The organism is Desulfobacter postgatei 2ac9 (assembly GCF_000233695.2).
Taxonomy (GTDB): Bacteria; Desulfobacterota; Desulfobacteria; order Desulfobacterales; family Desulfobacteraceae; genus Desulfobacter; species Desulfobacter postgatei.
The window spans coordinates 864792-919791 of sequence record NZ_CM001488.1 but is presented as its reverse complement, the minus strand read 5'-3'; the positions used below and the strand labels follow the sequence as shown (position 1 = coordinate 919791).

Below are 55000 nucleotides of genomic sequence, written 5' to 3'. Positions count from 1 at the left end.
CCGCTACACCGAGTGTACAACGTTTACTGCGTGGACTACCGGGGTATCTAATCCCGTTTGCTACCCACGCCTTCGCGCCTCAGCGTCAATATCGGTCCAGAAAGCTGCCTTCGCCATCGGTGTTCCTCCTGATATCTACGAATTTCACCTCTACACCAGGAATTCCGCTTTCCTCTCCCGTATTCAAGTCTTGCTGTTTCAAGTGCACTTCCGGGGTTGAGCCCCGAGCCTTTCACACCTGACGGACAAGACCGCCTGCGCGCCCTTTACGCCCAATAATTCCGAATAACGCTTGCGCCCCCCGTGTTACCGCGGCTGCTGGCACGGAGTTAGCCGGCGCTTCCTCCACAGGTACCGTCAATACAACCATCTGTTAAACAATTGTAACTTCTTCCCTGTTGACAGAGCTTTACGACCCAAAGGCCTTCTTCACTCACGCGGCGTTGCTGCGTCAGGGTTGCCCCCATTGCGCAAAATTCCTCACTGCTGCCTCCCGTAGGAGTCTGGACCGTGTTCCAGTTCCAGTGTGGCTGATCATCCTCTCAGACCAGCTAACCATCGTTGCCTTGGTAGGCCTTTACCCCACCAACAAGCTAATGGTACGCAAACTCATCTCCAAACAATTGCTTTCAAGAAGAGGCAATCTTTCATCAATCTACTTGTGTAAATCGACTTTATCCGGTATTAGCTACCCTTTCGAATAGTTATCCCAGGCTTGAAGGCAGATTATCTACGTGTTACTCACCCGTGCGCCACTCTACTCGGGATTGCAAGCAATCCCTTTCTCGTTCGACTTGCATGTGTTAAGCACGCCGCCAGCGTTCATTCTGAGCCAGGATCAAACTCTCCAGTTATAATCCTTTACTAAAACTTTTTAAGGTCTGCACTTAAAGCTGTTACGCTCCAAAGCGCATTGTCATTGACCCGCTCTTTTCTTTTTCACTGACCAATTTTCAAAGATCAAACTTACTGCTTTCAAAAAAAATCTCCCCGGAAACCTTTGCCCTTCCCGTGAAGCCAGAGCAATATGCTTCATTTTCTAATCAATGTCAAATCTTTTTTTAATCAATTTCAAATATTTTTTTCCAGCCGACCAAAAATATTTGTAACACACTAAAAGATTTGATAAATTTATTTTTCATACAAAATAAAAAGGCTCATGTTGCCGCAGAAATCTAAGCCAGTCGTGGTTGAATAAGGATCCTTTTGCTCAAACCACCCTCCGGCATCCAGCAATTGCAAGTCAATAAGGGGATGACTGTCCAACCGGTCTATGGCCCCCGGTCCGGGCCAGACTGTTTTTTCAGGTGCCCGTCCCGGGTCAGGACGGCATCGGTTTCCCACCGGTGAGTACCCAGTTTGTGCGCCAGACGGGCAGCCGCCAGGGTATTTTCCGGGGCCAGACTTCTGGCCCCGCGGTGGGCGATAATTTCAACACACCCGGGCATGATTATTCCGAGGCCCTAACCTCCCGGAACCGTATAGGTTTTGCACGTTCCGCTTGAACAGGTACGTTCCTGGGTATGTACGCCCTGGGCAGAATTTCCTGACGAAGCCATCGCATAGTTGGTGGTCGATACCACCCGCTGAAACTCCTTGGAACTACATTTGGGGCAGACAACCTCCCGGTCATCTTGTGACCCCATGACTATCACTTCAAAAAATTCTTCGCATTTACTGCATTTGAATTCATATATCGGCATATTCACTCCTTGTATAACGTTTGGATGAGAAGTCACCCATCTGCGACGTTGCATTTTTTTTTGCGCCTTGCATCTGGTCAACCGACTCGCCCAAACACGGGGTTTTCGTTCAGGCACTATATGTATATTTTTTATAAGAAAGTCTGGGTAAGTCACTCAGATCTTTCAACCTTTGTTGCGGGCTATGCCCGGCAGTTGATATATCAACCCATGGCTTTTATATAGTTTACCAAATATAAGCAGTGACAGCGTTTGTCAAGACTCCTGTGCGGTATCAAGAAGTTCCCGGGCATGAACAAGAGTGGCATCGGTGATCCGGCTGCCGCCAATCATCCGGGCAAGTTCCTTGATCCTCTCTTCCTGACAGTTCAAGGGGGTTATGCGGGTGGCTGTTCTACCGTCCGACACCTCTTTGGTTATCCTGAACTGATGGTTGCCGTACCTGGCAATCTGAGCCAGATGGGTAATACAAATTACCTGTTGAACCCGCCCCAATTCTTTAAGTTTAAGCCCGACCTTGTCGGATGTCGCACCGCCAATACCGGCATCCACCTCATCAAAAATCAGAGTCTCAAAGGAGTGGCCCCGGCAGAGCACCGCCTTAAGTGCCAGAACAATCCGGGACAGTTCTCCGCCCGAGGCGATTTTTGCCAAAGGCTTTGGGGTTTCCCCGGGGTTTGGACTGAGCAAAAACCGCACCCTGTCCATGCCTGTGATAAATATTTTTTCCTTATCTTCCGTCACAAGTTCGCTGGGATCATCGCATGGGTCCGTAGAAAAATCCACCTCAAAGGAAGCCCGGCCCATTTCAAGAGCCCCAAGCTCTGCCTTTGCCTGCCTTGCCAGAGCCAGACCCTCTTTCTGCCGCCGCATGGACAGGGCCTTTGCCTTTTGGCGAATCTGGACCACCAAGCCCTTCTGCTCTTGTTCCAGCTGTTCTATCCGCCCATCAATCCCCTGGATATCAGCCACGGTCTGTGCCATGTTCCGGTATTGCTCAAATATGGTGTCAACACTGCCGCCATATTTACGTTTAAGTCTTGCAATCTGATCCAGGCGCTGGTCCACCTGATCCAGGGACTGGGGGTCCAGATCGATGACTGCGGCAAAGGATCTGAACTCTGAGACCAGATCCTGGAGTTCATAGGATATTTCGTCCAGACGCCGGGCCAGGGCTCCCAGTTTTTCATGGGTTCCGCAAAATCGGCCAAACCGGGCAGACAACGCTGAAAGCTGATCCAGCACCGAGCCCTCCCGGTCATATAAATTATGCACCGCACCGTTTACGGCTTCAAAAATCTGCCCGGCATTCTGCAGTTGATCGCGTTTTTGAACCAGTTCTTCATCCTCTCCCGGCTGGATATTGGCGGTTTCAATCTCATTCACCTGAAATTGAAGCAGTTCTAATTCCTTTTCAGCCTTTTCCTTTCCGACCTTTAAACCGGCGATCTCTTTTTTCAAAGGAAGAATCTGCCGGTAAAGCGCTGCCACATCTTTTCGTAAATCAAGGGTCTGGGCAAACTCGTCCAGGATATCCAGGTGCTGATCTTCTTTAAGCAATCCCTGGTGGGCATGCTGGCTGGATACACCGGCCAAATTTTCAGTCACCTGTTTTAAAAAATCCAGAGTGGTTTGGCGGGCGTTGATATAAATTTTGCTTTTACCTTCGGCAGAAACCACCCGTCTGATGATCAGGCCTTCTTCAATATCCATATCCTGATCCGCCATGAGTCGGGCAGCATGCGAATCGGGGGCGATGTCAAACACAGCTTCAAGTTCGGCATTGTCCTTTCCGGTACGTACCAGATCAGCCGATGCCCGTGATCCCAAAAGCAAATTTACGGCCTGGATGATAATTGATTTTCCTGCCCCGGTTTCCCCTGTCAGCACAGAAAGGCCGGGACCGAATTCAATGCGCAAATCCTCAATGATCGCAAAGTTTTTTATGACCAGGGCGTGCAGCATAAAATCTCCTTGCCAAAGAAAACCCCATATGAAGCCAGGCAGCAGCCATGGCAGCCACAAGCCTGGGGACCCATAGCCAGAATGCAGGCAGACCCAAAGAGAGAAATAAGGACGGATCCTCAATCATGGCATGATTGACCCCGATGGAGAGATGAAGCCGGGTTAAGATCATGGGTTCATGACTACCGTTTTTTGTCTCTTCAACGATGACGGCAGCTCCGTAAGCCAGACCAAAGACCGCCGCGGTCATCCAAAGCAGCGCACAGGATCGGTCCAGCCCCAGCAACCTTAAAACAGGGGCTGTAATCCGCGTCACAGCCTCGATAATACGAAAGGTTCTTGCCAATTCCATGACCACCATCAACGTCATGATAATGCACAAAATTTTTAAGCACAGCCAGGCCGTGCCTGTGGCCCAGTCAATCAGCATGACGGCAAGCGGGCCCGGTGCCGCCTGCAAAGCCGCCACACCCGCCGGTCCGGCACTGTCGGGATCCACCCCCATGATCCATCCACAGATCATTGTGACAACAAAGGACATGACCAGGCGGAAGGCAAACGCCGTTGAAAACCGCAATCCTGATTTGGCCTGAACCATGCTTTCCTGAATCAGATTATGGGAGATCAGGGTAAACACGGCGATCAGGATCATGTGCGCCATGGAAAAGGACATAACAGACAGGGCAGCCACAGTGCCGTAGATACCTGTAAAAACGCCGATAACCAGAACAATGGCCGCAGATGCGGGCAGATGGATCATGCTCATCATGGGCTGTAAAAGGAAATCAAGGTGGTGCAAAAGCTGATAATGCAGCATTAACGCCGTTGCAAAGGAGATCGGCACAAGAATTTTAACCAGCCAGATCAGGCCGTCCCACCCTTTTTTCAAACCTGCTTTAATTGCGGCCAGTACTCGCTTAAACACGCGGGATTCAGGCGTTCGGTGAGCCGGATGAGGCATCTTGGGGCGTATCCAGATTCTTTTTCACGGTATCATTGACGGTCTTGTAAACATCCTTGAAAGATTCATGGACGTTGGAAGGCGACAGCCGGCCCATCTCAATGAACTTGACTATAATTTCCTTAGTGACTCGGAGTATGTGTTCGTCAACGGATTTCATAACTGGCTGAATACCAGAACCATTTGATAAGGTCAATATTTGACTTGAATTTGTGTTGCCATGTATTTTTAAATGTTTATAATACTATTTTCTTCTTAAACATTATTCAGTATAAAGGCAGCGTTGCACAATGAGCGAAAACCCCATGGACCATAACGACATCCACATTCTTGACCGGGACGGCAAGCAGATCATCCTTATCGGAACAGCCCATGTATCCCGGCACAGCGCCCAGCTGGTTTTGGACACCATAGAATCAGAACAGCCTGATACCGTATGTGTGGAGTTGTGCGGCAATCGCCTGGCTGCCATCCGGGATAAAGACAGATGGCAGAACATGGATATTGTAAAGATCATCAAGGAAAAAAAGGCCCTGATGCTGTTTATGAATCTTTTGCTGGCCTCGTTCCAGAAAAAAATAGCCGATAAATTCGGCATCAAACCCGGCCAGGAGATGATCAATGCCATTGCTGCTGCAGAAAAAGCAGGTGCGGCTATCGTCCCTGCGGACAGGGAAATTCAGACCACCCTTTCCCGGATATGGCGGGGCATGGGATTCTGGGAAAAAACAAAACTGATATTTGCCATGGTGCTGTCGTTTGGCCAATCCGAAGAGATTGAAGAGACAGACATTGAAAAGATGAAGCACCAGGACATCCTTCAATCGCTGCTTTCGGAAGTCAAAGAGGATCATCCCATTATTGGGAAAGTGCTGATTAATGAACGGGACCAGTTCCTGGCCGAAAACATACGAAGTGCGCAGGGAGACAAAATCGTGGCGGTTGTGGGTGCGGCCCATGTCCCCGGAATTTTAGAATATATCAATCAAGATACCCCCATAGACCTTGCCGCACTCAAAACACTCCCGCCTGCCGGTAAGGTGGGAAAGATATTGAAATGGCTCATCCCGGGCCTGATCGTCATGCTTTTCATTGCCGGATTTCTCATGGAGGGTAAAGGCGCCGGAACCGACATGATCTGGATCTGGGTTCTGGCCAACGGCATTTTTGCCGGCATCGGCGCACTCATCGCCCTGGCCCACCCATACACCATTTTATCATCCTTTGTGGCCGCCCCGATTACCTCCCTGAACCCCATGATCGCAGCAGGCTGGGTGGCAGGCCTTGTGGAGGCATTTGCACGCAAACCCAAGGTGCGCGATCTTGAGGCGATCCCTCAGGATATCACCTCCGTCAAGGGATTCTGGCGGAATAATGTCACTAGAATTCTGCTGGTGGTGGTGTTCACCAATCTTGGCTCCTCCATCGGCACCATGACGGCCCTGCCGTTGATGATTAAACTTTTGTCCTGATTAAACTTTTGTCCTGATTAAAAAGGAGTTTCAGATCCAATGGATATTTTTGTTGCACGCCAGCCTGTATTCACTTCAGATAAAAAAATTTTTGGTTATGAACTTTTATTCAGGCTCGGCCTGGATAATGTATTCCCAAATATCGACGGGTCTGTGGCCACATCCGGTGTGCTGTCCAACACTTTTTTCTCCTTTGGAATCAATGACATCCTTTCCGGCAAGCCCGGACTGATCAATTTTACCCGGGATCTTCTGCTCAAGCAGACACCGCTTCTTTTCCCCAAAGAGCATATTATCATTGAGGTCTTAGAAGACATTGAGCCTGAACCAGAAATCATCAATGCCTTAAAGTCTCTTAAATCCCAAGGCTTCAGGATTGCCCTGGATGATTTTGTTTATGATCATAAATTCAGTGAAATGATTCAGCTGTGCGACATGATCAAGTTTGATATTATGGCCACACCTCTGGACACCCTGGGCCCGGTTCTTAGATCCATAGAAAATGACCTCAAGCATATTACACTGTTGTGTGAAAAGGTGGAGACCCACGAAGCGTTTGAACAGGCTAAAGCCATGGGGTTCCAGCTTTTTCAGGGATATTTTTTTTCAAAACCCGAAGTTATATCACACAAAGGCCTGGCCGCCAACCAGGTCACCAACCTAAAACTGTTAAATGAGGTCTCAAAGCAGGAACTGGCCTTAAATGTCATAGAGAACATGATCAAAAATGATGTGGCCATCTCTTTCAAGCTTTTGACGTTTATCAATTCAGCGTATTTTAAGCGCCCCACGGCCGTAGACACGATCAAGGATGCCATCATTTTTTTGGGCCTGCAGGAATTGAAAAAATTTATCACTGTGGTGGTGGTATCGGAAATGAACCCGAAAAAGCCCAATGAGCTGATCCGGTCTTCAATGATCAAGGCCCGAATGTACGAACAATGCGCTGATGTGATTAAAACCCGGTTTACGCCGGGAGAATTGTTCACTGTGGGGCTGTTTTCAAGCATGGATGCCATTTTGGATATGCCCATGGAAGACATTCTTGAAAAAATTGCCCTGTCTGAAAAAATCAAGGATGCACTTTTAGGCAAAGACCGCATGTTCAGCCAGCTCAATGACCTTGTCACAAGCTTTGAACAGGGAAAGTGGGACCATGCGCGGTTTCAGGCAGACAAAGATTCTCAACTGATTCAAAAACTACCTGTCTTTTACATGGACGCCTTAAAAATGGCGGATTCTTTTTTTGCTTCTCCCTGATTTTTTGATTGCGCCAACCAGAAAATCCATCAGCGGGATTGGGCAAATTTCTGAATACAGGCAGGATAAAGTTCCCACTCCTTTTGCAGTCCTTTTTCTTTAACATCCTCCAGTGTATCACCATCGGCTATTTCAAATGCCTTCTGGCCGATGATGGGACCTGTATCTTCCCCGTAGTCAACAAAGTGAACCGTACATCCACCAATTTTGCAGCCATACCGGAAGGTCTCCCCGTATCCGTCGGTACCGGGGAATGCAGGCAGCAGGGCCGGATGGATATTCATGATCCGATGGCCCGAGGCGTTGGTATTAATCCGGTCAATAAAATAAGGGGTAAACACCCGCATGAACCCGGCCAGAACCAGCAAATCCATATCATAGGATTCAATATTATCCAAAAGCTGCCGTTCGGCAATGACCCTGGATTTTATAAAAAACAGGGCTTTTTCACGATTCTTTTCCACATCCACCAGTCGCTGTTTTCCAAGAATCACGTCAAGGTCAAAATCTTTGGGAAGCAGGCTGTCAATATCCCGTGTCTTGCGACAATCGGCAATGATCCGGGCATAATCCACCACAAACGTGTCAATACCTGCTTTTTTTGCCCGCGCCAGGCCTTTCACGCCGTCAACGTCTGATCCGGTAAAAACAATTTGCGCATCAATGCGCCCCTGGTTGCAGGCATCAATAATGGCCTGCAGGTTGGTGCCGCCACCGGATATCAATGTGCCGACCTTCAATTTTTCAGCCATGGTGCCGTTCCTTTCACTATTGGTTGCCATACCCGTTCTGAGCCCCGCAGTCGGGGCATTCCCATGTAATTCCGTTGCAGGTCATCCCCCACTGATTTTCATACATGCAGGATTGACACATGGAAAATCCGCACCGACACTGCCAGCAGAACATGACATCGGCACCGCAGCAATGACAGATTTTTGACCGGTTTTGCCGCCGCCGGGACTTTCCGGCGTTGGTCCTTGGCCGGGATTGTTGAGACATAAGACTTCTCCTTTCTTTTAAAAGATAGTATATATGCCGCTAATTAAATAATAATTCAACAGACAATTTCCTTAGGAAGCGACTATGGCGGCACAAAACACCATTTATCTAATTGACGGCAGCGCATTTTTATATCGAGCCTTTCATGCCATCCGCAGCCTCTCTACCTCAAAGGGACACCCCACCAATGCAACGTTCGGATTCACACGGATCCTGCTTAAACTGATTAAGGACAAACAACCCAAATACGCAGGCGTTTTCTTTGATGTCAAAGGGCCCACCTTTCGCCATAAAATGTTTGATGAATATAAAGCCAACCGTCCGCCCATGCCCGAAGAACTGGCCATCCAGATCCCTGACATCAAAGCGATTATCAAGGCATTGAACATTCCCATTATCGAGAAAACCGGATATGAGGCCGATGATCTTGTGGGTACCTACGCCCGCATTGCCCAGGCCAAGGGATTCAAGGTGGTCATGGTCACAGGAGACAAAGATTTTATCCAGTTGATCACGGATGACTGCATCCTGTGGGATCCCATGAAGGATACCGTCACAGACCGGGCCGGGGTAAAAGAGGAAATGGGACTTGAACCCGAACAGTTCATTGACGTGCTGGGCCTTGCCGGAGACACCTCAGACAACATCCCCGGTGTAAAAGGCGTGGGCATGAAAACCGCAGTTGCACTGATTGCCGAATACGGCTCCATCAACAATATCTACACGAATCTGGACCAGCTGAAAAAAAAGAAGAAACTGCATGAAAACCTGATAGCTTCCCAAAAGATGGTCGATTTAAGCCGGGATCTTGCCACCATTGACCAGCATGTACATGTTGAGCAGCCCCTAAGCGATTTTCAACTACAAGAACAGGATATTAACACCCGCAAAGCCTTTGAACTGTTCCAGTCATTTGAATTTAAAACACTTGCCTCGGAATTTTCTGAAACAACAGATAAATCAAAAAAAACATATAAAATGCTCCACACCGTTGCCGACATGGAACATCTGGCATCGGCGCTTGAAAAAAAAGGGGTGTTTGCCGTTGATACGGAGACCACAGACATCGACCCCATGCGGGCGGATCTTGTGGGTCTGTCCTTTTCATATATGGAAGATGCCGGTTTTTACATTCCGGTGGGACACACCAACACAGGCGGGATACAGATGCCGGAAAAAGAAGATCTCCTTCGTATTTTCAAGCCATTGCTTGAAAATCCTGACATCGCTAAAGTGGGCCAGAACATCAAATATGACTTCATCGTCCTGGCCCGATACGGCATTGAGATCAAAGGCATTGTGTTTGACACCATGATCGCCTCCCACCTGCTCAATCCCGGCACCCGGGGACATGGGTTAGACCGCATTGCCATGAACCTTTTCGGGTACAAAATGGTTTCCTACGAAGAGGTTACCGGCAAAGGAAAAAACCAGATCGGGTTCCAGGAGGTCCCCCTTGACCTTGCCGCAGAGTATGCGGCAGAAGACGCAGATCTGACATTCATGGCATATGCGGTATTGAAAAAACAGATCGAGGACAAGGGGCTGACCCCTTTGATGGAAACCATTGAAGTGCCTTTGATCTGCGTTCTGGCAAAAATGGAGATGGCAGGAATCCGTGTGGATACGGATGTGCTTGGCCAATTGTCCCTGGAGTTTGAGGAAGAACTGAAAACCCTTGAGCAAAAAATCTACGAACTTGCCGGGGAAGAGTTCAACATCAATTCATCCCAGCAGCTTGGGGTGATTCTGTTTGAAAAGTTAGGCCTTAAGACCGTTAAAAAGACCCGCAAAAGAACAGGGTTTTCCACGGATGTCCAGGTACTCACTCAACTTGCCGAAACCCATGAATTGCCTGAAAAACTGTTACGGTACAGAACCCTGGACAAACTGAAATCCACTTATGTGGATTCCCTGTCGTCACTGGTACACCCGCAGACCGGACGCATCCACACCTCCTTTAACCAGACCATAACCGTCACCGGCCGCCTGTCATCGTCCAACCCGAATCTGCAGAACATTCCCATTCGCAAACCCGAAGGGAAAAAGATCCGGCAGGCCTTTATCCCGGCAGACGGCTGCACCCTTATTTCCGCGGACTATTCCCAGATTGAACTGCGGCTTCTGGCCCATTGTGCCATGGACCCCATTCTCATTGAATCCTTCCGGAAAGATGAGGATATTCATACCCGTACGGCCCTGGAAGTATTCCAGGTGCTGCCCGGTCTTGTTACGGATGAGATGCGCAGCCAGGCCAAAGCCATCAACTTCGGCATCATCTATGGCATGGGGGCGTTTCGCCTGGCCAATGAGCTGGGCATCAGCCGGAAAATGGCCGATATTTACATTGACAATTATTTCAAACGTTATGCCGGGGTAAAAACCTTTATTGATAAAACCATCATGCAAACCCGGGAAACCTGCGAGGTATCGACCCTGTTCGGCAGAAAACGAAGACTGGATGACATCCGTTCATCCAACGCCAATTTACGAAACTTCGCCCAAAGAGCTGCCGTGAATACGCCCATCCAGGGCAGTGCTGCGGATTTGATCAAGCTTGCCATGATCAAAATGCAGGCAGCCCTTGCAACGGAAAGAATGGCGTCAAAAATGCTCTTATCCGTACACGATGAAATCATTTTTGAAACCCCTGAACAGGAAAAAGAGAAACTCATGGCCATGGCAAAGCAGGTTATGGAAAACGTTACGCCTCTGAAGGTGCCTTTAAAAGTCAACTTTGGTGCCGGCGCCAACTGGGCCGAGGCGGAACACTAACCCCAAACAGACAAGAGGAAAAACGTGAGTAAGCAGCGCATCGGACTTGTAATAAAAGACGAAGATCACGCCCAGGACAAAGCCCGGGAATTGATCCGGCACATAGGGGACAGGTGCCTGATCATTGACACCCAGGCTCCGACGCCGCCACCCATCCCCGAAGATCTGATCTGCATTGTTGTGCTTGGCGGAGACGGCACATTTTTAAGTGTGGCCCGATATATCGGTGATTCGGACATCCCCCTGATGGGGGTCAAATTCGGTGAAGTCGGATTTCTTGCTGAAACCACGGAGGATCTTCTTTGCAAGGTGGTTGAGACAGTGTTTAACGGGGATTATCTTATCCAGGAACGCAGCCGCCTCAATATCCGGGTAATCCGGGACAGTCAGTGCATTGTGGACGAAGATGTGCTGAATGATGCGGTCATCAATAAGGCGGCCCTGTCGAGGCTTGCCTCATGCGCCGTCTATTTGGATGACACCTACTTGACCACCTACCGGGCCGATGGTCTGATTGTGGCCACGCCGACTGGATCGACGGCCTATTCCCTGGCCGCAGGCGGGCCTGTAGTTCATCCCGAGGTGCCATCCACCATTTTGACCCCGATCTGTCCATTTACCCTGACCAACCGGCCGTTACTCATCCCGGACCATATCCAGATCGAAATCAGACTGAAAGGCAGCCCCGAGGATATGATTCTGACCCTGGACGGCCAGGAGGGTTTTGATATGGATACCGCCCGTGACAGGATCTATATTCAAAAAAGCCGCCACAGCGTAAAAATGATCTCCTTTGAACCCCACTCCTATTTCAGAGTGCTGAAAACACGGCTGCACTGGAGCGGCGGCAGGTCCTGACAGGCAGCTCCACTGTTTTATGCGGATTATAACGGTATAAATTCATTTTCGTCCAGATCTTGAATCAGATGTCGGGGGGATTTGTACTCTTGAAGATGGAAGTATATCAGAACATTTAACTGATCTTCAAAGGTCATTGTTAATGAACGGTCTCCTCGTGAGTATAGTTCAGGTGCAAGTGAGAGCAACTCTACCAAAGGAGAGTTAAATTTGTTAAAAGAGAAAAGCCGGACCAGTATTGGTCCGGCGAGAAATTCTCCATACTTTTAGTGAATTATTTAGCTGCAGGTTCAGGCTTCTGTTCCTGGGATGGTTCAGGCGCAGGTTGCGTTTGACTATTGCTTGTTTGACCTGCTATTCTGGCCGTAATTTTCTGGCTGATTTGCTGAATATAGCCCTTGTTCCAGGCAAAACTCAGGACCGTGAGCAGTATCACCAGAAATACCCATCGTTTCCAGTGGGGTTTTTTTTCGGCAAAGGGATCGACCAGGGTCCGGTCGGCGCCTTTGGGCAACTCCGCCATCTTGGTGAGCGTGGCGCCGAACGGGATGTTGATGCGGGCCTTGGTATTGACCGCCCAGCCGTTGGCGTCAAGAATAGGGCCGAGGTTGCGCTGCCGCAGCTTGAGGAAGGCGATCAGCATGGATGGACCTGAAATAACAAGTATTATGCCACCGAAAGCCAACGGCACTTGCCAAACAGGCAGGCCCATGAAGCCGCCAATAATCGCAGCGACTGCAGTGCCGATAGCACCCAAAGCCAAACCGATGGCTGCGAAGATACCAGCAAATTTGCCCACATCAAAAGGCGGAGCGGGTTTGGCACCGGCAGCCGCCTTATTTCCCACGTCGGCTATCCCGGCACTGGTGCCGCTGTCCACCGCTTTATCTTTCGCGGCGGCAAATTTTTCAAGCTGCTCGCCGATCATGCGGCCAATGCGTTTATAGGGTGACCAAAACGCCTGAGAGACGCTGATCGGATGGTCGATGATTTTGACGATTGTCGCATCCCAGTCATCACCCTTGGCATCGTAAAACACACCGTTTCGACCGACCATCAGGTTGTCTGAGTCACCGCCGGTAAAAGCAGCGGCAATGATCATAGTCTCACTGCTGTTGCGACGCTTGCAGTTGCAATACGCCAGGTATGCCCTGCTCAGACTGGCGAGCGGGCTATGGGTGTCGACACTTGCCACCCTGACACAAAGTTCGCAGGCCCGGCCATCAATAAAGAGCGTACCGGACTGGAAAATGGCTTTGCGTCCCTGGGCATAAAAATCGCGAAAAGTAACAAAATTATTGAGCAAACGGTAAAGATCCCGGTTGAAATGTACCAGCTTCTCAACCTTGATAATGGTATCAACCTGTTGTGTCAGCTCCAGATCACGTTCGATAAGTTCTTCCAGTCGTTCCCGCTGCGAGCTCTGCAGTATTGTCTGTATCCGCTCAAGACCCAGCGGTTCGACCTCCACCCCACTTTTTTCGGCGCTCCAGGCCTCGTAGGCGGCAAAATTGGCTTTGATCTGCTGCCATTGATCCTCGTCAACCTGCTCCAGCGATCCGAACGACGGAGCGACAATCATCTTTACGAACTGCTTCATGAGGCCAGCCCAGGCCGGGTTGAGTCCCTCCTTTAGTGGCAGGGCACGCCCAGCCTGAATGTGCGCCAGAGGAAAACGCCCCAGTTCTTCGGTCGCACCATGCAGATCCTGGCCGGCAATGGCTTCGTAGGTGACAATCGAGGGATTGAGAGGCTCCTCGGCTTTAGCGTCAAAAGCCGCCAGGCTGCAGCGCACAAAAAAATCGTCAATTTTGTTCTTCAGTGAGCTAAACACTGCAGCGACATCCGTAGTGGTCTCACCAAATGGCAGGACAGCAGGATTGCTGGTCGCCTTTGCCCACCACTCTGTATACAATCGCGCAGACTCGAAAAAGAGGTCGATCCGTTCCCGGGAGATGCCTGGCAGACCGCTGCGATCCTCATCACTGCCGACACAGGTCATGATTTCCTCAATAAGCGTCCTTGTTTCTTCGTCCTCAGCCGAGTGGGTCGGGATGATGCCATCGCCGTTGAAAGCTGAATCGTGAAGCAGCAGGGAGGTGTCGGCAACATCTTCAATGGTGATACGGTCAGCCTCGGATTTGCGAAGATAAGTAAGGAGTTGTCTGGCCGAAGCAAGCAGCTGCTGTCCCTCCGGATTGCTGTCGTTGATAGCCTGCAGAGGCAGTTCGCTGGAACCAGCCATTACCGAATCCAGACTATTGAGTACCGAACAGATCCAGTTTACTGCAGCCAGAACCTCCTGAACACGCACCCGCCCATCGGAATCACTGTCAAGCATAGCCAGAGTTCTGGAATCGAATTCCAGACCATTAACCGGACAACTGAGCGCAGCCCAAAGTTTTTGATCAAGCTCCATCAGATGCTGAAGGTCTTCAGTTCTTTCCAGGCGTACCTGATCAAATCCACCCAGACGACAGAATCTCCAGCGATGTGTTGCATTAGAGGTATGTTCCATTTAAAGGTTTCCTTCTGTTAAAGGTTAAACGCGGAGAAGCAGAACCCTATAGTGATAAAAGATAAAGGTACCCGAATTTGTTTTTTGTCAGCCAAATCATAACCAATCCTCCAGAATCCGAAATATTATCTCCACCCTGATACAGGTATGAAATATCTGTATCAGGGTGGAATAAGTTAAGGCAAGAAAAAAAAATCAAGGTTTGAAAAATTGGGGTGAGACTATGTTGGTGTTTTCCAAAAAAAAATATCTAATCCGGGTGCTGAGATTCAAATAGTGTAACGGGTATTTTTTACCCAGTTTTTCAAAATAGTGTAACGCCTTTGGCTCCTTTCAACAAACACCATGGATGCCACCAAAAGGCAGGATAGGCGGGGTATTTATTGAAATTTTGGGCGGGGTAAGCAGCGGGATATCTGCCCGTTACACTTTTTTGTCACTGATAGAAATTGGGCGTTACACTATTCGATTCTTACCATCCGGGGACATCTTTAATCCGGATAGAGTAGAGCACTGATTCGGCCGGTTTCTTTAGCCCTTTTTATATTCGAGACGCCTTGCCGCACGCGGCTACTACGTGTTCCAAAGACCTTGCATCCTCAATGCTCCCTCATCAAATCGTGCATACGGTTTTTCCTTACACGGCTTTCCGATGTTCTTCATCGTAAGGCTTGCGCTCTTTGACTGCTTGGCTTGGCCTTACAATAGAGCTTCCTCTGTAGCGTTCTGATTCTAATTGGGGTCAGAGTAAAATTAAATCTTTGGCTTCCGCCACCCAACCGGCCTTCCTCTTTTCTTTTCCTTAACCCGCCGGCCGAATAATTAGGACCAGAGTAAAATTATTTTGAAGATAATGGTTCAAATTATAGTTAAAATTAAAAAATTTAATTTTACTCTGACCCCATTTATCCCCGGCTTTTTGCGTCCCCTGAATTTATTTGTTAGTCAAATAATTCTAGTTGTTTATTCTTTAATTGTTTGAGTTTATTTCTTAATTTTATTTTCTTATCCGCTTTCTCAAAATACGCTTCACTCATTACAGAAATCAATTTTTCAAATGATTCTACGTTTGTAATTTCAAAAAATTGTTTAAGTTTATTCACGAATACCAAAGATTTTTTATTCGAATATAGCAACTCTAAAACATTACTCAATGTACCTGTACTTTTTGAATCCCAAATCATTAACCCGAAATCACAGTCTTTTGCCATACTTAAATCTTTTGCAGTGAAATATTCACGGGTCCCAGGTTTTTTGTCGGTAACGATGGGGTTAATACTCCAAGAACCTAAATTATTACGTGGTATTTGACCAGTACAGTAGACTGTCACTTCATCATAGTTGGTATTTTTTAAATAATTTTGGATAGACGAATCAACACCATCGGCATCTCCAATGATTATTCCAAATTTTGAGTTGATAATATTGTTAACTCTGTTAATTACTGCCTTATCAATATTTTTTATTCGCATGGAACCTGAAATAAAAATTTTATGCATTATTTTTTCCTTGTAACAGTTGCCACATAAACATGTTGTATTTTACCACAACTTTTTAACACATTAGTAGCGGCTTCAAGTGATGAACCCGTATCAAATAAGTCGTCTACAACCAATACGTCATAAAGCCCATCACCTATAGTATCATTGATCGAGAAGGCATTTTCTAAGGTCTGTACTTTTTCATCTCTATCATGAATATCTTTCATCGCCGGAGTAGCTTGTTTTTTAATTAAAAATTCTTCCAAACATGGAACATTCATTAAATTGGCTAATGATCTTGCAATTTCAGTTACTGGTTGTCTTTGTCTTTGTCTGGACGCTGGCATTGGAACTATGAAGCTAACAAAGGGATATTTTTTTGCCAAGGACTCGTACATTTGGGATGCAATTATAGGAGCCTGTGTGAAATCTGAGCGGTATTTAAGCTGGAACAATGCTTCACCGGCCTCTGGGCGAATTGTATCAAATTGCATATGGCCATAGTCATTATATCCTATAGGTGTACTACTGATTGTATGTTTATCTAAGGAAAAACCTTTATCCCATATTCCTTCAATTTTTTTTACATTAACTTTCATATAGAACCGTCCCTTTGTATGAATAAACAGCTTTAGACGCGCGAGGAACGAGCGCTGGCTGAAGCATTTGTTAGCTGATTTCAGATGGTAACTACCCTTTTTGAATTGGTCACAAATGCTGTGTTTGAAAGTGGCGATTTATAGTAGTCTTCATCAAGGAATCGTAACATTTTTTTTAGATCTCGTTTATTATCTGGCAATTTTATCACTTCTTCTGAATCGTCCATTTCTGTCAAAAATGGAATATTGAATTCAGTAGCAACAGTCTTCATCTCATTTATTGGAACATTTTGTAAAATCCCACTTTGATGGATAAGAGATATTTTCCTTCTAACCCAAGAATCAGAAATCTCGATTAGTTGTTCAGTGTTTTCTGACTTTATTATATCAAGAGCTGCAAATTCTCTTACATCATCATCGGTGGCAACTTTATAGTATTCACTCAAATCAAACATTTGGCGAGTATTGTGAAAGCTGAAAAATTTTAATTTCCCGCTCTCTAAAGTTGCTGTAAGTTTATGGTCAATGGTCAACCCAATACCCTCAATTTTTTTGTAAACATTAGACGAATGAAAAATAGATAAGCCATTTGTGGAGATTATCCTTCTTTTATCAAAATTTTGAAGTAGTACTCTTACATTTCCATTCTCTGCCGTATATCCAGTGAAAAGTGCTTTTATTTCAGCAAAAAAATCTTCTGTTGGGTCAACGACTTCTGGACTTAATGGGTTTTCAACTGCTGATGATAAGTCATCAATATCGTCATAGCCGTCAATGAAAAGAATTTCTCCATCATCAGGCTTGTACTTTCCATCAAATTCTATTTCTTCTTCAGCTTGAGTAAATCTTGTTTCTTGTGCTGTGAGATAGTTTGTTAATTCCTCTTGAACATCGTTTGATAATTCAAACTTTACAATTCTTTTTGAAGGGTTGTTTGTAAGTGCAAAAAGGTTTAAGGGCATTTATCACTCCATTAACATACTGTTAGAGATTTGTTTTACTTCTTTGATGCTTTTAGGACTTCTTATGATTCGTCTCGCCATGAGGACATAGACCATTCCAGTATCAGACTCTACTTTATAAAATCTGAATTTAGCTATGTATAAAAGAGGATGAGTTGGAATATAAGAAATAATCCATGCAACGAAGAATAAGATTAAAACAATGATTGCTGTGATCTCAAAGTTTATTTCCGCTACTTTCATGATTATGGGTGCGATGTAACTTCCAATAAATACAAGAAGCAAATAATCTGCAGATTCAACTTTTTTGGCTTTGAAGTTGATTATTTCTGCTTTTTTTCTTATGAGTGAAAGAATCAAGAATGGTAAGATGATACCGATCAATGCAATTACTACCAACTGATAAAAAACTGTATCCAGGCCCTTTGAATAATACCTGACTCCAGCTAGAGCCAATAGTGCTGGCGAAAAAGCTGAAACAAACAATAAGGATTTAAGCCAGTTTCTCAATGTTAACTCCTTGTGTGACTAACAAGTTGATCTGTGGTTTCCGTTTATCTTTCATAGTGACTTATCTAACAGAATAATATCCGAAAAGAAAGAATAACCAGATCGGCATAAATGTGAAAAAAATCAATGCTAAAAACATTAACATTATCTGGGAAGGCCTATATTTTTTCAAGATAAGGTTAACAAAAAAACGTAACCCCCTCACAACCGTGAGGGGGTTAAATTTTATGCGCATCCGGGCAACTTTGTGGGCATACGCCCCTCTTACGAGCCGTCCAAACACGCGGTTTTCGTTCAGGCGCTAATTAATAATTTTTATCTGCGAACTCTACCCAGCCGCCGGTTTTTACCAGGGTTTTGTCAAATTGTGAAACAGGAAATTCAAGTTTCAGTTCTTTGCCGCTGCCATTGGTTGCGGTGATGGTCTGGCTTTCCACATCTATGCAAAGCCGGCCATCTTTGCCCTCACCCAGCTCGAACAGGGCCTGGACCTTATCTTCAGGCAATTCAATGGCCATCATGCCGCAATTAAACATATTCTGCCTGAAAATCCGGGCAAAGCTTGGGGCGATGACCACATTGATGCCGTTAGCTTCCAGTGCCCAGGGCGCATGCTCCCTGGAAGAGCCACACCCGAAATTGCCCCGGGATAAAATCACACGGATATCTTTCAAATCGGTCTGGGGATTAAAACCATCCAGGATTAAATCTTCAAGCAGGTGTGGTTTCAAGGCGGATTTTGAACTTTCCGTCAGGTATCTGGCCGGAATAATTTCGTCGGTATTGATATCTGCCCGGTCCAGGCAGAGCATATTTCCTTCAAAGTCTTTCATAATATACCTCCCTAACTTTTAAACCGGTCAGAATGAGTGATCACACCATGGAGTGCGGTGGCCGCCGCCGTGGCCGGGCTCATGAGATGAACCATGCCGCCTTTGCCCATTCGTCCGTTAAAATTTCTGTTGGTGGTGGACGCAGCCACCTCCCCTTCAGCCAGAACCCCGTTACTCATGCCAAGACAGGCCCCGCAGGTGGGGTTGGTCACGCAAAACCCGGCATCCATAAAAATTTTAATCAGTCCTTCATCCAGTGCCGCCTTAAAAATATCAGGCGTAGCAGGAGATACAATGGCCCGTACTCCGGGGCTGATTTTTTTACCTGCCACCTCGGCGGCTGCTTCCCGAAGATCCTCCAGACGCCCATTGGTACAGGAACCGATGTAAACCTGATCCACGTGCGTACCCGTCATCTGGGAGACCGGTTTAACATTATCCGGTTTGAATCCAAAGGTCACCATGGGTTCAAGGCTGGTGACATCAATGGTTTTTGTCTTTGCATAGACGGCATCCGGATCGGAACTGAACCGGGAATATTGTGCCAGAGCCTCCTCGGGGCTTTCGAACTCATCCTTAATAAAAGGCCACAGATACTGTACCGTTGTCATGTCCGGCAGACAGATACCCGATGTGGCACCGGCCTCCACGGCCATATTGGCAAGGGTCATGCGCTGGTCCATGCCCATGGCATCCACCACAGGGCCGGTAAACTCAATGACCATATTGGTCGCCCCGTTCACTGAAATCTGACCAATCACCTCAAGAATAATATCCTTGGCATATACGCCCGGACGAAGGGTGCCGGTGATTTCAATTTTAAAGGTTTCCGGCTGTTTAAAGGTGCACACCCCCTTTAAAATGCCCACCTCCAGATCGGTGGTGCCCACGCCCGCGGCAAAGGCACCAAATGCCCCGTGGGTGCAGGTATGTGAGTCGCCCATAATGATGGTGAATCCGGGACGGACAAACCCTTTTTCAGGAAACAGGGCATGGCAGACCCCGTTCCGGCCGATATCAAAAAAATCTTTTATACCGTGACGCAAGGCCCAGTCCCGCAGAATTTTTCCCTGCATGGCGGTTTTGGAATCCTTGGCCGGTGAAACATGATCAATCACCGCCTTGATTTTATCCGGATCAAACACCCGGTCTTTTCCGCGTGCAACCAGATCCTGGATCGCAATCGGGGTGGTAATTTCATGACAAAAAACCCGATCCAGGCGCAGGACGCTGACATCCCCGAAGGGTTTGTCCACCAGATGGGCGTCAAAAATTTTCTCAGCAATTGTTTTTCCCATGGCACTCTCCATTACTTGTTATTTCCTTCACCAAAATAATCTTCACCGTCAGCCGGTGTGACAATCCAGTAGGCCTGAAACAAATCCTTACCGGTATTTTTAATCACATGGGGTATCTGTGACGAAAAAGAGAGGGTATCCCCGTCACTGATATCGTAGACATCCCCGCCGTAAATCAACTGACCACAACCGTTAACCACAATCCCCAGCTCCCGGCCAAGATGGCCGTCATTCTCATCCCCCCGCTTCTGTCCCGGGGCAAGCTCAAGAAAAAAGGCGGTAAATGAGTGGTTGCCTTTGGACTGGCTGTATCCACTCAGGGTTTCATATTTAAACCCCTTGCGCTGGTAAACCCGGCGCTGGTCCTTTTTTATAATCTCCACCCGGTTCATGGTTTCATAATCTTTAAAAAACTTCTCCGGAGAGACCCCGTAGACTTCCAACAATTCCAGCAGGGTATCCAGAGACGGGGATATGCGGTTTCGTTCAATCTGGGACAACAGACTTGAACTGACCCCGGCTTTTGATGCCACCTCTTTGATGGTCAGATGCCGTGAATTTCGAATGGCCCGCAATAACGGGCCCAGTTTAATTTTCATTCATTTCCTAAATTCAGTATTTATTATTCTTGTTAAAGATTAGTGAATTTTTGCTTGGTGTCAATACTTTTTAGCCGGATGAAAAACAGATACAGGAAAAAATCTTTAGGGAGAAAACATCTGCCGTTAAAAAATCAGGCTGATATTTTGATATAATTGAGAAGCCCCTGGCGTTGGTATTGCGTGAGCATTGATTCCAGGGCCGAAAGGTCGGACAACTCCACGACCAATTCATGGGTGACCCGCTCTTTATAATCGGTTCCGGCAATTGTGGTCTTCAGGGCACTGATGCGGTTTAAAAATGAATCATTCAGGCTGTAATCCAGGCAGATTCGGAAAGATTCTGTTTTTACCAGCCGGACCAGGGGAGCCTGGGCAATGGCTTCGGCCACAGCCAAGGCGTAGGCCTCAATCAACCCCCGCACCCCGAGCTTCACCCCGCCGTAATACCGGGTAACAACCGCCGCAGTACAGGTCATATGATGGGATAAAAGGGTGTTGAGCATGGGCTTGCCGGCCGTACCCGGGGGTTCCCCCGCATCTGAGCAATGACTGATCTGCCCGGAATCGCCCACCACATAAGCCCAGCAGTTATGGGTGGCGGTTTTGTATTCTTTGGAAACTTTGGAGATAAATTCCTTTGCATCTTCAATGGTCTCAACATAGCTGAGCCGACAGACAAATACGGAGCGCTTGATTTTTATTTCCGCCCGGCGAACGGGATCGCAGATGGACCGCCCCACGGAATAAAAAACTGATTTTTCGCAATCCGTATTCATGGATCATGGTATAGTACAAATCAAACTCAAATAAAAGGCCGAATATGACCGTAGGATTGAGGACGAGCCTATTTAGAGTGAAGGGTGAAGGCTTTAATCATCTGTTGTCTGAATCTCTGGATATACGACAGTGTATTTTGGTCCGGATCCGGTGTTTTTTCATCCCAATCCACATAAAGCATAGAGACTATTTTGCCGTCCACAAATACGGGGAAAATGCCGAACCCCTTTACCAGAAATGGGCAGGCTATCTTTTCCATGTACCAGGAAGGAATCTGCTGCCGGGAAAACTCTTTTTGAGTATCTTTGACAATGATATCGGTTTTCCGGTCGATGGCATTGTTAAAAATGTCCGATGCCGATTCAATTTTGAATCCCATGACTTGACCGAATCCATCCGGCCGTTTTTCGCCCCGGACAAAACGGGGCACCATGGTGTTGTTCTCTTTTTTTTTGATACTGATGACAATCTGCTTAAAATAAAAGCACTGCGCCATGGTGTCGATTAACCGGGTAAAAATTTCATGAATGCTCAGCCCTTCACCCAAGGCCTCTTCCACGCGACTGATACCCAGATCCAGTTTCACTTTGTTTTTTATCCCCGGATCGCTTTTCACAGGTTCCGTTAACACAGGATCAATGCCTAGAATTTCAGCATGCCGAATCACCCGATCCATGGCCGTACAGGTCAACGTCAGTGCCTGCCGGGCATCAAAATCCAAAAGGCCGCGATACTTATCCACAAGCGTACCTGCAGCATCAAGGGATACAGCGTCATTTTCCAACGCAGGAATATTGCATAGTTCATAGACAAATGCACAGAGATATCTGGTCTCCTCTTTTGGGGCAATCTTCAGACTCTGCCCGGCAGTCAATGAAACCGGCCGCATGGCCTGGACGATCTTCTGGGGCAAATTAAACTTCAAAGCAACCATCTGACCGAGTTCAAAATAGGTTACGCCTAAAATCATTTTAGCCGCAGTTTCCCTTGATACTCCCTCTTCTTCCAAGGCCACCTCCACCCTGATGTAAGTATCCGGATCCAGAAGTGCCACCAGATATTCTCCGAACTCATACAACATGGCTGAAATGGGGAAGGCATCCGAAGTTCTACCGCCCTTTTCCCTTTCAATCTGCCTGGCAACGGCACTCCGATGAAGGCTTCTGAGCATTTTATCCCTCAAGACCATGGAATTGGCCCTTGACTTCATCATCTCAAAAATCTTAAGCCCGGCGGCCAGTTCCCGGATTTCATCCGTACCCAATATGATCATGGCCTCGGAAAGGGTTGAAATGCCTTTGTCTGAAAACTGCCGGTAAATTGAGGAATTCACAAGTTTCAGCACCTGGGCGGTCAAACTCAGATCGTTAAGGATCACCCGGGCAATATCCCCTGCAGAGCTATAGTCCATACTCAATATCCGGTTAACGTTATTGATCTGTTGGGCAAAGGTTAAAAACGCATCCCTGCCCTGCATTCTTTTTATAATACCATTTAAATAGACCCGATAATCATTGGGGTCCGAACGTATGCCGTCGTGAAATTTTTCCGGAGCACCTTCATCTCTTGTAACCAGTTCGCTGATGCAGATAATATCCAAATCAATGCCGGTATGGGAGGATTCCCTGTCGCCCATTCATGCTCCATGTTAAAACTTGGCTTGAAAATAATAAAAAATCGTTCTTATAATATCACTATAATCTTAGACATTTTGTATTATCTTTTCAAATGATTTACTCACCTATAAAACCGGGACAGACAATGCGCGACGCTTCAGCACCCACAGAAAACACCCTGGCGACCAAGCTTACCAGGATGAAAGCGGCCTTTTCCAACTACAACGTGGTGAGAATGCGTGAGGCCTTGCGTTACCTTTCAGGTCCCAAGCTTGAACTTTTTATCAAAATTCCTTTTCTCATCCACATTAACCATCCGCAATTCGAGGGTTATGTGCCTGAAGCGCCTGAAGCCTGCGGCATCTATAACTTTAAGAACTCTGGATTTTATAAAGCGCTGCTGGACATGGAAGAGGTACCCGGGGATATTCTTGAAACTAAAACGGACATCAAAGATCCCTGCGTGCTTGGTTTTTACCACATCGGTTCTCTAGGGACCTTTACCCAATCCGCCCAGTCGGACTTTGATTACTGGGTCATCATTGACAGAACCGGCTTTACGGAACAACGATATTACAACTTTGAAAAAAAACTCAACCACATTGTTAAATTTGCCAGGGAAAACTTTGATCAGGAAGTGACGTTTTTCATCATGGACCAGGCCGACATCCGGAAAAACTGCTATGCCGGTTTTGAAGAACCTGAAACAATGATTGCCCCCAAACTGTTCCTCAAAGAAGAATTTTACCGGACCTTTTTAATGATTGCCGGCAAGATTCCGATATGGACCATTTTGCCGGCAAATATGCCGCAGGGAACATACGACCGTTTGGTTGAACATCTGTTCCGGCAGCCTGAACTGGCTTTTTTATTAAAAAATTTTCTTGACCTTGGAAAGGTAGAAATGCCATCCGTCAAAGACATTTACCAGGGCATCCGCTGGCACATCTGCAAATCCAAAGAAGATCCGGTCAAGGCGCTGCTTAAGGCCACCATGATCCTTTCCCACATAACGAACGAAAAAGATAGCGCCATGCTCCTGTGCGACCAACTCAAGCAGAAATTTGCAAAAGCCGGCATTGACGACTGCGAAAGTGATCCTTACAAAATTGTGTTTGACAGAGTACTCCACTACCATCAGGTCCATGCCCCGGATGGGCTAAAACTTATAAAAACCGCGATATTTCTCAGGCTCTGCGGCTACCCCAAAGTCAGGCTGCCGGAACCGGGTTCACCCAAAAAACAGCTGATAGACAAATACATCCGAACCTGGAACGTTCCTCCGTCCCAGGTCAAAAAACTGATCTCATATCCAAACTGGCCTGAGCAAGGAAAACAGCTTCTTGACTCAACCTTAATCCAACGTCTGGCCGGGATGTACGAACAGATCAGTGCCAAAGGAAAAGCCATTGAAAAAAACCTGCCCCCGGCGGAACAAAGAAATATGAAAATCCTCAACAACAAAGTCAAGGAGCGCCTGAACAAGGAAGCCGGCAAAATTCCGTCAAGTTCAAATTTTTTGACCCGACATTCCTTTCCATTTCTTTCGATAAAAGAAAATTCAATGGGCGAGTGGATTTTAAGCGCTGCGCTTTCAAATACAATCCATGACAGCAGCGTTATCCACACATCCAAAACCTTCCTGGGCCTGATGGGATGGATCATGGAAAACCGGCTTTACCGGAGGGATAAAACCCAGATCAAACTGAAAACCAGGCTTAAACTCTATGAAAGCAAGGCCCAGCCTGTCTCCACAGATGCCCTCTACCTGATCATGCAGCCGGTCAAACCTCTTTTTGACGGCTGTTTTGAATACGATGCCCGGTGGACCAAAATAGTGATTCTGCTTGTATGCCCGTCTGCGCGCTGCGGTGTGACGCAAGTTGAGCTGTTGGCCCTCAATTCCTGGGGGGAACTGTTTCTGGATCTCTTGAGGCTTGACACCGAAGGGGTCTTGGATGATAGGTATAGAAAAATAGCCGATAAAATTAACCAGTATGCCGGCGAAGAGATCCGTCTGTTCTTTTTTCAGATGGCACAAAACCGGGATGAAAATGCCGTATACGGAATCAAACAGTTTTTGGCGGAGCGTTTTCTGATGCACCGACCGGGAACAGCTAAAAGGACTCGTCCAATGCTGGACAAATTATAGGAATGTATATGCCCCACCCCTCAATTCTCACCATCACCGAAGACACCATGGAGCAGGACAGACTTTTAACAGCCCTGAAAAAGGTCGGCTACACCAATATCATAACGGCCGACAGCGCAGACAAGGGGTGGACGGTATTGAAAACATCCGACATCGGATGTATTATTGCGGCCTATGATATGAGCGATATGTCCGGACTGGCCCTGTTAAAAATTTTGAGAAAAGAAGAACGTTTGGGGGAGCTGCCTTTTTTTTTAACAGACAGCGCATTTACCAAAATCAAGGTCATCAAAGCAGGTCAGGCAGGTGTCAGCGGGCTCTTTGTCATCCCCTATGATCCCAAGTCCTTGAAAATGAGGTTGATCACAGCCTTAGGAAAGCTAAAAGATCCTGTCATCCACCAGGTCGAGCTAAGTGTAAAAAAAGGCCTCGAACTCATTGAAAAAAAAGAATACAAAAAGGCGCTGGGGTTATTCCAAACCCTGGTGACCCAGAGAGAAAATCCCGAATACTATTACAATATCGGATACATCAAAACGGCTCAAAACAAGCATCCCGAAGCCATAGAAGCCTTTTCCAAGGCAACGAGCCTGGACCGGCTTTTTGTCAAGGCATACAAAGCCATGGCCGTGGTATACAGGGCTATGGGGGATGTTGAAAAGGCCGAAGAGTACACCCGGATCGCCGCAGAAATCTATATGGATACCGATAAACTGGGAAAAGCCGAGGATCTGCTCAATGAGCTGTTGGCTTCCGGGACCAACTCACTGAACGTATTCAACACATTAGGCGTGCTTTACCGGAAAAAGGGGGACACAAAAGAAGCCATGAAACAGTACAAAAAAGCGTTGAAAGTCCACCCGGACGAGCCCTATATCTATTACAATATCGGCCGCCTTTATCTAGATGCCAAAAACACCAGCAAAGCCAAAACCTATTTCCAGGCCGCCCTTGACAAAGACCACGGCTTTACCGAGGCCAAACAGGTAATTAAAGCCATTGATCTGGGGATGATCTGAGAGCTTGTTTGGTAATTAGGGGATCAGCATATCTCCGGGATAATTTTATAGACCTTCAATTGATGGCTTTTTCCTTTCAGGGTCATGGTCCCCAGATCATGAACGGACTTGATGTTCTCCATGGTATTGAGATCCTTGCCTGTCCTCTCCAACACACTCTCGGAAATAAAAATTTCATTGCCGCCTGCCATTGACTGAAGCCGTTGCGCAGAATTCACCGTATCACCGATCACCGTATAGTCCAGGTGGTTCTGCTCGCCGATGAAACCTACAATCAATTCACCGAAATTGATACCCACCGTCATCTTCAGGTGCTGGTATACTCCGCCTTTTTTATCCTTCAACCGGTTAAAGACAACGAACATTTCCAGGGCGGTTTTTACCGCATGATAACAGTCTTTTTTATCATCAATGGGCGCGCCGAACACGGTCATAATACAATCCCCGATAAGCTTATCCAATGTCCCGTGATTTTGGAATACAATGGGAATCATGTAGTGGAAAAAATTATTGAGCACCTCTACCACCTGCTCTGATGCAAGTTGCTCAGACAACGCTGTAAACCCCTGGAGGTCGGCAAATAATACGCAGGCCTTTTTACGCTCTCCGCCCAACCTGGGCGCGCTGTTTTCCAGGATTTTTTTCACAACACCCTTTGAGAAAAACCTGGACAATTGGCTGATATGTCTTTCCTCTTCTATTTTCTCAAAATAAAACCGCTGAAACGCGATGGTATTTATCAAATGGTCACGGACAATTGAAAAAAAACTGATATCGGTTTTTGGAAAACCGTCAATAAGATTCCTGAACAAAATTAATGCACCAATGCTTTCATCGCCCGATACCAGCGGCAGTGCCAACATGGAGCCGTTTATCATATTCAGTTTACCATGCTTACCCAGATCGGCAACCAGGATCGGTTGTTTTTCATTAACAATTGTGTCAAGGACCTGTGCCCCCCGCAGGAGGTCTGCATAATCGGTGGTATGGTCAAAGCTCAGGGCATAAAATTTTTCTTTCTGCTCCTGTCTTGTTCCAATATAGTATACTACCGCACCTGACAGGCTCTTATACCGGATAAGGCTTTCCAGCTGTTTGTGCCAGATCAGCTCCTGGTCTGCAAGGGTCAAGGAAGTCACTGACTCGATCAATTCTTTTAGAATTGACAGTTCATTTATCCTGTGTTCGTATTTGGCAAGGAGATTAAGATAGTTGTTCTTAACCAGCTCAAACTGCCTGCCGTCCGGACAGCTCTCTTCATCTGTGTCTCTAATCATCGGCTATTGATCCGATCATTGTTGCGTTTTTCTGCATGAATCGATCCGCCTGAACTTTTTTATCGGCAATCATCTCTTTTGAAATATTTCCCAGAGTGGTCTGAAGGACATCAATAAGACCCTTATTCATTAAATTCACAGACATTCTTTCCACTGCCCCAGGGGTATCCTCTGCGGTACTCATATGGTTCAGACTGTCCGCAAATCCCACGATCGCTGCAAGTTCCTGGTATTCCGAGGCATCCGGCGGATAATGATGAAACGATATGGCCTGCACCAGGGAGTCGGGCAGATTCCACTTTTTAGTGATGATGCCTCCCACCACGCCGTGGTTTAATCCAAAAATATCTTCTTCTGCCGCATATACAGGCATCTGCATTTCTCCGGCCACCAACATCACCCGTTTATATAATTCCGGAAAATTCTGGATCAAAAACAGCTTGCCGATATCATGCAGCACACAGGCCGTAAATGCCACTTTGAATTCGTCATCCGTGAGATCTTCACACAAAAAACGGCCTATAACCGCAACCTCGACTGCATGCCGCCGAAGCGATACCGGGTCTATCAGTCCCTTTATACCGACCCCGGAAAAAGAGCCGGCCAGGCTCAGGCCAAATGCCAATTGTGAAATTTCCTCCATCCCCAGGATGATGATCCCTTCTCTGATGGAATCAACTTTGCGACCCAACCCGTAAAAAGGAGAATTGACAAGTTTTAATATCTTTAAGGCAAGTCCCTGGTCCGTGGAAAGCACTTTTTGAACATCTTCAATGTCAGACGCCGGATCGATTGACAGTTGATACACCTGCATGGCAACCGCGGGAATGACGGGCAGCGACTCTATCCGGTTAAGCATCCCTACAACCGTGGTCCTGTTGCGCTGCCTTTCGATCATCCCCTTTTCAAACTGCATCCCTGCAGAAAGGCGGCCAATTTCTTCCCTGGCGGTCTGTACATCCCGGACCTCTGCCTGGCTTTTAATTTTCCCTGACAGATAATCAACCAGTTTAGAGTCATGGGGAAGTTTTGACATAAACCGTTTCTGTTCCTTGATGGTCATATTTTTTACACAGGACCACACTGTTTCGGGAGACAGGGCTAACAGTTTATAAAAAAAGCTTCCTTTTGCATCTTTAAAAAACGCATCCGACTCAAAAGCGTTAAAAACAGGCCCAACCATCGGTGCTGACAGGATATGGTTTTCCTCCCGCACCGGCTCTGGATCTGATACCTTTAATTTTTTTACCCATTTTTTATTCATTCCAAAATTTTTCTTTACCTGGCGCATAATATCAGGCAAAGAATACCCGTCTTTGGGAAACACAGCCTCACCAAATTTAATTTCTGCATCCTTTCCCACAATGCCCTGTACCGCCTTTTTCAATTTTGGAATTAAAAAGTGCAGTCCTTCATTATCCGTGGCAAATCCTAAAAACAACAAGGACCTTTCATCGATAATAAAAATAAAATCGCTGAGACGAAACGAATCTACAAGTTCTTCCCCCCTGCCGATTAATGACTCACGCAGGAAAAACTCATTTTCATTCCCGGCAACCATAAAAACAAAGGCTGCATCCGTTCCGGCCCTCAATGTCATATTCAAAATTTTTAAAATCAGCCGATGCGTTGCCTGGTCAATATAAAAAAGAAAGTTCTCCTCTTTAACAAGTTTATGAACACTGAGGTCAATATTGGCCGATTTTAAAACTTTTAAGATTTTTTTTAATTTGCTGCCATGATGTCCCTCATAAATTATGCGCGGCAGAGATCTGACAAAATCATCTACACTCTTTAAGGTGTAATTAAATTCGTTTTCCAGAATTTGAGAAAAGACCTCAATGCTTTCCGGAACAAGCTTGTTTACGATGATTCTGTATAATACTTTTTGCATTTTTTAAAAACAGCGCACCTCTCCTGACCCGCAATTAAGACAATACAAACGCTAATTTTTTCACACTGCAGAACCAATGACGATCAGTGGCGTGTTGCATAAACCCCGTTACGGTGCCATGGTCCCACCCGGGCAAGAATGGCGGTTACGCCCAGGAGCATGGCAGCGGCCAGATGTGTCCAGTCAACAAGCATCACCGTCATGGGACTGAAGCCGTGGTCGGGCAGATTCTTTACCGTTCGCAGCATTCCGGTCACCACGATCAGCGCCAGAATAACCAAACGCACCCAGCCCATAGCTGTGAGCCGCCACGTTTTGCGGTGGTTTAACAGGTAAACCGTAGCCATCCAGAAAATCAGGGCCAGGAAAACAGCTGCGGCAATATAGTGTATTTTGTGGGTGGTATAAAAGGCTGCCAGCCAACCAAGCCCTGGGATGTCCGCAATGTAATACCGTTTGAAAATAGGCATCTGTGCCATCCCGGTCAAGGCCAAAAGCGTTATGACGGCCAGCAGGATCCGGTTCAGCCACCTGGGAAACAGGTTATTCATGGGTTGCCTCCTCGTCTTTTTGTCCCGACTTGATAATTTTTGCCCCGGCAGTCAACAGTCCTGCAGCCACTCCGGCCAGCGGAGCCGCCAAAGCGGCAAGCCCCAGGAACTCGTCCTGGGCCATCATATCCTTCACCGGATCCATATGCGGACTGCCCGGACCTGTTTCCAAGGCCTTGGCCAGCAAAGGAATGGGGACGGGAGAGACATAGATGGTATTGGTGCCGCCGTTTTCATGTTCACCATAGATGAAATCATTCTCATCAGCCTCACCGGCAAAAGTTTTAGCCAGCGCATGGGCCCGGACCAGGATATCCTGCCTGGGGCCGATGAACTGAACCTCTTCCGGACACTCACTGACACAGGCCGGCACACCGCCGTCAGCCAGAAGTTCAAAGCAACGGTCACATTTATACATAACACCATTTCCGGCAAAAGCGGGCAGAAGCTTAAGGTAAAGACCAACACCTGTCTGGCGTTGGGGAATATCCCAGGGACAAACCGACTTGCACTTGGAACCGCCCAGGCAGATATCGGTATTAATGCGCACCACCCCATTGTCCTCCCGGGCACAGGCCCCCCAGGGACATAAATTGGCACAGGGCGGATTTTGGCAGTGCATACAGCGCCGGGGAATATTGATTTCATAGGACTGCCCCTGCCAATCGACCTCTACGGTTTGGATTGTCAACCAGTTGTAAGGCGTAAGTCTTTCCTGAACATCCCGGCGGTCTGACCAGTCCGCCACCTTGACCGTGCCGGGGTACATCTTTGGAAAGGGTTTTTGGGGGTCAGGATATTTACCCCCGTTCTGTTCGGAGCAGGCTGAAACGCATTCTCCGCAACCGATGCACTTTGACAGGTCATGCAGGGAGGCCAACGCATTACCTTGCCGGGATGCCCTGACCGTACCGGGCAGAAGCATGGATGCGCCACCAACAGCCACCCCTTTTAAAAACCCACGGCGGCTTACGCTCACCCTTTTATCGTCCTTCATATCGTCCTCCTGAAGTCGTATGTTGATTATTGTAAGAAATTAAAGCCGGTTTTCCGCTCGCCTTTTGGCCCTTAAAACCTCCCGTTGGAGGGAGTGATCTTTAAAATTTCACCGATATCCATAATTTTAAAAAGGGATGGATCCAGGTTCTCGGTCTGGATAAAGCGTTTAAGTTCAAGGCCGGGAAAGCCTGCAGGTTCGCTGCCCAGGTGAAAGGTGCCCCACTGGGTGGGAATAAAATATTTTGCCCCCAATTCCTTAAATCCTTTGACAGCTTCCGGGATGTTCATGTGCTGGTAGTGCATGAACCATCTGGGATGGTAGGCTGTGGTGGCGATGAAGGCATAGTCGATGCCCGGATATTTCTTCCCGGTCTCTTTGAACCCTTTAAAATAGCCGGTATCCCCGCCAAAATAAAAAGTTGCGGACGGCGTTATCAGCAGCCAGGCCACCCACAGGCTTTTGTTTCGGCCCTGATTGATGCGCATGGACCAGTGCTGGGTGGGAAGACAGACCAGCTTTATACCGGGGCTTAAGGTTTTTTCCTCCCACCAGTCCATCTCCAGGGTATGGGGTTTATTCATCTTTTTCACCATAACCGCCAGGTCTTTGGGCACAAAGACCCGGGAAGCCTTTGGCAGGCCTTTTATAGATCCACGATCCAGGTGGTCGTAATGGTTGTGGGAGATGAGAATATTGGGGGCTTTGACCAGGGTGTTAATCTCTTCAAGGGTCAGGGCAGGTGGTGTCTTGCGTCCGGGAATAAGGGCGCGTTTTGAAAATATGGGATCTGTGAGCCAGTATTGTTCTCCTATCCGGACAAGAAAGGTATTGTGCCCGATCCATAGAATGAAATCCCCCCGGGTTTTTTGAACACGCTGCAGGGTTTGGGGCAAAATTTTGGGCAGAAATTCCCTTTCCTCTTTTGTATAATGGGTTTTTGAAAAAAACTTCCAGCCCAGGACATCCAGAAAGCTTTTATCCGGCATTTTCATCCAGGGGGCAAAATATCGGTCATCTTTTTTGTGCAGGGCATAAAAATCTTTTTCCTGGGTCCGGGATACTTCTTTTTCCCACACATCTTCTGAAAAGGTTTGCTTCTCCTCGGGTGAACACCCCAGAAGGAACACAAGCATGAGAAGCGGTAGCAGGATGCATGACCTACAGGGGACAAAACATCTCATATATACTAAAAAGTCACTCAACGGCTTCTGCCGTTATTTGGTATTGCTCTGTCTAATACTTTCCAGTCTTTCACAGTAATATCCGATTATGTTTTTGCATACACTAAAAAATGTTGTTTTTTGTGTTTTTTAGTAAAATTTTGATAGATTGGTGCAACTCGGTTAACCGTTACACAAACCCTTTTTCACTGATCAACAGTAAAATCTGCTGAACCGCTTCATCCGGGGTCAGGTTGGAGGTGTCAATGGACAACTCCGGGTTTGACGGTTCCTCATATGGGTCATCCACGCCGGTGAAGCCTTTGAGCAGTCCTGCCTTGGCTTTTGCATACATACCTTTGCGGTCCCTTTTTTCGCACACGCTGATGGGGGTGGCCACATGGATTTCAAAGAATCCGCCATGGGCTTCGATAGATGTACGTATTTTTGACCGTGTACGCTCGTAAGGAGCAATGGGAGCGCAAATGGCGATACCTCTGTTCTTGGTGATCTCGGAAGCCACAAACCCGATGCGCCGGACATTAATATCACGGTGCTCCTTGGAAAAACTAAGTTCTGAAGACAGATTGCGCCGGACAATGTCGCCGTCTAAAAGGGTTACGGGCCGGGTGCCGATTTCCATAAATTTTGAATAGAGGACTTTGGCAATGGTGGATTTTCCGGCCCCGGAAAATCCTGTAAGAAACACTGTAAATCCCTGGGTGGCAGGGGACGGATAGGAGCGGCGCAACTCTTTGATCACATCGGGAAAGCTGGCCCATTCCGGTATATGTTTGCCCTTTCTGACCCGGTCACGGATATGGTCATTGGTAAAAGAGAGCGTTTCCTGGCCGTCCGTCACCTCACTGGCCAGCTTAAACTCATCCTCAAAGGGCAGATATACCATCTCTTCAAAAAATACCGGTTCAATACCGATCTCTTCCCCGGCCTGCTCAGCCAACGCCCTGACCTGGGGAGTATCGTAGAACGGATTGCCGCAACTGTCACTTCCCGGGGTTGCGTGGTTATGGCCGATGACAAAGTGAGTACACCCGAAATTTTTTCCGATGATCATGTGAAGCACGGCATCTCTTGGACCTGCCAGCCTTGTGGATAAAGGCAACAGATTAAGCATATAGGTGTCCGGAGGATAATAAGCGGCCACCTTCTGATAACAGCGCATCCGGGTATAATGGTCAAAATCTCCGGGTCTGGGGATGCCCGCGATGGGGAGCATCAACAGGTTTGCCTTTGCCTTTTTCATGGCCTGGATGGTCAGTTCGAACTGGGGACGATGGATGGGCTGGCGGGTCTGGAACCCCACAATTCGCTTCCATCCCAGCTTGCAAAACTGTTGCCGCACCTCTGAAGGCGTGTTGCGGATCTGCTTAAAATCCGAATGAATCGGCAGATTCAACGCTTCAATGCTGCCGCCAACATAGTATCGGTCGCGTGCCTCCTGAAGCCGGGCCACCTCATCATGGGTCATATCTGTGGTGCCGTAAACCGCCATGGCCTCTTTTTCCCGATCCGCCTGCCAGATATCCTCAATGGCCATGATACCTAAGGGAAATCCTTCAGGGTCTCGAAGAACAGCCGACTGTCCCGCCTCAAACCTGTCTGCACGATCCCTGGAAACATCAAGACAGATGGGCACAGGCCAGATTTCGCCGGAAGGCAGACGCATGCGGTCCAGGACACTTTCGTAGGCCTCCTGGGTCATAAATCCTTTCAGCGGAGTGAACACGCCTGTGGTCAACAGTTCAAAATCACAGATCTGGCGCAGATTCAATGTGATATCCGGTAAAGAGGATAATAATTGTTTAAGTGCGATATGACGTTCCTGATCCACCAGAAGATTGACAAGGGATGTGTCTTGGGCCATCTAACTATCCTTTAAATAGTAGTAGTGAGTAGTGAGTAGTGAGATTAAAATAAGCTGTTTTCCTCACTACTCAATACTCACTACTCAAAACTAACATCTTTCATTGTTTGTTGTGTCCGTCAGCCCATGGCCGTTATTACTATTTCATTAATTCCTTATGGCTGTTAATCAGGGTTCCCACAACGCCGGGATCTGACAGGGTCGATATATCGCCAAGCTGATCATGCTCATCCGTTGCAATCTTTCTTAAGATGCGCCTCATGATTTTGCCGGATCGGGTCTTGGGCAGATCCGAGGCAAAATTGATGATATCCGGTGTGGCAATGGGCCCAATTTCACTTCTCACATGTTTTTTCAGTTCAGCCATCAGTTCATCGGACGGGGAGACGCCGATATTCAGGGTAACAAACGCATAAATTCCCTGCCCTTTGATGTCATGGGGATATCCGATGACTGCAGCCTCGGCCACATCAACGTGACTGCCCAGGGCAGATTCCACTTCTGAGGTACTCATACGGTGTCCGGACACGTTGATAACGTCATCCACACGGCCCGTGATCCAAAAATAACCGTCCTCATCCCTGCGGCAGCCGTCGCCGGCAAAATAGTATCCGTCAAACATCTGGAAATAGGTCATTTCAAACCGGTCATGGCTGTTATAAACCGTACGCATCTGACCGGGCCAGGGTTCCTTGATCGCAAGGATTCCGTGGCAGGCCCCTTCCTGCTCTTTACCTTCTTCACTGAGGACCACAGGCTGCACAGAGAAAAACGGCAGGGTTGCGGATCCGGGTTTCTGGCCAATGGCATAGGGCAAAGCAGAAATCATGATGCCGCCGGTCTCTGTCTGCCACCAGGTATCTACAATGGGGCACTGCTCCTTTCCCACATATTTATGATACCACAGCCACGCCTCGGGGTTAATGGGTTCGCCCACTGATCCCAAAAGCCGCAGAGAAGACAGGTCATATTTTGTCACCCATTCATCTCCCTGGGCCATGAGCGCCCGAATGGCGGTGGGAGCGGTGTAAAACTGGTTGACCTTCCATTTGTCAACAGTGGCCCAGAATCTGCCGGGATCCGGATAGGTGGGTACGCCTTCAAATATAATGGATGTAGCGCCCTGGGAAAGCGGGCCGTAAACAATATAGGAATGCCCCGTAACCCAGCCGATATCCGCCGTGCACCAGTAAACGTCGCCATCGTGGTAGTCAAATATGTATTTAAAGGTGGTTCCGGTATACACCATATATCCGCCGACATTGTGCTGAACCCCCTTGGGCGTACCTGTGGAGCCTGATGTATAAAGGATGAACAGCGGATCCTCGGCATCCATCCATTCCACGGGGCATTCAGCACTCTGGGCCTGGGCGGCCTCATGCCACCAGACATCCCGGTTCGCCACCATATTCACTTGAGAACCGGTCCGTTTGACAACAAAACAGGTGTCAACGGTATGCCCATGGCCTTCACACATCTTGAGGGCCTGATCCGCATTACCCTTCAGGGGAACGGCCTTGGCCCCGCGCATGACACCGTCCGATGTCACCAGAACCTTACAAAGGGAATCCAAAATTCTGTTGGCCAGGGCCTCGGAGGAAAAGCCTCCGAATACAATGGAGTGGATGGCCCCTATCCTGGCACAGGCCATCATGGTTATGGCCAGTTCAGGGATCATCGGCAGGTATATGGCCACACGATCGCCCTTGCCTATCCCGCTTTTTTTCAGGGCATTGGCAAAGCGGCACACTTTTTCATGGAGCTCACGGTAGGTGATCACCATATCCTCATCCGGACTGTTTCCCTCCCAGATGAAAGCAGCCTGGTCACCCCGGGTCTCCAGGTGACGATCCAGACAATTATATGTAATATTGGTCTTGGCATTTTTAAACCATTCAATGAACACCGGCCCCTTGGACATGCTGTAGTTAAAATCCCGGACTTTATCCCATTTTTTTTCCCAGTAAAAAGTTTCTGCAATTTCACCCCAGAACCCTTCAGGATCTTCCACGGATCTTTTGTACATGGCTTTGTATTCGTCCATGGATTTAATCCAGGCATTTTCACGAAATTTATCCGGTGCATGAAACATGTTCTCACTCATATTCAGAAACTCCTTTTCTTATTTATAATAATGTAGCTGTAATTTATTTTTAACCATTTTATCATCGATAATTAGAGCAAACTTTGTACCGGGAACAACATATATGCATAACATATTGATAGCAAACATAATATTTGAAGAAACAGATCTCATTCAATCAAAGACCAGCTACAATAAAAATTGTTAAACTTTCCGGGTAAAAACATTAAAAACCATTTAAAAACAGGGAGAAAGATCGAATTACAATAAATATTGTAGATACAATTTAGTTGTAGCTGAGCAGAACTATTCCTCTTCACGAAGTTTTTGAAGTCGCTTGCTGAGCGCCTGCTGGGAAATGCCCAGAATTTTGGCCGCAGCAGACTGATTCCCCCCTGTATGGGCCATGGCTTTTTCCACCAGTGCATTGGCAGCCTGCTTCAAAGTCGGAAGTCCCGGATCTACCGACATAGACGCCCCTACCCCATGATCGGTATGGATGGAAATATTAAACAAATCAGCAGAGATGGCACCGCCCTGGTATCTGGACATGGCATCGTAAACCATGGACTTCAACTCCCTGATATTCCCCTTGAACGGATGCGTTTCCATGATCTCAATAAGACGTTTCGGGATATCAGGCACAGGCTTGTCCAGTTCATCGGCAGCCTGGCAGATAAAGCGATCCAGAAGCAGGGGAAGATCCAAAAGGCGTTCCCGCAACGGAGGTATGGTCAGCCGATGTGTGGAGAGGCGGTAAATCAGATCTTTTCTGAATTTACCCTGTTTTTCGAGTGCCCACAGATCCTGATTGGTGGAAGCAATGATCCGGGTATCCGAATGCCGGGTAATATCCGACCCCAGCGCCAGATAATCACCTTCCTGGAGCAGTCTGAGCAGCTTAACCTGGGAGGATAATGCCAAATCGCCGATCTCATCAAGCATCAAAGTTCCCCCGGAAGCCTGAAGAATCAAGCCGGGCCGGGCGTTCCGCGCGCTGGTAAACGCGCCGGGCACATGGCCGAACAAAGTATCTGAAAACATATTATCATCCAACCCTGCCACGTTGACCTTTACCAATTTGCCCTTACGGCCGCTTAAGTTGTGAATGCACTGGCCAATCAACTCCTTGCCTACCCCTGTTTCCCCAAAGATCAGCACCGGCTGGGGAGACGGCGCCACAGCTTCCACATAATGGAAAATGGCATGCATCTGACTGTCCTGGGTAATAATCGCGCTGAAGGCTGCAGGTTTTTTTATCTGGGAAAATAACTCCTGGTGCAGGGAAGGAGAAAGCTGCCCCAGGGCCTGTCCGCCATCAAGCGCCTGTTTTACCGACTTAATCAGGCGATCCGAATCAACGGGCTTAAGGATATAATCCATGGCCCCGATCTTCATACACTTAACAGCCGTATCCACCTCAATATTACTTGTGAGCATAATAACAGGTATTCTTGGCCAGGTCTTGCGGATACTTTTCAACAGGTAGGCGCCGTTGATATGAGGCATATTTAAATCCAGGAGAACCAGCCCGGGAATTCTACGTTCCATGGTCCTGATCACATCCCTTGAATCCTGGATGGCAGTGATGTTGTCAAAACCGGCTATTCGCAGAATCGTTTCTACTGCAGCAAGAATCTTTGGATCGTCATCCACTATGAATATGGGGTTATCCGGATTTGGGGAATTCAAAACGATTAAAACCTCCTTTTTACCGGCACAAATTAAGGGTTAGGCCGCCCTACCTTTATCCTGAAAAAAGAATCCCATGTCAACTGCTGTTCAAAAAACCTGACAAAAATCGAAACAAAAATGTAAATTTCCGGCCGGTTATTCCGATAATAACATCAAGGGGTTTCTAACAATAGAGACAAAATCCACTCCATAAGCCCGGTTATCTTTGAATTTTACCATTTTTGAATAATTCTAAAACACAATGGCATAAAACATGCTTTATATAATTTTAGGCACACAACTCAAAAACATATTAAAAAAAGGAATATTAAAATGGAGAGCAACAAAAAAATATTTGAAGTAAAAAAAACATTTGGACTCAGTGTATTGCTCAAACTAACCCGTAAAACCATAGACGGGATAGAGATCAGTGAAATTAACGGAAAATACCGTTACAATCTGAACTTAGACGAGATGAACCAGGCCGTTACCCGCACCATGGCTTCCCACAATATTCAGTTGAAAATCGGATAAGCCTTTTGTCATCCCCCCTTTTTGCCGGGCATGTAGTATCTTCCCGGCAAAATCTGATATATAAAGGACATCGGAAAGGCCGAATGCTTTTCCGGTGTTTTTTTATCTCAAAAACCACCATCAGGACGAAATTGATACATTAATGTGAGATATTTAACCGGTTAATATAAAAATGATCAAAATAGCAATAGTCGGATTAGGCGGCGCCATAGGCGCCATGTGCCGATTTCTGGTGTACGAAGCTTATATCAATGCCTTAAAAAACACATCGCTTCCCTTAGGAACCATTACCGTCAATGTTTTAGGATGCTTTATCATCGGATTTTTAGGCGGTATTGCCGATACACGGGAAATCTTTGCCCCGGAAGTCAGACTACTTATTTTTACCGGATTCTTAGGCGGATTCACCACGTTTTCCACCTTTGGATTTGAACTGTTTTTATATATGCGCAACGGACAGATCGGCCTGGCCGTTTTGAACGGGCTTATCCAGTTAAGCGCGGGACTGATTTTTGTGTGGATTGGATTCGAGTTATCAAAAGCCATTTGAAAACCAATTATACATTTTTGTTGCTTCTCAATACAAGGTCTTTGCAGATGGTTGCAATCTCAAACTCTTCATCCGTGGGGACCACCCAGACCGCCACAGCGCTGTCATCGGTTGAGATACGAGCGGATTTACCCCTTAAACCGGCGTTAACTTCTTGATCCACTATAATGCCGAGATGCTCAAGCCCTTCCAGGCACTTACCCCGGACGCCCGCATCATTTTCCCCGATGCCGGCGGTAAAGGCAATGGCATCCAGACGACCCAGCACGGCATAGTAAGCCCCGATATATTTTTTAATGCCGTGGCACAGCATCTCAAAGGCAAGCCTGGCATTGTCATCACCCAAGGCCATGGCTTTGTGGATATCCCGCATGTCGTTCATGCCGCAGATACCGGCAAGACCGCTTTCACGGTCAAGAACGGTCTGAATTTGTGCAGCACTTTTCCCGGTACAGGAGGCAAGATAAGCAGGCAGCGAAGGATCAATGTCACCGCACCGGGTTCCCATGATCAAACCGGAAGTCGGCGTCATGCCCATGGAGGTTTCCCGGCACACGCCGCCTTTGACGGCGGTTATCGAAGACCCGTTACCCAGGTGGCACACAATATTGCTCAACTCATTTAAAGGTTTTCCCATGAGACCGGCAAGCGTTCTGGTGACATAGGCGTGGGAGGCGCCGTGGAATCCGTACCGCCTGACTTTATATTGAGTGTAATAAGCTGCGGGCAACGCATACCGGTACACATAATCAGGCAGATGACTTGCAAACAGCGTGTCAAACACCGCAACCGAAGGCACGCCGGGGAAATGCGCCATGGCCGCTTCAATACCGGCCAGGTTGGCCGGGTTATGCAAGGGCGCCAGCACGATGTTCTCCCGGATCCCCTCAATGGCCCAGTCATCCACAATGCAGTTTTCCTTAAAAATTTCACCGCCCTGGGCCACCCGGTGCCCAATGGCCACAAGTTCCTGTGCAGATTTAACAAGCGGCTCATCACCCGCCATAAGTAAAGCAGCCACCTTTTCGATGGCCTGGGTATGATTTTCAAAATATTCAAACAACTCGGTTTTTTCACCGGGTCCCGGGTCAGAGTACAGGGTATGGGTCAGACTGCTCTCCGAACTGCCGATTCGCTCCACCAACCCCGCGCATATTGCCCTGGGACCGGCTAAATCAAACAATTTATACTTCAGGGAGGAACTTCCTGAATTAATGACAAGTACTTTCATTTTTTAAACTTTCGCTTAATTGAATTAATTATACCCGGTTACATTCAGGGCATTCAGTTTAGGCAGCTACACTTTAAGCTCATGCACCATTTCAATTTTTTAAACATCCCATGGCAGCATATCTTAAAGCTTGCGGCTTAAAGGAGTCCGGAAAAATCAGTTTCTCAGAGTGGCAATCAACCGTTTAGGATTTTCAAAAAAGGCAAATAGATCCAGAATATGCCGGATCATCACATCGGCGGACATCAGGGCCGGCAACGCCATCCCCTCCTCTCCAAGCACCGCAACACCCAACCTTGCATGTTTAAGCATCAGGGCATCATTAACCCCGTTGCCCACAGCCATGGTGGTCTCCGAGCCGATGTGTTTGAGTACATCCAGTTTTTTTTGATCCTGTTCCTGATTTGAAATGAGCACAACTTCAGCCTTCACACCTTCAAGCTGTTCCCGGACCGAGCCAAAGGTATCGGCTGTCACAACGTGAAAATCAAGGCGGTGGGCAAGCCGGTTCATGGCCGGCCCTACCCCGTCAAGAAGACAGCCGTCCGCTGCAATGGTGCCGTTGTAGTCAAAGATTACATTCTGAATATTAACCGGACCGGTGCCGGGAATTTCAATGCGAATCATGCCCTCCCCTGACGAAATCTATAGATATGGTGCAATTATTGTTTTTAAAAATCCTTATACTCCACACCAGGTAATAACATTTTCCACATCCTCCCGCGGACTGATCACCTGATTTGCAGGAAAATCCCAGTCAGGGTACCCGATTGCAATGGCAACGAGTAAACGCTTATCATCGGGGATTTGAACAATCTCTCTGATGACGTCGGAATAGATGATACCCTGGTTCTCAATACAGGTAGCAAGCCCGAAATCAACGGCAGCCAGGCAGATATTTTGAATAACCAGCCCGGCATCCAGATAGATGCCTTCAATGGGGCGTGATTTATCACCGGCAAGGATGATCGCTGCAGGGGCGTCAAAATACCGGAATCCGCGTTCCATCCACGCCATCCGTTTGGCTTTATCTTCCCGTTCGATACCCATAACATGAAACAATCGTTTTGCAATATCTACCTGCCGTTCACGGTACACAGTGCCTTTTTCCGGTTCAATCAGGATATGAGCCATCTCTTCAGGGGGATCTTCAGAACTGCGGAATCTTTCCACATTGGCACGTTTTAGCTGCTCCAAAGGTTCTTCGGCAACCACATAAAAATGCCAGGGTTGTGTATTTTTCGTAGACGGTGCCCTGGTAGCGATGGCAAGAATCCGGGTCAGAATCTCTTTGGGAAGCGGTTTGTGTAAATATCCGCGAACACTTCTTCTTTGTTCAATGACATCCTTTAATTCCATTATTTCATCCTTGGATAGCTATTAAACCCCATGTATCAAAACTTGCAAATTGATGCCGGGCAGTTTAATGTGAAGCGCAATAAATACTCAACACTTTTTATGCAAATTTAGGACAGAGCCCTGGTTGCCCACAAAACAACCCTTTATCAAAAAGGGTATCCAATGTATAAGCTTTTATTATTATGATGACCACAAAACATATCACCAATCTACATGCAGCGGATCAGGACCCGGCCATTCATCACCTTGAGGCCAGGGTATATTATGAAGATACGGATCACTCCGGGGTGGTTTACCACGCCAATTATCTGAAATTTTTTGAACGGGCCAGGGAAGACATATTCGGTATTGAGACCCTGGTCCGGATGTGGCACGACAAAGGCATCGGCTTTGCCGTATACAAAGCTGAGATCGGCTACCACGAGGGGGCGCAATTCGGGGATCTCCTGGATATCCGGACCACCTGGGAAAAACAGGGGCCATACCGGGTGGTGTTTTACCACAGCGCCTGGCGCCCGGGCCAAAACAAGCCCGCGGTAACCTGCGCCCTGGACCTGGTTTGCCTGGGGCCGGGCAAAAAGCTTTTGCCCATTCCGGAATTCGATTTTCTGGATTAGGGACTCAGATTTTACAACACAGCCTCCTTTTCCAGAATACTCAACCCAATGACTTTGTGTCCGGGATGCCGTCCTTGTTCAGGATCTGAAATATGTCGAATTTCAACCCTGTACGCTTCCAAAGAAAGGCGGATCCCCTCCCGGCGGAGGGTCACTGAAAATATTTGACCCTCTTGGATATGATCCAATATCTTGGAATTTTGTCTTGCCAGGATACCCAAGCCTGTGTAACTCCAGTCCCGCAAGGGAAACTGGTAAATCATCACGGAACCTGGGAACGTAAATTCAACACTTGCACCGTCCGCAGCCGCTGTTCTTACCTGTGTGCGAAGATCTTCGTTTTCTGAATTATTCTCTTTTGTCATAATCAGCCTGATAGTTAGATAAAATAAAAATTAACGTACATACTAAGCCATTTTACATAATCAAATCAACAAATTATTATTCCATACGGCAATTGTATAATCAAAATATTTAAGTTTTTTACAAATTGTTGTAAAACATTGTAAAATATTCATTATCAAGGAGGTGCCCGTGAAAGACGACCATATGTTGCCCGAAACGCAACAAGAAAAATCAGGAGTTACCAGGCGATGCTTCCTGAAAACCGTTGCCGGTGCCGCAGCCGGCATTGGTGTGTCCCAGATGGTGAACCCGACGCTGGTTAAAGCCCTTGAAAAAGGACTTGAACGGCATCCGGTTCTCTGGATCCAGGGACAGGCATGCACAGGCTGTTCGGTCAGCCTGCTCAACAGCGTTGATCCCAGCATTGCAGATGTGCTTTTGAAAGTCATCAGTCTGCAATATCATCCCACAATAATGGCCGGAGAAGGCAAAACTGCCCTGGAGAACCTGTTTGGCATTGCCAGGGAATACAAGGGAAAATTTTCTCTTGTTGTGGAAGGCGCCATCCCTACGGCAGCAGAGGGCAAGTACTGTGGTGTTGGTGAATACGCGCATAAAGAGTACACCATGGTTGACCTGGTCAAGGAAGTGGCTCCCATGGCCGGCTCCTGTCTTGCTGTGGGCACCTGTGCCGCATACGGCGGCATTCCCGCGGCCAAAGGGAATGTCACCGGTGCCACCGGATGCAGAGACTTTTTCGCAGCTAACAGCATTAACACCCCGATCGTCAATATCCCGGGCTGTCCGCCCCATCCGGACTGGATCGTCCTTTCGATCGTACATCTGCTGGAAAAGGGCATTCCTGAATTGGATGATGAAGGACGCCCCATGCTCTTCTTTGGAGAGAATATCCATGACAACTGCCCCAGGCTGAAAATGTATGAGGCAGACCAACTGTCCCAGACCCTGTCAGACCCCAAAGGCTGCCGTATAAACCTGGGCTGCAAGGGACCTTCCACATATGCGGACTGCTACAAGAGAAAATGGAACAGCGGCCTGAACTGGTGTGTGGATAATGCGGTCTGTATCGCTTGCGTTGAACCCGGTTTCCCGGATCAATCATCACCCTTTTATGAACCCGCATAATCCACCGGAACAGATTCACACAAGGAGAAATATTTATGTCAGGCAGCAAACCCACTACCGGATCAGTCGGGGTCGATAGCACTAAAAAACTTAAAATAAGCATTGACCCGATCACAAGGATCGAAGGCCACCTGAAAGCCGAGGTGGAAGTTAAAAATGGCGTTGTTGTGGACGCCCGCATGTCAGGCGGCATGTACCGGGGATTTGAGCAAATTCTTGTGGGCCGCGACCCCAGAGATGCCGTCCAGATCACCCAGAGAATCTGCGGGGTATGCCCCACAGCCCATGCCACGGCATCATCCCTTGCCCTGGATGACGCATTCGGCGTAACACTTACGGACAACGGACGAATCGCCAGAAATCTTATCCTGGGGGCCAACTTCATCCAGTCCCATATCCTGCATTTCTACCATCTGGCAGCACTTGACTATGTGAACGGTCCGGACACGGCGCCTTTTATTCCCAGATATAAACACAATGACATCCGGGTCTCCAAGGATATTAACGACCTATGCGTCGGCCAGTACCTTGAAGCCCTTGAAATACGTAAAATCTGCCATGAAATGGTGGCGCTTCTGGGCGGCAAAATGCCCCATGTCCAGGGCATTGTGGTGGGTGGAACAACGGAAATTCCTACCAGAGAAGCCCTGAATGCCTATGCCGAACGGTTCAAAAAAATCAAAAAATTCGTCATGGAAAAATATATTCCAGTGATCTACACCCTGGCAGGGCCCTACGGCGATCTGCTCAAAACCGGTGTGGGCCACAAAAATCTGGTCTCCTGGGGTGTATTCCCCATGGACAGCAAAGGCAACACCCTGCTGAAACCAGGCGTTTATACGGACGGGAAAGACTATAAAGTGGACCCGACCCAGATCAAGGAATATGTTAAATACTCCTGGTTTGAAGACAGCACCACAGGTTTGAATCCCACCAGGGGCCGGACCCGGCCGGAACCGGGCAAAGCCGGTGCCTACTCCTTTATCAAGGCGCCCAGATACAATGGCAAGCCCCATGAAGGTGGGCCTTTGGCCAGAATGTGGGCCACCAACCCGGAACTGTCGAAAACCGGTCAGGAAGCACTGGGGGTTAAAAAACTGCGCGATATTGGTGATGCCTGTTTCTCAATTTTGGGCCGCCATGTGGCAAGGGCCGAAGAGACGCTCCTGGTTGCCAAAGCGGTTGAACAGTGGATTGCCCAAGCCACACCGGGCAAAGAGACCTTTGTTCCGGCGGCTATCCCGGAAAACGCGGAAGGTCTTGGTATGACAGAAGCCCCCAGAGGCGCGCTTCTCCACTATGTGGAGATCAAGAACTCCGTGATATCCAATTACCAGATCACCTCTGCCACCATCTGGAACGCCAACCCCAGGGATGACATGGGCCAGAGAGGCCCCATTGAAGAAGCCCTGATCGGCGTCCCCGTACCGGACGTGGACAATCCGGTGAATGTCGGGCGCCTGATACGCGCCTACGACCCCTGACTGGGCTGCGCCGTCCACGTGCTGGACGCAGATACCGGCAAGCAAATCAAAGTGGAAGTTCCCCTGTAAATGAAAAAATTACTGGTGCTTGGTGTGGGAAATATCCTGATGCAGGACGAAGGCATCGGCGTTCACGCCATCAATGAACTCTGGAAGGAAAAAGAGATCTGGAAAGATGCAGACGTGGAGTTCATCGACGGCGGCACCTTTACCCAGGACATCTTTTACCTGTTTGAAGGGTATGAAAACCTTCTGGTGCTCGATATCGTCCGGGCCAACCAGACACCCGGCACCATCTTTTCCCTGGAAGAAAACCACCTGAGAAAAGATAAAAAGCAGATGCTCTCTTTACACGACATTGATCTTTTAGACTCTTTAGGTATGGCTCAAATGCGTGGACACAGGCCCTATCTGAGGGTAGTGGGGATTGAACCGGCCACCATTGACTGGGGAACGGAACTTACCCCGCCTTTGGCAGCCGCCCTTCCCGATTATTTGAAGGTCGTTCGAAAACACATCAACGAGATCCTTGGGTCATCCGACACGGTGTGATATGGCGCCCCTGTGGGCAATTAATTTTCAGGTATCCACGAGCCACTCCCTGTTGGCGCAAAATTGATACGCCATGAATTATCCTTCCCCCAATAGACCGCTGCCACACCCCCCGTTCCTGACCGTAAATCAAGGTAAAATACGAAAGTTAATCTGTACAGTTCACAAGGAAAATGATAATAAACAGGCAGAATCGACAGTAAGCCTAATCCAAATTCCTTGATTTTCTATGGTTTTTTATAATGGACAACATATTGAGTCTGCCCAGTGATTCTGATATCAAAAAAGTCCTGAAAAGAAATGACAAGGAACTGCCGGGATTTGCGCAGGTTATGGCCAAAATGCTCACCCTTTGCAATGACCCTGACGCTACCATTGGAGATGTGGCCAAACTGGTTGAAACAGACCCGAGCATCACCGCAAAGGTGCTGGGTATTGTAAACTCTGCTTTTTTCAATCTAAGATCGAGGATCTCAGCCATTTCAGAGGCCGTGCTCTTTCTGGGACTTGATGAGGTCAAAAAAATTTGCTTGGGTGCAACTTTTTTTGAAAAAATGGTTAAGTCCGGCCCCCAAAAACAAGTTGACCGAACGTTTTTCTGGCGTCACTGCCTGTGCGTGGCAAGTCTCAGTCAGGCCCTTGCCGCGGAGATAGGATATCCAACCCCTGAGGACGCTTATACGGCAGGCTTGCTCCATGATTTTGGAAAAATTGCCCTGGACCGTTTCGGCCGGGTGAATTATGCTGTTTTTTGCAAAAACGCCTTTAACTGCACCGGCCCATCGGTTGAAGCAGAAAGGGATGTCATGGGGATCGGGCACGATGACCTGGGGGCATATTACGGACATCGCTGGGGATTTCCCCAAAAGCTTTCCCTGGCCATACAATACCACCACCGTCGTTTTAACCATCTGGATCTTTGCAAGGAAGATATGCAGTTTATTTGCATTGTCTGTCTGGCTGATTTTCTGGCCTGGACCCAGGGCATGGGCTCTGTAGATGCCATTGCCCCACTATCGCTACAGCCCGAAGTTGAACAAAATATTCAGCTTGACCGTATAAACTTTGAAGCCGTGATCCAAAAAATGGATGAAGAGATTGAAAATACGGCCAAGTTTTATGAATTCAAATTTCCTTCTTCTGACCAGTACCGAGCCAACCTGCTCAAGGCCAATTTAAAATTGAGCTCCATTAACTCGGCCTATTTTTCCCCCAAACAAAAAGAAATCCATCAGAAAAAGCACTCTATGACTGCAAGCATCACCGCACCCCACTGCAGCCTGGAGCCCGAAAAGATACTATCGGCGACTTTGAAAGCCATTTGCCAGGATTTTGGTTTTGACAGGGTTTACATATTAAGGGCAATCTCCCCTTTACGCCGCCTTCAGGTTGTAAAGTGCCTGCAACAGGACGGTTTTTCAAACCATTTGGCATCTCACTATATCTCCACGGATAAGGTGGATAACGGTTTTCTCCAGTGCCTGAGAAATAAAGAGCCGGTTGTCATCAACGGCACCCTGCCAGGCGAAAAGGAGGTGCTGGAACGGTTTTCAGTATTCCAGATGCTTGTTGTTCCTTTTTGCAGTCATGATAAGGTAATCGGACTTCTGGGAATGGATTATGCTGTATCCGGAAAAAAAATTGAGCCGGGTCTGTTTTCATCCATTGCGCTTGTGGCCAATGAGCTTGGGCTTGCGCTGGAAAATGCATCGGCCTATAAAAAGGCCAAGTCCGCATCTCTTCACGACGGGCTCACCGGGCTGCTCAACAGGATGGCCGTTGATGATCTGTTAAAAGAATCTTTTATAAAAGCAGTCAGTGAAGATACGCCCCTTTCCGTTGCTATGATTGATGTGGATTTTTTTAAAAAATTTAATGATATGTTCGGCCACCAGGCTGGAGACAGCGTCCTCAAGCTCATCGCAAAAGCCTTAAAAAAAATGTCCCGCCCCACAGACTATGTCGGCCGATACGGTGGAGAGGAGTTTATCGTTGTGCTGAATAACACAGACCCCCCCAAAGCGGGTGTGTATGCCGAACGTATTCGAAAGGAGATCGAACGTCTGGGCCATCTGCTTTCTGATCGTTTTCCAGGGCTTGGCCTGACCGTGAGTATCGGCATCAGCAGTTTTGAACATGATACGAAAAACAAGCAAGCCCTGGTGTCAAAGGCGGATGAGGCCCTGTACAAAGCAAAGAAAGCCGGTCGGAATCGGGTGGTTTCACAATGAGAACAGAGTCTGCCGGTGATTGAAGAGGTACAAGCATTAAAGGTCCCAGGCGGGGCTGATAAACGAATTTAGTATTGTGCTTTCCGAAGAGGAGATAGTTGACGGCGCAACTATGTTCATACGACACACAGGCCATTCTGACAGTTTTTTACTTGACACCTTGTCCTGCTCGGATAGAATATGCAAATATTTTTAACATATTTATGTTTACATTATAATCACTTTTTTTGGAGGTATTATGAAAAGATGGTCTGTATTGCTGGTTCTTTTACTTTGTGTGTCCTGGGCACCCCATATTTCAGCCAAAACCACCTTTCGATACTCCAATTTTTTCCCGCCCACACATATCCAAAGCCAGCTTACTGAAAGCTGGTGCAAGGAAGTTGAAAAAAGAACCAATGGAGAAGTGGTTATCCAGTATTTCCCGGCATCCACTCTGACCAAAGCAGACCAAACCTACGGCGAGGTGGTGAGCGGGGGCATAGCCGACATCGGTATGAGCGCTTTGGGATACTCCCGGGGTAGGTTTCCGGTGGCAGAGGCCATTGACCTGCCCATGGGATACACTTCGGGGGTCCAGGCCACGGCCGTGGCCAATGCCATGTACGAGAAATTCAAACCCGAAGAGTTCAATGACACTCACATCCTGTTCTTCCATGCCCATGGTCCGGGCCTGATCCACACCCGGGATAAGGAAATAAACACCCTTGAAGACTTAAAGGGCCTTAAGATCAGGAGTACAGGGACCAGCGGCCTGGTTATGGACGCTTTAGGCGCATCACCAGTGGGCACAAGCATGCGGGAGTGTTACCCGATGCTGCAAAAGGGGGTGGTAGACGGCTCCTGTCACCCCATTGAATCCAACAAAGGCTGGAAATTGGGCGAAGTGGTCCATTACATGATTCAGAACTTTTCCACCGCTTATACCACCACCTTTGGTGTATTTATGAACAAAAATCAGTGGAGCAAACTTACGCCGGAACAGCAAAATGCTATTATGGAAATAAACCGGGAATGGGCAGTAAAACACGCAGAAGCCTGGGACGAATCCGACAAGGAGGGCATGGCGTTTTTCAAGGAAAAAGGAGGGATTGTCATCCCCCAGTCAGCAGGCGACGCTGAGAAGTGGCGTCAAGCTGCCCTGCCGGTTCTTGACAACTATATTAAAAAAGTATCTGAAAAGGGCGTAGATGGAAAAGCTGTTGTGGATTTTATAAAAGCCAACATGTAGCACGCCGATAGGGTTTAGATAAACCGCGCCCCCAAGGTGCAGTAGCAGTTTTATGGAAGAATTCGTTTTAACGGATTCTTCCTAATTTTTTGTTAACACATTTACAATAACAGGCAGTTGAATGACATTGCTGGACCGTATTTTAAACCGTATTTCCGACCTGCTCAGATCTGTCGGCGCCCTTTCCCTGACGCTGATGATGCTCATTACCGTGGTTGATGTGACAGGCCGTTTTTTCAAACACCCCATTTTCGGATCTGTGGAACTTGTGGGTTTTTTAGCTGTTGCCGTGGCTGCTGCGGCCATGCCCCACACGTATAAAGCGGGCGGACACGTGGGTGTGGAAATTATCACCCGTCTTTTGCCCCGCAAGACCCGTCTGCTGCTGGATCTATTTACCCGGACCCTGACGTTGATTTTTTTCTCAGTGGCTGCCTGGCAGATGTTTGTTTATGCCAAAGAGATGCAGCGGGCTGGCGAAGTTTCCATGAACCTGGAATTGCCTCTGCATTATATTGTCCTTGTCCTGGCCATAAGCCTTGCTTTTTTTTCCGGCACCATCCTTCAGCAGATTGTTGCCACCGTCAACCAATTAAAAAAAGGCACCACCAGATGAGCCCCATTCTTACAGGAATTTTCGGCATTGCGGCCATGATCTTCATGTTCATGACCCAGATGCCTGTCGCGTTTGTTATGGCCCTGGTAGGGTTTATAGGCGTTTCATTAATGGCAAGCCCCAATGCGGGGCTTATTCTTTTATCCAGAAGTTTTTATGACACCTTTGCCTCCTATGATCTGACCACCATCCCGCTGTTCATTCTCATGGGGCAGTTGGGATTCAATTCCGGTATATCCAAGCGCCTCTATTCAGCCGGGTATAAATTCCTGGGAAGCATACGCGGGGGGCTTGCCATGGCAACGGTGGCTGCCTGTACGGCATTCGGGGCCGTATGCGGCTCAAGTCCGGCCACGGCCGCCACCATGGCAACGGTGGGATTACCCGAGATGAAGCGGTTCAACTATGACGATGCCCTGGCTACGGGCTCTGTGGCCTCGGGCGGCGGCATCGGCATGATCATGCCCCCGTCCGTGGTGCTGATCATCTACGGCATTTTAACGGAGCAGTCCATTGGCCAACTTTTTGTGGCCGGCATCTTCCCGGCTCTTCTTGTTACCCTGCTTTTTATCGGTGCTGTTTTCTTCACCTGTCTTATGAACAAAAACGCCGGGCCTGCCGGGGAAAAATTTTCCTGGGCCGAGCGATTCAAAGCGCTTTTGGGCCTTGGCGAGACCCTGATTATCTTTGCCCTGGTGGTGGGCGGCATTTTCTACGGCCTGTTCACCCCCACGGAGGCTGCGTCTGTAGGCGCTTTCGGTGTTCTAATCATTGCGGTACTCAGACGCCGGCTCACCTGGAAGGGATTCGTAAAATCATTAATAGAAACATTGACCACCTCCTGCATGGTTTTAATGCTGATCACAGGGGCGGTTATTTTCGGTAAATTCTTGGCTGTTACCCGGATTCCCTTTGAGATTGCATCCTGGGTGAGCGAACTTAATATGGCGCCGGCCCTAGTTATTGCCGTAATCATTTTTATCTATTTTCTGGGCGGCTGTTTTATGGATGCCCTGGCCTTTGTTACCCTCACGGTGCCTATATTTTTCCCGGTGGTCATGGAACTGGGGTATGACCCCATCTGGTTTGGCATTATCATTGTTATGGTCACGGAGATGGGGGTTATTACACCGCCTGTGGGCATCAATGTCTACGTGGTTTACGGGGTGGCCCAAAACGTGCTGTCCCATAACGTGGCCCTGGAAAAAATATTTAAAGGCATTATCCCGTTTCTGATTGCCCTGATTGTCGGGATTATCATTCTTATTGCCTTTCCCTGGATCATTTTGTTCCTTCCCGATTTGATGTACTCCTAAGAAATTGTAAAAAAATGACATATTCAAACAAAAAAACACCGGGGGGCGATTGAAAGATTTTAATACGCTGCTTGAAGGATCGGCGCAGGCCCATGGTCATCTGTGCCCGGGGCAGGTAATCGGGGTGCGCATGGCCATGCTTGGGTGCCGGCTCATTGGCTTAGATGAACCGTCAACATTGCCCCAGATTAAAAAAATCATTGTATATGTGGAGATGGACCGGTGTGCCACGGACGCCATCTCCTATGTTACAGGCGTAAAGCTTGGCAGACGGTCCTTAAAATTCATTGACAACGGCATCATGGCTGCCACCTTTGTGAACCTTGAAACAGGAAAGGCATTTAGAATCGTTTCCACGGAAACAGCCCGGGAACTTGCCCCAAAATTGATGCCCAGCATTGAAGATTCAAGATTTGCCCAGCTCGAAGCTTATAAAATCATGAATGATTCAGATTTGTTTACGGTTTCCCGGGTAAAAGTAAATGTTCCGGCAGCGGAGATGCCCGGCCCCACACGGTTCAAGGCGGTATGTGCCCGGTGCGGCATTGTGGTCAGGGATAAAAAGGAAGTTTTAAAAAACAACCAGATCCTTTGCCGGCCATGTGCTTTTGGATCCTATTATGAACCTGTGGACCCTCATCAACACAACCCAATAGACTGATCTTTTCTTTTTAATCTCGCACAAAGCCTCAAAGACACAAAGGTTCACAAAGTTGAATAAAAATCTTTGTGTCTTAGTGTCTTTGTGCGAGGTTTTCAACTGAAACGCTTCATATTGAAAATTGCTGGTTCGATTTAAAATCAATCGATATATTACTTTATATATTTTTTGAAAATAGTAATGAAATAAATATTGACACGATATTCTTTAGACATATTTTATTCTCAAACAAACGGGAGGCAGATTGAAACGAGCCAACCGACAAAAAAAAGCAACCAATAAAAAGGAGTATGAACTATGTTTACAAGAATGAATGAAATCGACAGAATGTTTGGGGCCATGGATCTGCTCCGTACCAAAATGGACAGACTCTTCAACGAAATGGACAGACCTTACCTGCATGGACCGGCGTTTACCCTGGGCACCAATTCACCCAGAATCAACCTTCTGGAAAACGGTGATAAATTTGAAGTCCGGGCAGAACTCCCCGGCATTTCAAAGGATGATATCAGCATTAAAATCCAGGGCAATTACCTTGAAATCAGCGGAAAAAGAGCAATTGAGCCCCCCGAAGGGTACAAGGCCCACAGAAATGAAAGGTCCGCCACCACATTCTCACGCAGCTTTACCCTGCCCGATGAGGTTGATGCGGAAAAAGTCGATGCAACGCTTAAAGACGGCATTTTGTATCTGACACTGCCCAAATCAGAGGCCGCCAAACCCAGACAGATCACCATTAACTAAAGATCAAATGAACAACAAAAATAAAACCCAGGAGGTTACCATGACTGACAGAAAAGATATCACCAAAACCGAAAACAAGGCCATTGAGAAAACCCGTGAACTAAGAACCGCCACCCCGGCAGTGGACATTTATGAAAATGAAAATGAGATCCTGCTTTTTGCGGACATGCCCGGGGTTCACAAGGATGATATCACGGTAAACATTGAAAACGGCAAGCTCGCCATCTCCGGCGTCCGACGGCTTGATCACCAGGGCGTGTCAAACTGGGAGGAATTTGTGGACGTTGAATATGTCAGAAGCTTTTCCATCCCCCAAACCATTAATGTAGAAGATGTGGAAGCCACGCTCAAAGATGGGGTGCTTACCCTCCATCTGCCCAAATCCGAAGCAGCCAAACCCAGATTGATTGAAATCAAAGCTGCCTAAGACAAGTACACCATCTTCTTTGTGCCAGTATCAGGATGGCTGCGGCAAAACAAATGAGCCGCAGCCATCCCAGGCACTCATGATCACCCTCAACCATAGAAACCAAAGGAGATGAGACATGAATATTAAAGGCCGACAACCAGGCAAACCACAAATTTCCAAGGAGACATATTAATGGACCAGGCAAAACCCAAAGGTGCCGGCAAAAGCAGTTTTGAACTGATTGACACGCAGATTTTAGAACAGATGCTGCCAATTCACCAGGGCTCGGTGCTTCTGGATCTGGCCTGCGGCAAAGGATTGTATTCACTGTTTCTATCACAGCTTGCAGGGCCGTCCGGCCTGGTATATGCCGTGGATCTCTGGGAAGAGGGGCTTGAGATACTGGAACAAGACGCGCTGAAAAAAGAGGCCGCAAATATTTTAACCATCAAGGCGGATGCCACCAGGGAAATAGACATTGAAGCTCATAGCTTGGATTTGTGCCTGATGGCCACAGTACTGCATGACTTCAAGGAGATAAACGCCGACCAGACAGTTTTAAAACAAGTGCTAAACCTTCTTATACCCGGGGGATGCCTGGCCGTAATTGAATTCAAAAAGATGGATGGACCTCCCGGTCCGCCGGCACATATACGCCTGTCCCAGGAAGAGACGGAAAAACTGGTCACCGGAGTGGGATTTAAAAAAATAAATACTACGGAGATCGGTGGCTACAACTATCTGACAACTTTCAAGTCACCGATGTAAAACCTGCCCCGTTCTCCGGACAAAAAGCAAAAAGACTTTTCAGAAAAGTCTGAAAAGTCTTTATTTTTAAGTGGCGTCCCCAAGGCTACTCTCCATTTACCCCAATTCCACCATAACCCTTACTGCCAACTGCAATTCCTTCACTTTTCAGACATCGGAAACAGATGGTGTCCAACTTCAAAAACAGATTAAAATAAAGTAATGGCCAGTCAGTGCCTGGACGATAAACTCGATTTGGAGGATGATTTTCCGAAAACTTTTTTCGACACTTGAAGAACAAACCCGTAAAAAATAAAGAGCCGATGTAAATACTGCTCAAAAATCCAGTGAGCGTCTTCCGGTGCCACCTTACAGCTCCATTCTCCCCACTCGGTCCAGTTGTAATAAAATAGCGCAAAAATCACGGAATTGTTTTAAGGACGGACGTTTTGACTGTATTTCACCGATAAGACCGATTGTTCAGCCTAACACCTGCCATCGTTTTACCACAGTCGTTTATAGGCGATTAAATCGGGTTAAAATCCCAAAAAAACAAGGCAGAGCCAAATGAATAGCCCTGCCTTCAGACTGTCGTTACTGCGGTAAAACTATGCGGTTTTCTTTCTGCTAACTCCTGCGATGCCAAGGATGCCAAGACCGAAGAGAAGGAATGTGGCTGGCTCTGGTATCTGGTTGTGAATTGGGTCAAATTCATCACGATATTCCCAAGCAAGAATGTCATGATTCCCATAATCCGCCCCCGTTCCTGATGTAAATCCAACAAAAGCGTCAGAGACACCAAGGATATTAGGAATATCTAAATCTCTGGATAATATAGGGCTGTCTGGCCTTAAGTTATTTTCACTCAAACGAACATCAAGAGTCGTTCCATTATAATCAATCCATGAATACCATATTTGGCCATTATCAAAACCCTTAGTTGGATCCGAATCATGACCAACATTAACAGTATTAGGTGAGCCAGATCCATGATCCAGTACACCGTTGACATCTATACCAATATGATTTGAACTTGGATCGTGAAGAGATGCATTTCCCCAAGTATCAAATTCGACCCCAACGCTGGGCGATATACCAGCATATCCAATACCTCCTCCAGCACCGCCAATACTTGAACTGACACTCTGAACCACAAAAACCAATCCATCGGCGCCGGGGATAGTATTTCTATTTCAGGGTAGAGTAGAGCACTGATTCGGCCGGTTTCTTCAGCCCTTTTTATATTCGAGACGCCTTGCCGCACGCGGCTACTACGTGTTCCAAAGGCCTTGCATCCTCAGTGCTCCCTCATCAAACCGTGCATACGGTTCTCCCGTACACGG

Annotated in this window: 50 protein-coding genes and 1 rRNA gene (1 of these 51 running past the window's edge); 20 read left to right on the top strand and 31 right to left on the bottom strand. The window is 47.6% G+C overall.

Annotation, left to right across the window (positions count from 1 at the left end; all coding sequences use genetic code 11):
• The 6 genes from DESPODRAFT_RS04260 to DESPODRAFT_RS19275 all read right to left on the bottom strand — a co-directional run.
• Window positions 1-854 (bottom strand): 16S ribosomal RNA (locus tag DESPODRAFT_RS04260) (it extends 704 nt beyond the left edge of the window).
• A 417-nt stretch (window positions 855-1271) separates the two neighbouring features.
• Entirely contained in the window at window positions 1272-1448 is a 177-nt protein-coding gene (locus DESPODRAFT_RS19280; protein ID WP_004071630.1) for a glycerophosphodiester phosphodiesterase, read from the bottom strand.
• A 15-nt stretch (window positions 1449-1463) separates the two neighbouring features.
• Window positions 1464-1703, bottom strand: a complete 240-nt coding sequence (locus DESPODRAFT_RS04255; protein WP_004071627.1) for an FmdB family zinc ribbon protein — start codon at window positions 1701-1703, stop codon at window positions 1464-1466.
• 255 nt (window positions 1704-1958) lie between these two features.
• Window positions 1959-3668 (bottom strand): DNA repair protein RecN, encoded by a 1710-nt coding sequence (recN, locus tag DESPODRAFT_RS04250; RefSeq protein WP_004071625.1) that lies wholly within the window; start codon window positions 3666-3668, stop codon window positions 1959-1961.
• A complete protein-coding gene (locus tag DESPODRAFT_RS04245; protein WP_004071623.1) occupies window positions 3628-4629 on the bottom strand; it encodes a hypothetical protein in 1002 nt (333 codons plus the stop codon). Before DESPODRAFT_RS04245 ends, recN begins: the two co-directional genes overlap by 41 nt.
• A complete protein-coding gene (locus DESPODRAFT_RS19275) occupies window positions 4601-4789 on the bottom strand; it encodes a hypothetical protein (RefSeq protein ID WP_004071621.1) in 189 nt (62 codons plus the stop codon). The genes DESPODRAFT_RS04245 and DESPODRAFT_RS19275 overlap by 29 nt, the downstream gene beginning before the upstream one ends.
• 130 nt (window positions 4790-4919) lie before the next feature.
• Between DESPODRAFT_RS19275 and DESPODRAFT_RS04235 the strand changes: the two genes are divergently transcribed.
• Window positions 4920-6101, top strand: coding sequence for a TraB/GumN family protein (locus DESPODRAFT_RS04235; RefSeq protein WP_040015838.1), 1182 nt, complete (start codon window positions 4920-4922; stop codon window positions 6099-6101).
• A 39-nt stretch (window positions 6102-6140) separates the two neighbouring features.
• Window positions 6141-7361, top strand: coding sequence for an EAL and HDOD domain-containing protein (locus DESPODRAFT_RS04230; RefSeq protein WP_004071617.1), 1221 nt, complete (start codon window positions 6141-6143; stop codon window positions 7359-7361).
• 29 nt (window positions 7362-7390) lie between these two features.
• Here the strand turns inward: DESPODRAFT_RS04230 and purN are convergent, their stop codons facing one another.
• Together purN and DESPODRAFT_RS04220 are read right to left on the bottom strand one after the other, a co-directional pair.
• Entirely contained in the window at window positions 7391-8113 is a 723-nt protein-coding gene (gene purN / locus DESPODRAFT_RS04225) for a phosphoribosylglycinamide formyltransferase (RefSeq protein ID WP_004071615.1), read from the bottom strand.
• A 16-nt stretch (window positions 8114-8129) separates the two neighbouring features.
• Entirely contained in the window at window positions 8130-8360 is a 231-nt protein-coding gene (locus DESPODRAFT_RS04220; RefSeq protein ID WP_004071614.1) for a hypothetical protein, read from the bottom strand.
• A gap of 84 nt (window positions 8361-8444) precedes the next feature.
• On the opposite strand from DESPODRAFT_RS04220, the gene polA reads away from it, so the two are divergent.
• Both polA and DESPODRAFT_RS04210 read left to right on the top strand, forming a co-directional pair.
• A complete protein-coding gene (polA, locus tag DESPODRAFT_RS04215) occupies window positions 8445-11135 on the top strand; it encodes a DNA polymerase I (RefSeq protein ID WP_004071612.1) in 2691 nt (896 codons plus the stop codon).
• A 24-nt stretch (window positions 11136-11159) separates the two neighbouring features.
• Window positions 11160-11993, top strand: coding sequence for an NAD(+)/NADH kinase (locus tag DESPODRAFT_RS04210; protein WP_004071610.1), 834 nt, complete (start codon window positions 11160-11162; stop codon window positions 11991-11993).
• Between the two features lie 274 nt (window positions 11994-12267).
• On the opposite strand, the gene DESPODRAFT_RS04205 is transcribed toward DESPODRAFT_RS04210, so the two are convergent.
• The 10 genes from DESPODRAFT_RS04205 to DESPODRAFT_RS04160 form a co-directional block, all read right to left on the bottom strand.
• Window positions 12268-14511: a hypothetical protein gene (locus DESPODRAFT_RS04205; RefSeq protein WP_004071608.1), complete on the bottom strand. Its 2244-nt coding sequence runs from the start codon at window positions 14509-14511 to the stop codon at window positions 12268-12270.
• Window positions 14512-15452: 941 nt separating this feature from the next.
• Window positions 15453-16010 carry a hypothetical protein gene (locus DESPODRAFT_RS04200; protein ID WP_004071605.1) on the bottom strand — a complete coding sequence of 186 codons (558 nt, stop codon included), beginning with the start codon at window positions 16008-16010 and terminating at the stop codon, window positions 15453-15455.
• On the bottom strand, window positions 16010-16591 hold the full coding sequence (locus tag DESPODRAFT_RS04195; RefSeq protein WP_004071603.1) for a ComF family protein: 582 nt from the start codon (window positions 16589-16591) through the stop codon (window positions 16010-16012). Before DESPODRAFT_RS04195 ends, DESPODRAFT_RS04200 begins: the two co-directional genes overlap by 1 nt.
• Before the next feature lie 80 nt (window positions 16592-16671).
• Window positions 16672-17553 carry a Kiwa anti-phage protein KwaB-like domain-containing protein gene (locus tag DESPODRAFT_RS18535; protein ID WP_004071601.1) on the bottom strand — a complete coding sequence of 294 codons (882 nt, stop codon included), beginning with the start codon at window positions 17551-17553 and terminating at the stop codon, window positions 16672-16674.
• Between the two features lie 3 nt (window positions 17554-17556).
• Entirely contained in the window at window positions 17557-18063 is a 507-nt protein-coding gene (locus tag DESPODRAFT_RS04185) for a KwaA family protein (RefSeq protein WP_004071599.1), read from the bottom strand.
• A gap of 305 nt (window positions 18064-18368) precedes the next feature.
• Window positions 18369-18896, bottom strand: coding sequence for a 3-isopropylmalate dehydratase small subunit (gene leuD / locus DESPODRAFT_RS04180; protein WP_004071597.1), 528 nt, complete (start codon window positions 18894-18896; stop codon window positions 18369-18371).
• An 11-nt stretch (window positions 18897-18907) separates the two neighbouring features.
• Entirely contained in the window at window positions 18908-20194 is a 1287-nt protein-coding gene (locus DESPODRAFT_RS04175; RefSeq protein ID WP_004071596.1) for a 3-isopropylmalate dehydratase large subunit, read from the bottom strand.
• Window positions 20195-20205: 11 nt separating this feature from the next.
• Complete coding sequence (locus DESPODRAFT_RS04170; protein ID WP_004071595.1) at window positions 20206-20793, bottom strand: helix-turn-helix domain-containing protein; 588 nt, start codon at window positions 20791-20793, stop codon at window positions 20206-20208.
• A gap of 134 nt (window positions 20794-20927) precedes the next feature.
• Complete coding sequence (locus tag DESPODRAFT_RS04165) at window positions 20928-21572, bottom strand: IMPACT family protein (RefSeq protein WP_004071593.1); 645 nt, start codon at window positions 21570-21572, stop codon at window positions 20928-20930.
• Window positions 21573-21640: 68 nt separating this feature from the next.
• Entirely contained in the window at window positions 21641-23209 is a 1569-nt protein-coding gene (locus DESPODRAFT_RS04160; RefSeq protein WP_004071591.1) for an HDOD domain-containing protein, read from the bottom strand.
• Between the two features lie 125 nt (window positions 23210-23334).
• On the opposite strand from DESPODRAFT_RS04160, the gene DESPODRAFT_RS04155 reads away from it, so the two are divergent.
• Together DESPODRAFT_RS04155 and DESPODRAFT_RS04150 are read left to right on the top strand one after the other, a co-directional pair.
• A complete protein-coding gene (locus tag DESPODRAFT_RS04155; RefSeq protein ID WP_004071589.1) occupies window positions 23335-25341 on the top strand; it encodes a class I adenylate cyclase domain-containing protein in 2007 nt (668 codons plus the stop codon).
• An 8-nt stretch (window positions 25342-25349) separates the two neighbouring features.
• Window positions 25350-26360 (top strand): tetratricopeptide repeat protein, encoded by a 1011-nt coding sequence (locus DESPODRAFT_RS04150; protein ID WP_004071587.1) that lies wholly within the window; start codon window positions 25350-25352, stop codon window positions 26358-26360.
• Window positions 26361-26383: 23 nt separating this feature from the next.
• Here the strand turns inward: DESPODRAFT_RS04150 and DESPODRAFT_RS04145 are convergent, their stop codons facing one another.
• The 8 genes from DESPODRAFT_RS04145 to DESPODRAFT_RS04110 form a co-directional block, all read right to left on the bottom strand.
• Window positions 26384-27637, bottom strand: a complete 1254-nt coding sequence (locus tag DESPODRAFT_RS04145; protein WP_004071585.1) for an adenylate/guanylate cyclase domain-containing protein — start codon at window positions 27635-27637, stop codon at window positions 26384-26386.
• Window positions 27630-29531, bottom strand: a complete 1902-nt coding sequence (locus tag DESPODRAFT_RS04140) for an HDOD domain-containing protein (RefSeq protein ID WP_004071583.1) — start codon at window positions 29529-29531, stop codon at window positions 27630-27632. The genes DESPODRAFT_RS04145 and DESPODRAFT_RS04140 overlap by 8 nt, the downstream gene beginning before the upstream one ends.
• Before the next feature lie 83 nt (window positions 29532-29614).
• Complete coding sequence (locus DESPODRAFT_RS04135; RefSeq protein WP_004071581.1) at window positions 29615-30082, bottom strand: hypothetical protein; 468 nt, start codon at window positions 30080-30082, stop codon at window positions 29615-29617.
• Window positions 30075-31079, bottom strand: coding sequence for a 4Fe-4S dicluster domain-containing protein (locus DESPODRAFT_RS04130; RefSeq protein WP_004071579.1), 1005 nt, complete (start codon window positions 31077-31079; stop codon window positions 30075-30077). Before DESPODRAFT_RS04130 ends, DESPODRAFT_RS04135 begins: the two co-directional genes overlap by 8 nt.
• Before the next feature lie 71 nt (window positions 31080-31150).
• Window positions 31151-32284 carry an MBL fold metallo-hydrolase gene (locus DESPODRAFT_RS04125; protein ID WP_245532009.1) on the bottom strand — a complete coding sequence of 378 codons (1134 nt, stop codon included), beginning with the start codon at window positions 32282-32284 and terminating at the stop codon, window positions 31151-31153.
• Window positions 32285-32432: 148 nt separating this feature from the next.
• Entirely contained in the window at window positions 32433-34127 is a 1695-nt protein-coding gene (locus tag DESPODRAFT_RS04120) for a bifunctional sulfate adenylyltransferase/adenylylsulfate kinase (protein ID WP_004071574.1), read from the bottom strand.
• Between the two features lie 139 nt (window positions 34128-34266).
• Window positions 34267-36231 carry an acetate--CoA ligase gene (acs, locus tag DESPODRAFT_RS04115; RefSeq protein ID WP_004071572.1) on the bottom strand — a complete coding sequence of 655 codons (1965 nt, stop codon included), beginning with the start codon at window positions 36229-36231 and terminating at the stop codon, window positions 34267-34269.
• Window positions 36232-36516: 285 nt separating this feature from the next.
• Window positions 36517-37902, bottom strand: coding sequence for a sigma-54-dependent transcriptional regulator (locus DESPODRAFT_RS04110; protein WP_004071569.1), 1386 nt, complete (start codon window positions 37900-37902; stop codon window positions 36517-36519).
• A 315-nt stretch (window positions 37903-38217) separates the two neighbouring features.
• Between DESPODRAFT_RS04110 and DESPODRAFT_RS04105 the strand changes: the two genes are divergently transcribed.
• Window positions 38218-38418 carry a hypothetical protein gene (locus DESPODRAFT_RS04105; protein ID WP_004071567.1) on the top strand — a complete coding sequence of 67 codons (201 nt, stop codon included), beginning with the start codon at window positions 38218-38220 and terminating at the stop codon, window positions 38416-38418.
• A 172-nt stretch (window positions 38419-38590) separates the two neighbouring features.
• Window positions 38591-38968 carry a fluoride efflux transporter CrcB gene (gene crcB / locus DESPODRAFT_RS04100; RefSeq protein WP_004071565.1) on the top strand — a complete coding sequence of 126 codons (378 nt, stop codon included), beginning with the start codon at window positions 38591-38593 and terminating at the stop codon, window positions 38966-38968.
• 7 nt (window positions 38969-38975) lie between these two features.
• Here crcB and DESPODRAFT_RS04095 read toward each other — a convergent pair whose 3' ends face one another.
• From DESPODRAFT_RS04095 to DESPODRAFT_RS04085, 3 genes are all read right to left on the bottom strand, one after another.
• On the bottom strand, window positions 38976-40199 hold the full coding sequence (locus DESPODRAFT_RS04095) for an acetate kinase (RefSeq protein ID WP_004071563.1): 1224 nt from the start codon (window positions 40197-40199) through the stop codon (window positions 38976-38978).
• Window positions 40200-40355: 156 nt separating this feature from the next.
• Window positions 40356-40826, bottom strand: a complete 471-nt coding sequence (locus DESPODRAFT_RS04090; RefSeq protein WP_004071561.1) for an HAD family hydrolase — start codon at window positions 40824-40826, stop codon at window positions 40356-40358.
• A gap of 54 nt (window positions 40827-40880) precedes the next feature.
• Window positions 40881-41558: a nitroreductase family protein gene (locus DESPODRAFT_RS04085; RefSeq protein WP_004071559.1), complete on the bottom strand. Its 678-nt coding sequence runs from the start codon at window positions 41556-41558 to the stop codon at window positions 40881-40883.
• Window positions 41559-41740: 182 nt separating this feature from the next.
• Between DESPODRAFT_RS04085 and DESPODRAFT_RS04080 the strand changes: the two genes are divergently transcribed.
• On the top strand, window positions 41741-42175 hold the full coding sequence (locus DESPODRAFT_RS04080) for a YbgC/FadM family acyl-CoA thioesterase (protein ID WP_157488406.1): 435 nt from the start codon (window positions 41741-41743) through the stop codon (window positions 42173-42175).
• An 11-nt stretch (window positions 42176-42186) separates the two neighbouring features.
• On the opposite strand, the gene DESPODRAFT_RS04075 is transcribed toward DESPODRAFT_RS04080, so the two are convergent.
• Window positions 42187-42540 carry a hypothetical protein gene (locus DESPODRAFT_RS04075; protein WP_004071556.1) on the bottom strand — a complete coding sequence of 118 codons (354 nt, stop codon included), beginning with the start codon at window positions 42538-42540 and terminating at the stop codon, window positions 42187-42189.
• 169 nt (window positions 42541-42709) lie between these two features.
• Here DESPODRAFT_RS04075 and hysB point away from each other — a divergent pair, with 169 nt between their 5' ends.
• The 11 genes from hysB (at window position 42710) to DESPODRAFT_RS04020 (ending at window position 53678) form a co-directional block, all read left to right on the top strand.
• A complete protein-coding gene (hysB, locus tag DESPODRAFT_RS04070) occupies window positions 42710-43666 on the top strand; it encodes a NiFeSe hydrogenase small subunit (RefSeq protein ID WP_004071554.1) in 957 nt (318 codons plus the stop codon).
• Between the two features lie 35 nt (window positions 43667-43701).
• Complete coding sequence (gene hysA / locus DESPODRAFT_RS04065) at window positions 43702-45150, top strand: NiFeSe hydrogenase large subunit HysA (RefSeq protein WP_004071552.1); 1449 nt, start codon at window positions 43702-43704, stop codon at window positions 45148-45150.
• A gap of 69 nt (window positions 45151-45219) precedes the next feature.
• A complete protein-coding gene (hysD, locus tag DESPODRAFT_RS04060) occupies window positions 45220-45702 on the top strand; it encodes a NiFeSe hydrogenase maturation protease (RefSeq protein WP_004071550.1) in 483 nt (160 codons plus the stop codon).
• Window positions 45703-45944: 242 nt separating this feature from the next.
• Window positions 45945-47933: an HDOD domain-containing protein gene (locus DESPODRAFT_RS04055; RefSeq protein WP_004071548.1), complete on the top strand. Its 1989-nt coding sequence runs from the start codon at window positions 45945-45947 to the stop codon at window positions 47931-47933.
• A gap of 238 nt (window positions 47934-48171) precedes the next feature.
• Window positions 48172-49164: a TRAP transporter substrate-binding protein gene (locus DESPODRAFT_RS04050; protein ID WP_004071546.1), complete on the top strand. Its 993-nt coding sequence runs from the start codon at window positions 48172-48174 to the stop codon at window positions 49162-49164.
• Between the two features lie 121 nt (window positions 49165-49285).
• A complete protein-coding gene (locus DESPODRAFT_RS04045; protein ID WP_004071544.1) occupies window positions 49286-49780 on the top strand; it encodes a TRAP transporter small permease in 495 nt (164 codons plus the stop codon).
• On the top strand, window positions 49777-51096 hold the full coding sequence (locus DESPODRAFT_RS04040) for a TRAP transporter large permease (protein WP_004071542.1): 1320 nt from the start codon (window positions 49777-49779) through the stop codon (window positions 51094-51096). Before DESPODRAFT_RS04045 ends, DESPODRAFT_RS04040 begins: the two co-directional genes overlap by 4 nt.
• A gap of 49 nt (window positions 51097-51145) precedes the next feature.
• Window positions 51146-51757 carry an FmdE family protein gene (locus tag DESPODRAFT_RS04035; RefSeq protein ID WP_004071540.1) on the top strand — a complete coding sequence of 204 codons (612 nt, stop codon included), beginning with the start codon at window positions 51146-51148 and terminating at the stop codon, window positions 51755-51757.
• Between the two features lie 297 nt (window positions 51758-52054).
• Complete coding sequence (locus tag DESPODRAFT_RS04030) at window positions 52055-52501, top strand: Hsp20/alpha crystallin family protein (protein WP_004071538.1); 447 nt, start codon at window positions 52055-52057, stop codon at window positions 52499-52501.
• Window positions 52502-52541: 40 nt separating this feature from the next.
• The gene (locus DESPODRAFT_RS04025; RefSeq protein WP_004071536.1) at window positions 52542-52928 is read left to right on the top strand and encodes an Hsp20/alpha crystallin family protein; all 387 of its coding nucleotides are present in this window, start codon (window positions 52542-52544) and stop codon (window positions 52926-52928) included.
• Window positions 52929-53102: 174 nt separating this feature from the next.
• Window positions 53103-53678 (top strand): class I SAM-dependent methyltransferase, encoded by a 576-nt coding sequence (locus DESPODRAFT_RS04020; RefSeq protein ID WP_004071534.1) that lies wholly within the window; start codon window positions 53103-53105, stop codon window positions 53676-53678.
• A gap of 587 nt (window positions 53679-54265) precedes the next feature.
• On the opposite strand, the gene DESPODRAFT_RS04015 is transcribed toward DESPODRAFT_RS04020, so the two are convergent.
• Window positions 54266-54820 carry a PEP-CTERM sorting domain-containing protein gene (locus DESPODRAFT_RS04015; RefSeq protein WP_443112187.1) on the bottom strand — a complete coding sequence of 185 codons (555 nt, stop codon included), beginning with the start codon at window positions 54818-54820 and terminating at the stop codon, window positions 54266-54268.
• Window positions 54821-55000 lie beyond the last annotated feature (180 nt).

Bases quoted from the DNA above. Each gene is read 5' to 3' on its own strand.
- DESPODRAFT_RS19280 (WP_004071630.1), bottom strand. From the start codon at position 1,448: ATGCCCGGGTGTGTTGAAATTATCGCCCACCGCGGGGCCAGAAGTCTG.
- DESPODRAFT_RS04255 (WP_004071627.1), bottom strand. From the start codon at position 1,703: ATGCCGATATATGAATTCAAATGCAGTAAATGCGAAGAATTTTTTGAA.
- recN (WP_004071625.1), bottom strand. From the start codon at position 3,668: ATGCTGCACGCCCTGGTCATAAAAAACTTTGCGATCATTGAGGATTTG.
- DESPODRAFT_RS04245 (WP_004071623.1), bottom strand. From the start codon at position 4,629: ATGCCTCATCCGGCTCACCGAACGCCTGAATCCCGCGTGTTTAAGCGA.
- DESPODRAFT_RS19275 (WP_004071621.1), bottom strand. From the start codon at position 4,789: ATGAAATCCGTTGACGAACACATACTCCGAGTCACTAAGGAAATTATA.
- DESPODRAFT_RS04235 (WP_040015838.1), top strand. From the start codon at position 4,920: ATGAGCGAAAACCCCATGGACCATAACGACATCCACATTCTTGACCGG.
- DESPODRAFT_RS04230 (WP_004071617.1), top strand. From the start codon at position 6,141: ATGGATATTTTTGTTGCACGCCAGCCTGTATTCACTTCAGATAAAAAA.
- purN (WP_004071615.1), bottom strand. From the start codon at position 8,113: ATGGCTGAAAAATTGAAGGTCGGCACATTGATATCCGGTGGCGGCACC.
- DESPODRAFT_RS04220 (WP_004071614.1), bottom strand. From the start codon at position 8,360: ATGTCTCAACAATCCCGGCCAAGGACCAACGCCGGAAAGTCCCGGCGG.
- polA (WP_004071612.1), top strand. From the start codon at position 8,445: ATGGCGGCACAAAACACCATTTATCTAATTGACGGCAGCGCATTTTTA.
- DESPODRAFT_RS04205 (WP_004071608.1), bottom strand. From the start codon at position 14,511: ATGGAACATACCTCTAATGCAACACATCGCTGGAGATTCTGTCGTCTG.
- DESPODRAFT_RS04200 (WP_004071605.1), bottom strand. From the start codon at position 16,010: ATGCATAAAATTTTTATTTCAGGTTCCATGCGAATAAAAAATATTGAT.
- DESPODRAFT_RS04195 (WP_004071603.1), bottom strand. From the start codon at position 16,591: ATGAAAGTTAATGTAAAAAAAATTGAAGGAATATGGGATAAAGGTTTT.
- DESPODRAFT_RS18535 (WP_004071601.1), bottom strand. From the start codon at position 17,553: ATGCCCTTAAACCTTTTTGCACTTACAAACAACCCTTCAAAAAGAATT.
- leuD (WP_004071597.1), bottom strand. From the start codon at position 18,896: ATGAAAGACTTTGAAGGAAATATGCTCTGCCTGGACCGGGCAGATATC.
- DESPODRAFT_RS04175 (WP_004071596.1), bottom strand. From the start codon at position 20,194: ATGGGAAAAACAATTGCTGAGAAAATTTTTGACGCCCATCTGGTGGAC.
- DESPODRAFT_RS04170 (WP_004071595.1), bottom strand. From the start codon at position 20,793: ATGAAAATTAAACTGGGCCCGTTATTGCGGGCCATTCGAAATTCACGG.
- DESPODRAFT_RS04165 (WP_004071593.1), bottom strand. From the start codon at position 21,572: ATGAATACGGATTGCGAAAAATCAGTTTTTTATTCCGTGGGGCGGTCC.
- DESPODRAFT_RS04160 (WP_004071591.1), bottom strand. From the start codon at position 23,209: ATGGGCGACAGGGAATCCTCCCATACCGGCATTGATTTGGATATTATC.
- DESPODRAFT_RS04155 (WP_004071589.1), top strand. From the start codon at position 23,335: ATGCGCGACGCTTCAGCACCCACAGAAAACACCCTGGCGACCAAGCTT.
- DESPODRAFT_RS04150 (WP_004071587.1), top strand. From the start codon at position 25,350: ATGCCCCACCCCTCAATTCTCACCATCACCGAAGACACCATGGAGCAG.
- DESPODRAFT_RS04145 (WP_004071585.1), bottom strand. From the start codon at position 27,637: ATGATTAGAGACACAGATGAAGAGAGCTGTCCGGACGGCAGGCAGTTT.
- DESPODRAFT_RS04140 (WP_004071583.1), bottom strand. From the start codon at position 29,531: ATGCAAAAAGTATTATACAGAATCATCGTAAACAAGCTTGTTCCGGAA.
- DESPODRAFT_RS04135 (WP_004071581.1), bottom strand. From the start codon at position 30,082: ATGAATAACCTGTTTCCCAGGTGGCTGAACCGGATCCTGCTGGCCGTC.
- DESPODRAFT_RS04130 (WP_004071579.1), bottom strand. From the start codon at position 31,079: ATGAAGGACGATAAAAGGGTGAGCGTAAGCCGCCGTGGGTTTTTAAAA.
- DESPODRAFT_RS04120 (WP_004071574.1), bottom strand. From the start codon at position 34,127: ATGGCCCAAGACACATCCCTTGTCAATCTTCTGGTGGATCAGGAACGT.
- acs (WP_004071572.1), bottom strand. From the start codon at position 36,231: ATGAGTGAGAACATGTTTCATGCACCGGATAAATTTCGTGAAAATGCC.
- DESPODRAFT_RS04105 (WP_004071567.1), top strand. From the start codon at position 38,218: ATGGAGAGCAACAAAAAAATATTTGAAGTAAAAAAAACATTTGGACTC.
- crcB (WP_004071565.1), top strand. From the start codon at position 38,591: ATGATCAAAATAGCAATAGTCGGATTAGGCGGCGCCATAGGCGCCATG.
- DESPODRAFT_RS04095 (WP_004071563.1), bottom strand. From the start codon at position 40,199: ATGAAAGTACTTGTCATTAATTCAGGAAGTTCCTCCCTGAAGTATAAA.
- DESPODRAFT_RS04090 (WP_004071561.1), bottom strand. From the start codon at position 40,826: ATGATTCGCATTGAAATTCCCGGCACCGGTCCGGTTAATATTCAGAAT.
- DESPODRAFT_RS04085 (WP_004071559.1), bottom strand. From the start codon at position 41,558: ATGGAATTAAAGGATGTCATTGAACAAAGAAGAAGTGTTCGCGGATAT.
- DESPODRAFT_RS04080 (WP_157488406.1), top strand. From the start codon at position 41,741: ATGATGACCACAAAACATATCACCAATCTACATGCAGCGGATCAGGAC.
- DESPODRAFT_RS04075 (WP_004071556.1), bottom strand. From the start codon at position 42,540: ATGACAAAAGAGAATAATTCAGAAAACGAAGATCTTCGCACACAGGTA.
- hysA (WP_004071552.1), top strand. From the start codon at position 43,702: ATGTCAGGCAGCAAACCCACTACCGGATCAGTCGGGGTCGATAGCACT.
- hysD (WP_004071550.1), top strand. From the start codon at position 45,220: ATGAAAAAATTACTGGTGCTTGGTGTGGGAAATATCCTGATGCAGGAC.
- DESPODRAFT_RS04055 (WP_004071548.1), top strand. From the start codon at position 45,945: ATGGACAACATATTGAGTCTGCCCAGTGATTCTGATATCAAAAAAGTC.
- DESPODRAFT_RS04050 (WP_004071546.1), top strand. From the start codon at position 48,172: ATGAAAAGATGGTCTGTATTGCTGGTTCTTTTACTTTGTGTGTCCTGG.
- DESPODRAFT_RS04045 (WP_004071544.1), top strand. From the start codon at position 49,286: ATGACATTGCTGGACCGTATTTTAAACCGTATTTCCGACCTGCTCAGA.
- DESPODRAFT_RS04040 (WP_004071542.1), top strand. From the start codon at position 49,777: ATGAGCCCCATTCTTACAGGAATTTTCGGCATTGCGGCCATGATCTTC.
- DESPODRAFT_RS04030 (WP_004071538.1), top strand. From the start codon at position 52,055: ATGTTTACAAGAATGAATGAAATCGACAGAATGTTTGGGGCCATGGAT.
- DESPODRAFT_RS04025 (WP_004071536.1), top strand. From the start codon at position 52,542: ATGACTGACAGAAAAGATATCACCAAAACCGAAAACAAGGCCATTGAG.
- DESPODRAFT_RS04020 (WP_004071534.1), top strand. From the start codon at position 53,103: ATGGACCAGGCAAAACCCAAAGGTGCCGGCAAAAGCAGTTTTGAACTG.